The organism is Nodosilinea sp. AN01ver1 (genome assembly GCF_050565655.1).
Classification (GTDB): domain Bacteria; phylum Cyanobacteriota; class Cyanobacteriia; order Phormidesmidales; family Phormidesmidaceae; genus Nodosilinea.
Genome location: NZ_JBNXVS010000011.1, coordinates 115,343 through 156,171, shown reverse-complemented (window position 1 = coordinate 156,171; position 40,829 = coordinate 115,343). Strand labels below are relative to the sequence as shown.

General features: G+C 56.2%; 35 protein-coding genes, 2 tRNA genes and 1 riboswitch (1 of these 38 cut by a window edge). Of the genes, 21 read left to right on the top strand and 16 right to left on the bottom strand.

All coding sequences use genetic code 11. The features are described from left to right. The first annotated feature begins 258 nt into the window (after positions 1-258). Positions 259-720, top strand: coding sequence for a hypothetical protein (locus tag ACQ4N7_RS11680; protein ID WP_430711773.1), 462 nt, complete (start codon positions 259-261; stop codon positions 718-720). Between the two features lie 372 nt (positions 721-1,092). Next, positions 1,093-2,634 (top strand): serine/threonine-protein kinase, encoded by a 1,542-nt coding sequence (locus tag ACQ4N7_RS11675; RefSeq protein ID WP_430711772.1) that lies wholly within the window; start codon positions 1,093-1,095, stop codon positions 2,632-2,634. Between the two features lie 26 nt (positions 2,635-2,660). Here ACQ4N7_RS11675 and ACQ4N7_RS11670 read toward each other — a convergent pair whose 3' ends face one another. The 7 genes from ACQ4N7_RS11670 to ACQ4N7_RS11640 all read right to left on the bottom strand — a co-directional run bounded on the left by ACQ4N7_RS11670 (position 2,661) and on the right by ACQ4N7_RS11640 (position 12,531). Next, on the bottom strand, positions 2,661-3,533 hold the full coding sequence (locus ACQ4N7_RS11670) for a universal stress protein (RefSeq protein ID WP_430711771.1): 873 nt from the start codon (positions 3,531-3,533) through the stop codon (positions 2,661-2,663). Between the two features lie 586 nt (positions 3,534-4,119). Further along, entirely contained in the window at positions 4,120-4,314 is a 195-nt protein-coding gene (locus tag ACQ4N7_RS11665) for an NblA/ycf18 family protein (RefSeq protein WP_106867012.1), read from the bottom strand. Between the two features lie 530 nt (positions 4,315-4,844). Continuing rightward, the gene (locus tag ACQ4N7_RS11660) at positions 4,845-5,618 is read right to left on the bottom strand and encodes a PP2C family protein-serine/threonine phosphatase (RefSeq protein ID WP_430711770.1); all 774 of its coding nucleotides are present in this window, start codon (positions 5,616-5,618) and stop codon (positions 4,845-4,847) included. Positions 5,619-5,638: 20 nt separating this feature from the next. Beyond that, on the bottom strand, positions 5,639-7,384 hold the full coding sequence (locus ACQ4N7_RS11655) for an ABC1 kinase family protein (protein ID WP_430711775.1): 1,746 nt from the start codon (positions 7,382-7,384) through the stop codon (positions 5,639-5,641). Between the two features lie 249 nt (positions 7,385-7,633). Further along, positions 7,634-7,954, bottom strand: coding sequence for a DUF6825 family protein (locus tag ACQ4N7_RS11650; protein ID WP_430711769.1), 321 nt, complete (start codon positions 7,952-7,954; stop codon positions 7,634-7,636). A gap of 120 nt (positions 7,955-8,074) precedes the next feature. Next, positions 8,075-9,649 carry a hypothetical protein gene (locus tag ACQ4N7_RS11645; RefSeq protein WP_430711768.1) on the bottom strand — a complete coding sequence of 525 codons (1,575 nt, stop codon included), beginning with the start codon at positions 9,647-9,649 and terminating at the stop codon, positions 8,075-8,077. A 56-nt stretch (positions 9,650-9,705) separates the two neighbouring features. Further along, positions 9,706-12,531, bottom strand: coding sequence for a CBS domain-containing protein (locus ACQ4N7_RS11640; protein WP_430711767.1), 2,826 nt, complete (start codon positions 12,529-12,531; stop codon positions 9,706-9,708). Between the two features lie 160 nt (positions 12,532-12,691). Between ACQ4N7_RS11640 and psbZ the strand changes: the two genes are divergently transcribed. The 4 genes from psbZ to ACQ4N7_RS11620 all read left to right on the top strand — a co-directional run bounded on the left by psbZ (position 12,692) and on the right by ACQ4N7_RS11620 (position 13,910). Next, on the top strand, positions 12,692-12,880 hold the full coding sequence (psbZ, locus tag ACQ4N7_RS11635; RefSeq protein WP_106867016.1) for a photosystem II reaction center protein PsbZ: 189 nt from the start codon (positions 12,692-12,694) through the stop codon (positions 12,878-12,880). 13 nt (positions 12,881-12,893) lie between these two features. Next, on the top strand, positions 12,894-13,469 hold the full coding sequence (gene ribH, locus ACQ4N7_RS11630; protein WP_430711766.1) for a 6,7-dimethyl-8-ribityllumazine synthase: 576 nt from the start codon (positions 12,894-12,896) through the stop codon (positions 13,467-13,469). Between the two features lie 102 nt (positions 13,470-13,571). Continuing rightward, a tRNA-Gly gene (locus ACQ4N7_RS11625) sits at positions 13,572-13,643 on the top strand. Positions 13,644-13,838: 195 nt separating this feature from the next. Continuing rightward, positions 13,839-13,910: transfer RNA gene (locus tag ACQ4N7_RS11620), tRNA-Gly, on the top strand. Positions 13,911-14,124: 214 nt separating this feature from the next. Here the strand turns inward: ACQ4N7_RS11620 and ACQ4N7_RS11615 are convergent. Further along, the gene (locus ACQ4N7_RS11615) at positions 14,125-15,909 is read right to left on the bottom strand and encodes an adenylate/guanylate cyclase domain-containing protein (protein ID WP_430711765.1); all 1,785 of its coding nucleotides are present in this window, start codon (positions 15,907-15,909) and stop codon (positions 14,125-14,127) included. 290 nt (positions 15,910-16,199) lie between these two features. Here ACQ4N7_RS11615 and ACQ4N7_RS11610 point away from each other — a divergent pair, with 290 nt between their 5' ends. Then, the gene (locus ACQ4N7_RS11610; protein WP_430711764.1) at positions 16,200-16,871 is read left to right on the top strand and encodes a MarC family protein; all 672 of its coding nucleotides are present in this window, start codon (positions 16,200-16,202) and stop codon (positions 16,869-16,871) included. Between the two features lie 63 nt (positions 16,872-16,934). Here ACQ4N7_RS11610 and ACQ4N7_RS11605 read toward each other — a convergent pair whose 3' ends face one another. Then, positions 16,935-18,083 (bottom strand): pyridoxal-phosphate-dependent aminotransferase family protein, encoded by a 1,149-nt coding sequence (locus ACQ4N7_RS11605; protein ID WP_430711763.1) that lies wholly within the window; start codon positions 18,081-18,083, stop codon positions 16,935-16,937. 567 nt (positions 18,084-18,650) lie between these two features. On the opposite strand from ACQ4N7_RS11605, the gene ACQ4N7_RS11600 reads away from it, so the two are divergent. Then, positions 18,651-18,962, top strand: coding sequence for a hypothetical protein (locus ACQ4N7_RS11600; protein ID WP_430711762.1), 312 nt, complete (start codon positions 18,651-18,653; stop codon positions 18,960-18,962). 134 nt (positions 18,963-19,096) lie between these two features. Here the strand turns inward: ACQ4N7_RS11600 and ACQ4N7_RS11595 are convergent, their stop codons facing one another. Further along, the gene (locus ACQ4N7_RS11595) at positions 19,097-19,339 is read right to left on the bottom strand and encodes a hypothetical protein (RefSeq protein WP_430711761.1); all 243 of its coding nucleotides are present in this window, start codon (positions 19,337-19,339) and stop codon (positions 19,097-19,099) included. A gap of 221 nt (positions 19,340-19,560) precedes the next feature. Here ACQ4N7_RS11595 and ACQ4N7_RS11590 point away from each other — a divergent pair, with 221 nt between their 5' ends. Then, entirely contained in the window at positions 19,561-20,058 is a 498-nt protein-coding gene (locus ACQ4N7_RS11590) for an ureidoglycolate lyase (protein ID WP_430711760.1), read from the top strand. A 70-nt stretch (positions 20,059-20,128) separates the two neighbouring features. Here ACQ4N7_RS11590 and ACQ4N7_RS11585 read toward each other — a convergent pair whose 3' ends face one another. The 3 genes from ACQ4N7_RS11585 to ACQ4N7_RS11575 all read right to left on the bottom strand — a co-directional run bounded on the left by ACQ4N7_RS11585 (position 20,129) and on the right by ACQ4N7_RS11575 (position 21,729). Further along, a complete protein-coding gene (locus tag ACQ4N7_RS11585; protein WP_430711759.1) occupies positions 20,129-20,515 on the bottom strand; it encodes a DUF1636 domain-containing protein in 387 nt (128 codons plus the stop codon). Positions 20,516-20,589: 74 nt separating this feature from the next. Beyond that, positions 20,590-21,027, bottom strand: a complete 438-nt coding sequence (locus ACQ4N7_RS11580; protein ID WP_430711758.1) for a hypothetical protein — start codon at positions 21,025-21,027, stop codon at positions 20,590-20,592. Between the two features lie 112 nt (positions 21,028-21,139). Then, positions 21,140-21,343: riboswitch (cobalamin riboswitch) on the bottom strand. Between the two features lie 68 nt (positions 21,344-21,411). Next, positions 21,412-21,729, bottom strand: a complete 318-nt coding sequence (locus ACQ4N7_RS11575) for a hypothetical protein (RefSeq protein WP_430711757.1) — start codon at positions 21,727-21,729, stop codon at positions 21,412-21,414. Positions 21,730-21,981: 252 nt separating this feature from the next. Between ACQ4N7_RS11575 and ACQ4N7_RS11570 the strand changes: the two genes are divergently transcribed. The 4 genes from ACQ4N7_RS11570 to ACQ4N7_RS11555 all read left to right on the top strand — a co-directional run bounded on the left by ACQ4N7_RS11570 (position 21,982) and on the right by ACQ4N7_RS11555 (position 25,967). Next, a complete protein-coding gene (locus ACQ4N7_RS11570) occupies positions 21,982-23,313 on the top strand; it encodes an aminopeptidase P family protein (RefSeq protein WP_430711756.1) in 1,332 nt (443 codons plus the stop codon). A gap of 136 nt (positions 23,314-23,449) precedes the next feature. Continuing rightward, on the top strand, positions 23,450-24,211 hold the full coding sequence (locus tag ACQ4N7_RS11565; RefSeq protein WP_430711755.1) for a response regulator transcription factor: 762 nt from the start codon (positions 23,450-23,452) through the stop codon (positions 24,209-24,211). 202 nt (positions 24,212-24,413) lie between these two features. Continuing rightward, positions 24,414-25,127, top strand: a complete 714-nt coding sequence (locus ACQ4N7_RS11560; RefSeq protein WP_430711754.1) for a response regulator transcription factor — start codon at positions 24,414-24,416, stop codon at positions 25,125-25,127. Positions 25,128-25,298: 171 nt separating this feature from the next. Further along, complete coding sequence (locus ACQ4N7_RS11555) at positions 25,299-25,967, top strand: hypothetical protein (RefSeq protein ID WP_430711753.1); 669 nt, start codon at positions 25,299-25,301, stop codon at positions 25,965-25,967. 11 nt (positions 25,968-25,978) lie between these two features. Here the strand turns inward: ACQ4N7_RS11555 and ACQ4N7_RS11550 are convergent, their stop codons facing one another. Together ACQ4N7_RS11550 and ACQ4N7_RS11545 are read right to left on the bottom strand one after the other, a co-directional pair. Beyond that, a complete protein-coding gene (locus ACQ4N7_RS11550) occupies positions 25,979-26,788 on the bottom strand; it encodes a peptidoglycan recognition protein family protein (RefSeq protein ID WP_430711752.1) in 810 nt (269 codons plus the stop codon). A 97-nt stretch (positions 26,789-26,885) separates the two neighbouring features. Further along, positions 26,886-27,332: a T3SS (YopN, CesT) and YbjN peptide-binding chaperone 1 gene (locus ACQ4N7_RS11545; protein WP_106920606.1), complete on the bottom strand. Its 447-nt coding sequence runs from the start codon at positions 27,330-27,332 to the stop codon at positions 26,886-26,888. 303 nt (positions 27,333-27,635) lie between these two features. Between ACQ4N7_RS11545 and ACQ4N7_RS11540 the strand changes: the two genes are divergently transcribed. Together ACQ4N7_RS11540 and ACQ4N7_RS11535 are read left to right on the top strand one after the other, a co-directional pair. Then, a complete protein-coding gene (locus ACQ4N7_RS11540; protein WP_430711751.1) occupies positions 27,636-28,457 on the top strand; it encodes an HAD-IIB family hydrolase in 822 nt (273 codons plus the stop codon). 207 nt (positions 28,458-28,664) lie between these two features. Continuing rightward, positions 28,665-29,876: a glycosyltransferase family 2 protein gene (locus tag ACQ4N7_RS11535; protein ID WP_430711750.1), complete on the top strand. Its 1,212-nt coding sequence runs from the start codon at positions 28,665-28,667 to the stop codon at positions 29,874-29,876. A gap of 153 nt (positions 29,877-30,029) precedes the next feature. Here ACQ4N7_RS11535 and ACQ4N7_RS11530 read toward each other — a convergent pair whose 3' ends face one another. After that, a complete protein-coding gene (locus ACQ4N7_RS11530) occupies positions 30,030-31,601 on the bottom strand; it encodes a DEAD/DEAH box helicase family protein (RefSeq protein ID WP_430711749.1) in 1,572 nt (523 codons plus the stop codon). A 209-nt stretch (positions 31,602-31,810) separates the two neighbouring features. On the opposite strand from ACQ4N7_RS11530, the gene ACQ4N7_RS11525 reads away from it, so the two are divergent. The 6 genes from ACQ4N7_RS11525 to ACQ4N7_RS11500 all read left to right on the top strand — a co-directional run. Continuing rightward, positions 31,811-32,773, top strand: a complete 963-nt coding sequence (locus tag ACQ4N7_RS11525; RefSeq protein ID WP_430711748.1) for an aldo/keto reductase — start codon at positions 31,811-31,813, stop codon at positions 32,771-32,773. 23 nt (positions 32,774-32,796) lie between these two features. Continuing rightward, entirely contained in the window at positions 32,797-33,633 is an 837-nt protein-coding gene (locus ACQ4N7_RS11520; RefSeq protein ID WP_430711747.1) for a metal ABC transporter permease, read from the top strand. 1,169 nt (positions 33,634-34,802) lie between these two features. Then, positions 34,803-35,645, top strand: a complete 843-nt coding sequence (locus tag ACQ4N7_RS11515; protein WP_430711746.1) for an ABC transporter permease — start codon at positions 34,803-34,805, stop codon at positions 35,643-35,645. 8 nt (positions 35,646-35,653) lie between these two features. Beyond that, a complete protein-coding gene (locus ACQ4N7_RS11510; RefSeq protein ID WP_430711745.1) occupies positions 35,654-36,910 on the top strand; it encodes an ABC transporter ATP-binding protein in 1,257 nt (418 codons plus the stop codon). A gap of 16 nt (positions 36,911-36,926) precedes the next feature. Then, entirely contained in the window at positions 36,927-38,549 is a 1,623-nt protein-coding gene (locus tag ACQ4N7_RS11505) for a hypothetical protein (RefSeq protein WP_430711744.1), read from the top strand. Then, on the top strand, positions 38,549-40,829 hold the 5' portion of the coding sequence (locus ACQ4N7_RS11500; protein WP_430711743.1) for a glycosyltransferase. 1,439 nt of this gene lie beyond the right edge of the window; the window shows 2,281 of its 3,720 coding nt (coding positions 1-2,281); it begins with the start codon at positions 38,549-38,551; its stop codon lies off the right edge, out of view. The genes ACQ4N7_RS11505 and ACQ4N7_RS11500 overlap by 1 nt, the downstream gene beginning before the upstream one ends.

Genomic DNA, 40,829 nt, shown 5'->3' with positions numbered 1-40,829 from the left:
TCTCGTTCATGAGGTGGTGATGGTAGGGGTGTGGTAATTCCTAGCTCACCGCCTCTCCCTCCAATTTGTCAAATCCCCGTCAGCTCTAGCCCTCTGCGCTCATTCGAGTTTTGTCCCTGTACCTTGGCCTAAGGGTTGTCCAGGCTCCATACCTCAGTCTGAGCAATAGGGCGTATGCTTGAGAAGCACAGGACAAATGACAGTGGGCCAGGCTGCCAAGCAGTATAAAAGGGATGTTAATGGCTGGGGGAGCGGTGTGTGGTGCATAGCTTTTTAATTGAGCCTGGCCGGTGGACCCTGCAGGGCAGCTGGATGGAGCGCGATCGCCTCCCCACCCCGGTCAAGGGCAAAATCTTGATCGCCTGGAGTCGCGACGACTGGTTCACCATGATTATGAAGCTGGCCATACCCGAGGCCCAGCCTGACGAAATGGCGCTTCAGTACCGGGGTCGATTGACCAGTGGCGACTGCCAATATACCTTTGTGCTCCAGCACAGCCTGCTGGGCCGGGTCGAAGGGGAGGGCTGGGTTGCCCCCGACTCCATTATTCAGCGGTACTGGGCGCTGGGCGATCGCCAGCGCCGCACCGGGTTTGAAACCCTCTACCGCCTCGATAACGATCGCTACCACCTCTCCAGCGGTATTATGACTGGGCACTATCTGACCAGCGCCATGGAGGCAACCCTACACCTACAGGGCACGCCCACCGTGGGGCTTTAGCCCGGCCCACGACCAGCAGCCATCTGTGGAATACCCACAATAGAATGTACTACAGTGAAACAATGCCTTTTAGCTGTAGCTGGGCATATTAACTCTATCCCAGGGCTGAGAAGCTGACTTAGCTTTGGAGAGAGATCTGGTTGTGCAGCAGGGTGCTGGTAGATAGGTTGCAACTGGTTTCTAGGTCAACTCTAGGGGAGGCAAAAGGCCTAGTACTGTCATCGATAGGTGCCCGTCGCTGCGGTTGGGTAACCTGGCTGCGTCACGCTCTGGCCAGTTTGCTCAAACAGCGAACCTGGCTCTGTCCATTGTTTGTCCGTCAGTATCCTTTTGCTCACTGCCCCACCGCCGACTATTGGCTAGTACCGTTTTATGGCTGACTCAAATCTGGGCTGTAAATTAGCAAACCGCTACGAACTGCTAGAACCCATTGGGCAGGGGTCTATGGGTCGCGTGTATCTAGCCGAAGATTTGCTGTTGGGCAGCGTCAAAGTAGCCGTAAAGCTGCTGTCCCAAACCATGCCCGGCGAAAAAATGCGCGATCGCTTCATGCAGGAGGCGATGACCTGTGCTCAGCTGGGCCAAAAAAGCATTCACGTGGTGCGCGTCACCGACTACGGCGTCAGCGACGAAGGGGTGCCCTTCTACGTCATGGAATACCTGCAGGGGCAAAGCCTGAGCCAGTTGATCAATCTTCAGCCCCTGCCCGTACCTCGATTTTTGGGCCTGATTCGACAGATTTGCCTGGGTCTGCAGGCCGCCCACGACGGCATCATCTTAAAAACTCAGCCCGATCCGGTGCCCATCATCCACCGCGATATCAAGCCCAGCAACATCATGATTGTGCAAGACCCTACCTTGGGGGAGCTGGCTAAGATTTTAGACTTTGGCATCGCCAAGCTCATGCAAATCGACAGCGACCAAACCAACTGCTTCATGGGTACCCTGGCCTATGCCTCCCCTGAGCAGATGGAAGGTCGCGACCTAGACAGCCGCTCTGACATCTATAGCCTCGGGGTCATGATGTTTCAGATGCTGACTGGCCATCTCCCCCTGCGGGCCAGCAGCCATACCTTTGGCGGCTGGTATAAAGTGCATCAGACCCAAGCCCCCAAGCGCATGGGTGAGGTAGCTAGCAGTATCAAAATTCCCAAGCTGCTCGAAGACCTGGTCATGAGCTGTATGGCCAAGCCGCCAGCAGACCGCCCTCAGAATACCCAAGACCTCTTGCAGGCCCTTGAGCCACTTCAGTCGCGCTACGTCAATGGTTTTCGCATTAGCCAGCGGATTGGTACTACCCTCAACCGGGTACCTGTCACCCGCCAGCCCGCCTCTACCGAGGTTGTGAAAGAAGACCAGGTTTGCAAGCTGACCGTGTGGCCTGCGACCAAGCCCGTCGCAGAAATTGTCTTTCCCCACCCGCTGCCCACCAGCAAAGGTGCTCTAGCCACCCTTTGGGCCATGATGCCCGACACCGAAATCAACCGACGACTGGTCAGCACTCGCTACAACACCTTCATCTGCACCATGGCCCCCCACCCCATGGTCCTGTGGCTCACCGTGCTTTACAGCAGCGCCTACGGGGCCCGCTGGTTGCCCTGCTATCTCGACCTCAAAACGGCTGTGGGCCAAGATATAACCGGGCTGCTGAGTCAAAGCGGAGCCTACAAACTGCTGCTGTTTGCGCTCGAAAATCCGCGTCGCTGTGCCCATGTGCTGAGCTGCAGCGTCTCTGACCCCCAGCGCAGCCTGCTGCAGGAGTGGACTCTAACCGCCCGCAGCAGACCTTCTACCGGAGCGATCGCCACCAGCCGTGACCTGTTGCGCAACGAGCTGCAAACCAAGCTCAAGGCCAAGGTGCTGCAAAAGCTAGAGTCTATCTATATCGATACCGGCTCTAGCCTTTCTGACTGAGTGCCTCTGCAGGACGTTAGGCCCGCTTAACTGGGAAAAAATAGTACCGGATGCCAGCTGCCCCGCATGATCTCGCGGGTGAGACTGGGGGACGACCACCTGAGAATGCCTTCAATGTTGCGAGAGCAGGTAGCGATCGCGCTGATGTCGTGGGTCTCAGCGGTTTTCATAATTTCCTCTAGCGGGCTGCCCTCCACGACGGTTGTGTTGACCACCAAGTTGAGTTCTGCCAATTCTGCCTGCAGTCTATCAAGCTCCTGCTGGGCCTGCTCAACCAGGCGATCGCCCCGCAGCTCACGGCGCATATGGTCGTCGATCACCCACAGCAACCGCACCCGCTCCAGCACCGAGTCAGAATTATTCTTGACCTGGTAGTGAATGTTCTGAATTATTTTTTCCCCCCCTTCAGTGCCGTCGTAGGGTATTAGCAGATAGCGAAACAGGTGGGCACAGCGCAGCTCCAGCTCAGCCGTTGTGTAGGTAGACACCAGCTGAGGCCGCAATATAATCATCGGCACGCTCGTTTTTTCGGCCAGGGCTGCGGTGGTGCTACCAAACAGCTTTTCTTCCAGCAGCGTGCGGGTTGGGCTGCCCAAAAAAATCACGTCGGCCTGGTGCTGCTTGGCTAGGCGTAGAATACAGTCGCTGGCGCGGCCTAGCTGCACCTCGACGGTGACCTCAATGTCGGCAGGAGCCTCCCGCAGCAGTTCCTGCAGGCGCTGACGAGCCGGCTCCAGCTTCGCCGAGTCCTGCCGCGGAATCCCTGGCCCGCTCTCCACCGACACGCAGTGCACAAACACCAGCGATTTCAACCCTCCAGCGGCCAAACTCGGCACAAATTGCGCCAGCCGGTAAATGCCATCGGTAAAGTCGGTGCAGATGAGCGCGCGCTGAAACATAGTTCCCCCGTTCCGGTGCAACAAAACTGGTCAAGCATGCCATGGTTAAAGACCGGCCCTACTCAGGCCGCTACCCAGCTCAACATTAAGCTCGACGATTGAGAGGAATTGTCGCTTCCCAGCCCGTCACTAGCGGCGGGACAATCCCTCTTTATTAACCATAGCGTTTGACCGTGGCGTTTTAACTCTGCTGAACAAGCTCTGGTCAAGGGTCATGGCTGAAGAGAAAGCGCTGACCTATCTTGACCATGGGTAGGTTACCCATAGCTTGACATTAAGCTGAGGGGCAGGGTCACTTAGCCCCGGCGTCCTAAAGGGTTGAATTGCTAAAATACTGATCAGCATCGTCTGGAGTACTACTCGACAGACTATCGAAGCTGTGAGGGCAGCCTAAGCTGCGGAAGGGCCTCGAGTCGAGCGCTTTGGCTGTTGCTCGGCTCAACGTCTGAGACACTTGTTGAGAGCATTGAATTGAGAGCATTGAAGCTGACGCCCCGACATCCCCGGCCTGATTCAAGGTAATCCTGCGAGAGAGGGAGGTCGTCGTCTTCATGCTGTTACATGAGAGCGTGAACAGGTGTAGAGACTAGATCTGGGGGTTTGGCCCGATGCCCCATTCGTGCTTGAGAAAGTGCTTGTACATGCTTTCTCGCATCATCATCTGCTCGTACAGCTTGACTAAGAACTGCTGAGCTTGTTCACGACTCATTTTGTCGACCTGAGTTTCAAACGATCGCAGACTAAACTGCTGCTCCAGTGAGAGTTGCATCGGTTCGTTCATGGATTTACTCCAGAGAGAGAGAGAACAACACCCCAGCTGAGATCAGTACCCCAGACTCAGCGCCTGAGACACTTGCCTGCGGTCTTCAACCAGTTCTCCATGCCGGAAAACCAAGCTGAATGCCTCTGGCTTCTTGACTGGAATGGGTTTAACCACAACGCCAACCGCGATCAATGCGCGATGGTTTACAAATTATAACAATCATTTGACAAAGATCCAGTTGTTGGCGTTATGAGCGAATATAACAATTCATTCTCAGGCCGTCATCTGTCGGCAGAGAATTTACAACTTTTAGCAATGAAGGCTAAGCAAAAATGCTCAGGGTAAACTTCTTAAGATATTCTTCGCTTGAGCAGCTATAGCCTGGGCTAATGGTCAATTTGTCGTCGCGATCGAGCAAAACCAGCGGTTTGAGCGTTCAGAAGCTACGCTGACTTAGCATTATCTCAGGCTGAGCAGCATGGGCCTGAGGGCAGATCTGCGAACCGCAAAAGATTTACCCCTGGTAGGAGGGATATTAACGGGCGCAGCTAGGCATCGGTGCTGGTTTCGGCCTTGGTTTCGGCGCTGTTTAAAGACGGCGTTACATTTACTACCACTACCGTTATGTTGTCGCGGCCCCCCCGCTGCTTGGCGGAGTTAACAAGCGCCGCTGCGGCGGCTTCACAAGCGCGAATCGATTTGAGATGAGAAGCAATCAGGTGATCTGACAATTCTTCGGTCAGCCCGTCGCTGCACAGCAGCAGGCGATCGCCCCCCTGCACCTCAATAGGCTGAACATCAATTTCGCTCAGGTCATCGCGCCCCAGGCATTGAGAGAGCACGTGCCGCCACGGATGGGTGCGCGACTGGGCCGGTGTGACCTCACCGGCCCGAATGGCCTTAGCAATCCAGGTGTGGTCTTCGGTCAGCTGCTCCAGGTGATGACCCCGCAGCCGATAGAGGCGAGAATCGCCCACGTGGGCGCACCAGGGATCGCGATCGCGAAAGGTCACCAGCACCACTGTCGTGCCCATGTCGGCCCGCTCTGGGTGTCGCCGCTGGTCGTCGAGAATAGCGTTGTTGGCCTGCTTCAGGGCCTGCTCTAGCAGCAGCGCTGTGGCGGTTTCAACGTGCCAATGCTGGTCTAGATACGTTTTGATCGCGGTCGTGGCCAAGCGGCTGGCCTCTTGCCCCCCGGCGTGGCCCCCCATACCGTCGGCGACAATAAAAAACCGCCCCTTGGGGTCAATATAGTAATCATCTTGGTTGCTGGTGCGCAGCAGCCCTGGGTCAGATAGTCCTGAAAAAATGCAGTCCACCATAGCAATCTCGGACCAAACCATTAGGGCATGCGATCGGCCCGGTTAATCTTGAGTACCGATCGCAAAAACGCAATACCCGTACCCACCGCCAGTACCCCTGGTATAACGGCCAGCCAGACAAACTCTGACAGCAGCAGCCCGGTAGCCGAGAGGGTAAATGCGCCGAGCAAAATGGCGTAGTTGTTGGCCATCGATACGCCGCTGATTCGGCGCAGGGCGCGATCGGTTTCAATGGAGCGCACCCGCACGCGAATATCACCGCGCTCTAGCTTGTCGAGGGTATCTTCAATGCGTCGGGGCAGGCCCAGGGCAGAGGTGCTGACCTGGGCAGCCTGGCGGCTCAGCTCACCCAGCAGACTGTTAGCGCCATCGGTCGGATTACCATTAGACATAAGCTGTGCAGCAAACGGCTTAGCCGCTTCCATAAAGTTGAACTCGGGGTCGAGCCCTTTACCCACCCCTTCTAGGGTAGAAAAGGCCCGCATGACGAAGGTAAAGGTAGCCGGAAAGCGAAAGGGCTGGTCATAAGCTACCGCGTACAGGTCGTCGCTGATGGCATTGATGGACTGCTCCTCAAAGGGCTTGTCCATGAAGTTATCCAAAATATACTGGATAGAGCGCCGCACCGGGCTCATATCCTCGATTTCGGCCAGCGCTCCTAACTCCACCAGCGAATTCATCACCTGCTCAGCGTTGCGCTGGGCGATGCCCATAAACGTATTCATCAACCGCTGGCGGGTCAGCGGCTGAACCTGCCCCATCATGCCAAAGTCGTAGAAAATGAGCGACCCATCCAGGCTGACGGCAATATTGCCGGGGTGAGGGTCGGCGTGGAAAAAGCCGTTGTTCAGCAGCTGGTGCAGGTAAGCCTGGGCACCCAGCCGGGCCAGGCGGCTGCGGTCTAGGCCAGCCGCCTCTAGGGCGTCGTAGTGGCTGATCTTGATGCCCGGCATGTATTCGAGCGTGACCACCCGTGAGGAGGTCAGCCGCCAGAAGACGCGGGGCACATTGACCCAGTCTTCACCTCGAAAGTTGCGGCGAAACGTGTCTGCATTGCGCCCTTCGTTGAGGTAGTCAATTTCTTCCCACAGAATGCGGCAGCACTCTTCATAAATGCCGAGCCAGTCGCGGCCCCTGCCCCAGCTGGGGTGGTTTTGAAAGTAGTGGGCAATGCCTTTGAGAATCGAGAGGTCGATGGTGAAGAGCGATCGCAGCCCCGGTCGCTGCACCTTGACGACCACCTCTTCACCCGTATGCAGCTGGGCTCGGTGCACTTGCCCCAGGCTAGCGGCAGCGAGAGGAATGGGGTCGAAGGTGCGGTAGAGGGTGTGAATAGGCTTACCCAGGTCAGCCTGAATGATGTCGCGGGCTTGCTCATAGCTAAAAGCGGGCACCCGATCCTGTAGCTTGGAGAGTTCTTCGACAAACTCGATCGGGAAAATATCGGCCCGGGTTGAGAAAAGCTGCCCTACCTTGATAAACGTTGGCCCTAAGTCGAGCAGCGTTTCGCGAATCCATACGGCTAGCTGATGCCGCCGGGCCGCCTGGGCGTCGGGGGTCATAGCGCCGCCGTAGCTCCAGGCTTTGCCGTAGAGCCAGCGGGCCCACAGCAGCCGCAGCACAAACCCCCAAATATCGACAAAGCGACGCTGCCGAGAATAGCGGCCCTGATTCCAGCGGTAAGCCTTCTGGCTAAAGGGCAAGCCCTTGTCGTCGAGAGACGACTCAATACCAATCGTGCTAGCCAAGGGCAGCTGCGAGGCCACCTCACCCTCCAGCAAAGGCTCGGGGAGCAGCGGGTTTAGAACACCGCCATTGACCTCCAAACTATGCTCCAGACTGCCCTCTCCGCTAACTTGGGGGGAGGGTAGCTTAGACGATGCAGACGAATCGGAAACAGCAGACACTCAGGCTCCTAGGCAAGGAAAACAGGGGCGACAGCAGCGGCTTTGGAACTCTATTCCAGCCCAAGGCGTTGGCCTGGGCGCGAAACCCAAGGCTGGATACTGGAGTTTCTAGACCTGGGGGGTGGTTCGATACTGCTGCAGGGCAACCCGCACTTGCGCAATTTCGGCCCGCAGCGTGTCAATGGTGGCCTGGAGATCGGTCGTCGCAGCACTCGGTGCCGTACTGGAGTAGGAAACTCCGGCTTCGGCCTCGGCCTGCTGGGCTCGGGCCATTACATCTTCGGTGAACTGTCGAAAGTATTCCCGCTGCTCGGCATCAAATTTGCCCGCCAGGCTCAGGCCGTCGGTCAACAACCGCTCGGCCCGCTCGTTGATTGCATCGGCCAGAGCGCGACCGACGTAAAACGCGTGCAGCACAGGGCTACTCATGGTAAACCTCAGGGAAACGGGTCATGTAACAGAAATATTAACTGTAGAGAATTATAACGTTCTTATTCATCTAACACTGGGCAGATATCGATGCAAATTGTGGCGGCCTGGCCCGATCACCTAGCTAGAAGCCGGGGCAGGTGCTACCGGGGGCTGAGGCGGGGCGGTGAGTGGAGCTGGAGCAGCCCCCTCCGCCGGAGCCGTCAAGGGTGGAGCTTCTAGCGGCGGCGGGGGAGCCTGCGGTGCTGGTGCCGGAGCGGGAGCAGTACCGGGGAGAGGGGCCGGGTTGGTCGGCAGTTCTGGGGCCGGCATTGGCTGATCTGAGGGCTCGATCGGTACCTGCCAGGGGTCTTCCTCAGATTCTTCGGGCTCGACGACCGGATCGGGAGTGGGCTGAGGTTGGGGTACAGCCGGAGGAGGGGCAGCGGGCTCCTGCGGATTGGGGGCCAAGTCGGGGGCAGGCTCAGAACCAGGGGGCGGTGTACTGCCGTAGTCTGGCCGATCGCGCAGTGCTGGAGCATCGTTCCAGGGTTGCCAGAGTTCACCGCCATTCCAGTCGGGCAGGGGCGGAAAAGACTGGTTGGGGTTAAGCCGCTCGGGGTTGGCAGAGCTAGCGGGCTGCAGGCGGGCATAGAGCCCCAGGCCCAGCCCGCTAGCGGTGGCCACTAACCCTGTCAATACCAGCGCCAGGGTCGTCGAGGGCTGGCGAGCGGGGGAGCTTACGGCGGGGGGGCGAGGGCGATCGCTCCCCCAGGTCTGCGACTCTAGCTGACCCGCTGACGTTGAGCGGCCAGCCACAACTACAGTCGCTGGCCCAGTCGAAGCCGGAGCCGCCGCCCCGGTGGGGGGAACGGGTGACGGTTCGGCGGACAATTGATCTATGGGTAACTCAGCGTCAGCGGGCAGCAGCGCAGTCCAATCCGTCAGAGAAACCCTGGGTAGCTGTCCGGCTGCGGGGCTACCGGCCTCTAGGGCCGCATCCAAGCTGGTTGGTAAAGCCGGGTGACAGCGACGCAGCTCGACGGCGAGAGGAGCCTTGGTGGCCTCGGCCCGCTGCCCGGTTAGCAAAAAGTACAGCAGATGACTGAGCCCTCGCACCAGGGCCGATTCTGTGGCCGATTCTGCGAGAGAACCAGAATCACTCTCAGCTAAGCTGGTGGCTGCGGAGGGGGCTTGAACCAGGTCAAACCCTGTAAAGGTAATAGTTTGCGCCTCTGGGGTATACCAGACCTGGTCGGGGGTGAGCCGCAGCCCAGCCCAGCCCAGGGGACGCAACGTTTCAAGGACCTCGACGAGCTGACGCAGCACGGCCAGGCTAGTTCGAGGCGGGAGAAGAGCCTGACCAGAGATGAGGCGATCGAGCGGCATACCGGCTGGATTGGCCAACGTTTGGTAGCAGACACCGTCTTCTTCAAACCCGCCCAGACGCGGTGGTAGAGCCCTGTGCTTAAGCCCATTCACCTGCTCCAGGTAGCGGTAGAAGGCCTGCCGCTCGGAGACATCGGGCAGGGTTTCTGGATTGCGGCTGCCCAACACGCGCAGCTGTACCCACTGCCCCCGAGACACATCCATGGCCAGGTACAGGGGGCCAACGGTGTCATCAGCTACCCACGCGTCGATGACGTAGGTCCCATTTTGCAGGGCGGTGCCCACGGCTAGGGTCATAATCACAGGAGCGGTCAAGATCTTTGCCACTGTAACCCGTTCTTAACGTGTTCAGAGCTGGGATGTGCCAATATGTTGCGCCGTGGCTAGGACCTGGGATAGTGCTGAGCTAGCCAGACCTCGGCCTCGGCTGAAGTGGTCATGTCGCCGTTGAGCTGGGCCGCGAACAGGGCCTCTAGCATGGGCCGAAACTGAGGCCCTGGCCGATAGCCCAAGGCTTTGAGCCGGTTGCCGTCGATTAGGGCCGGGGTGACGGTCCACTGCATTAGATACCGCCAGATGGCTGGTCCTAAACGGCGGGGGTGGCGGGCGCTGGCCAGCAGCAGGGTGGCCCTGTCGGCTTGGCTAAATGCGGTGTAGAGATCGCTGGGAGCAGGGTTAGTGGCCACCAGGGCCTGCCAGCGATGTTCTCGCCCGTCGAGCTGGGTAAGGCGCTCCTGAGTGCGATCGGGGAGATGTAGATCGGCAGCCAGGGGCGATCGCGCCTCGGTCGGCACTGCGGCCAGCAGTCCCTCCAGCCGCAGCAGCCAGGGTGGCCCTACCTCTGCCCAGTCAAAGCGCTCTACCCAGCGGCTGAGCCGGCGCAGCTGCTGCCACAGAGCTGGGGTCATTGCCAGGTCATCGTGCAAACAGCGCAGGGCCTGAAGCCGATCGAGCAGAGCCAGAGCCGCCTGCCAATAGGGGGCTTCGAGAATGTACTTGAGCTCGTTTTTAAGCCGGGTCTGGAGGGCGGGGGCACGTCTGACCTGACGCTGCATTTGGGTATAGGCTCCGCTGGCCAGGGCGTGGTGAATGTAGCCCTCGGTTTGGCTGTCGAGGCTAAACCCCAGGCGCACCGCAAACCGCACGGCCCGGTAGATGCGGGTGGGGTCTTCAATAAAGCTGTTGGCGTGCAGAACGCGAATAACGCCCTGCCGCAGATCCATCAGCCCGCCAAAGTAGTCGAGCAGCTGCCCGGCACCGGGCGAGGTCAGCCGCAGGGCCAGGGCGTTGATGGTGAAGTCGCGACGGTACAGGTCTTGCTGAATGGAGCTGGCTTCGACCTCGGGGTTAGCTGCCGGGTAGGGGTAAAACTCGGTGCGGGCGGTGGCGATATCGATCATCAGGCCAGCCAGGCTGTGGTCGAGATCTTTGCGCCACACCAGAGACGCCGTCTGAAACCGCCCGTGTACCTGCACATCGACCTCGGGAAAGTGCTGCTCGACCACGGCGGCCAGCTCAACCCCGGCTCCCACCTGAACTGGGTTAAAGCCGCCATCAACCACCAGATCGAGGTCGGGTAAGACGGTCGAGGCGCGATCGCCGCCGATCAGCAAATCGCGCACGGCACCGCCCACCAGGTAGAGGTGCCAGCCGCGCTCCTGGGCCGCGATCGCCAGCTGCCGCAAAATATTCTGCAGCTCGGGCGACAGATTGGTTTCCAAGGTCTGCTGCAGCGTTGCCGCCGTGGGCCGAGTGGGGAGCGCCTGCTCAGCGGCGGCAGAAATCGGCCCCTGGTGCAGGTGGCGCAGCAGGTCGGTGCGCGTCACGATGCCGACCAGTGCCCCCTCCCGCAGCACCGGCAGACGACCAATGTCGTAGGTCACCATCAGGTGCTCGATGTCGGCCAGGGGAGTGTCGGGGACAACGGTTTTGAGGTTAGTGGCCATGTAGCCCTTCACCGGAGCGTGGCTAAAACCGTGGTGGAGGGCCAAGTCAAGGTCCCGACGGGAGATCACGCCTACCAGGCGATCGCCTGCGTCCACCACCGACAAGCCCGAGTGGCCGTAGCGCAGCAAAATCCGCTGGGCCTCGCGGATCGTGGTCTCGGGGCGAATGGTGCGCACTGGCGACGACATTAAATCGCGGGCGGTGGGCTGAACCGGCAGCTGCGATCGCGCCTGCTCTAGCAACCGCTGCACCACCGCTTCTGGATCGGCCGTCGTTGTCGCAGCTGAGGCCGCCGTCGGGTGACCACCACCGCCCACCGCCGCCAGCAGTGCGCCCCAGTCTAAGTGATCGCCCAGGCGACCCCGCGCCCGGCCAATCAGCGTCAGCTTCTGAGGAATAGGGTCTTCCCCAGCCGACTTAGAGACTGATCCTTGTGACTGGTCTAATGACGTAGAAGACTCGTTTTCCTGACTAGAGCTGGCCTGGCTAGAACCGGGATAATAGGCCCCAAACAGCAGGGCATCGGCCTCGGCCAGCGACATCAGCTGTTCGGCCAGCCCCGATAGCCCCGGCAGGTAGCGATCGATTTTGAGCAGCACCCAGGCCAGGCTCAGGCCCTCTATCGTTTCTACCTGTAGCGCCGCCAGCGCCGCCGTCAACAAATCTTGCAGCCTCGGGCTCAGCCCCGGTTCGACAAAATCGGCAATCACCGAAAGACTGGCCCCGTGGCCCATCAACCAGGCCAGAGCAGCCGCATCGCGAGCGGTAGCGGTTTCATAGAGCAGTGAGCCGGTATCCACATGAATACCCAGGGCCATCACCGTTGCCTCGGCCACAGTTGGCTCAATCTCCTGCTGCTGCAGCACCTCTACGACCAGCGTAGTTGCGGCCCCCACGGCCTCAATTGTGCGCTCCTGAGCCGCCACAACCGCCGTTTTATCGGTCTTCTCAGCGGCAGGATGATGGTCGTATACGGCGATAGGCACCTGGTTTTTTGCGGCCTGAGTGATCCAGTCAGCCGCTGGGCCAAATCGCTCGGGCTGTTGGGCATCGACCAGAGTGAGATGGCGAATCTGGCTGGGGTCGACCGCCCGCCGCTCAATCAGCGGATACTCGTCGCGGTGGAGGGCTAAGAACCGCTGCACCGTGGGGTGACTACCCCCCGTCAGCACAATCCGCCGCCCCGGCTGCAGGCGCGTCAGCCCCACGGCCGCCCCTAGGGTGTCGAAGTCGGCGGTGGTGTGGCAAAGCACTAGGTCCATGCGTTTGGGGTCATATCTTTTGGGTCCATACTTTTCGCAGGGGCCTCTTTCTGATAGCGTACTGGTTAGGGTAGTGTGGCTATTGACCTGGCCTTGGGCTATTGGCCGGGTTGTTTACCGCCGTCTCCGCTGCTGTGTTTGAGAGAGTAAAGATAAACCAATGGTAATTCTGTTTCAACTCGCGCTGTTTGCCCTGGTGCTGATGTCTTTTGTGCTGGTGGTGTATGTGCCGGTGGCCTATGCCTCTCCCCAAGACTGGGATCAGTCTAAAAGATTGATTCTGTTTGGCTCTATTATCTGGGGCGTGCTGGTAGTCGTAGTTGGCGGCCTCAACTACTTTGTGGTGTAGAGACTAATTATTTATGGCGGTATTTGAGGGCACGTTAGTTTCCACAGGGTCTCCCCGGTTTGCCATCGTGCTGGGCCGATTCAACGATTTAGTTACCGGCAAACTGCTAGAGGGCTGTCAAGACTGCCTCAAGCGCCACGGTATCGACGTCAACCCCGAAGGTACTCAGGTGGACTACGCCTGGGTACCGGGCAGTTTTGAGATTCCGCTGGTGGCGCGACAGCTGGCGCTCAGCGGGCGCTACAACGCCATTATTTGCCTGGGGGCCGTCATTCGCGGCTCTACGCCTCACTTTGATTATGTGGCGGCAGAAGTGGCCAAGGGTGTAGCCGCTGCCGGGTTTCAAACCGGAGTGCCCATCATCTTTGGGGTACTCACGACCGACACCCTGCAGCAGGCCCTAGAGCGGGCTGGCATCAAGGCCAACCACGGTTGGGACTACGCCATGAGCGCCCTAGAGATGGCCAGCCTGATGGGGCAAATTCACTCGGTGATAGGCAGTGGCGATAGCAACGGTACAGCCCGCCTGGGGCCTGGGGTTACCGTGCCGGCGCAGCCAGTTATCGCCCCGGATACTGGCTCAGTCTAAGTCCAGAAAGATTTTCAAGAAAATGTTGACATAGTCACCGTTTTTTGAGATTCTAGATAAGGTCAAAACCAGCGAACGAGCACTTCCGACTCTGGTTTTTATGCGGGTATAGCTCAGTGGTAGAGCGTCACCTTGCCAAGGTGAATGTCGCGCGTTCGAATCGCGTTACCCGCTTATTTAACGCTGGATTTTTAGGTTTGAGTCATGGCTCTAGCGCAATGCTGAGTCAGTATGAAAAGTATAGATTGTGGCAGCAAATTATACTTCCACGGGCTTATCGGTGGTAAGCAACACAGAAGGGATTTAGGAGTGAGCAACGCTCCAAATCTGACGCAGAATTTGAAGGTTTAAAGCGTATAATAAAGAAATGCGGGTATAGCTCAGTGGTAGAGCGTCACCTTGCCAAGGTGAATGTCGCGCGTTCGAATCGCGTTACCCGCTTGTCAGGTTTCTAGCGTCGTCAATTGCTCTTTGTAGCTTTGATCCGAGCTATAAAGTATCCGGTTTGGTAGCCCCCTCGTAGTCAGGAACTTTGCCGAGGCGTAGCATGCTACGCCCCTACGAGTGAGAATTAATTGTTCAGAGTTTGCTCAAAAAATAGCCGTTCCCTGAGCGGAGTCGAAGGGAACGGCTGTGGCAATGTCTTCCCTAGCTCTTAAAGCCCTGGGCTGAAACTGTTACCCATGACCCGCAGCGGGCAGAATAGTGCCTCAGGGCGGTGGCCCCGCAGCCAGTAGGTTTCCATATCGCCTCGGCCTTTAACTGAGATACAGCCTCGCTTTTCGAGCCGGTAGTTGTCTTTGAGGCGATCGTAGGTGGCGGCGGTAACTTGAATCTGGCCCGGTTCGCTTGAAGACTCCATGCGGCTGGCCACGTTGACGGCATCGCCCCAGAGGTCATAGATAAACTTTTTGGTGCCAATCACCCCGGCGACGACAACGCCTGTGTTGATGCCTATGCGAATTTCGATCGGTTCTCCCAATTCGGCCTGAAACGATGCCGTCACCTGCTGCATGGCCAGAGCCATTTCGGCGATCGCCTCCGCGTGGTCTTCTTTGGGCGTAGGTAGCCCCGCCGCCACCATATAGGCGTCACCGATAGTCTTAATTTTTTCTAGCCCCAGCTGCTCAGCCAGGCTGTCGAAAGCGGAAAAAATTCGGTTGAGCAAATCGACCAGCCGAATGGGCGACAGCCGATTGGAGAGGCTGGTAAAGCCCACAATATCGGCAAATAAAATGGTCACTTCGTCGAAGTGCTGGGGAACAGAGGCCTTAGTCTGCATCAGCTCTCCAGCGATCGCGGCAGGCAAGATATTTAACAGCAGCTGCTCGGCCTTTTGCTGCTCAGCGATCAGCTTTTCGCTGCTAATCTGTAGCTCGCCCAGCATGTCATTGATTTGATGGCTGAGATGGCTCAGCTCATCGGTGCCTTTGACCGAGGTTCGCTGGCTGAGGTCATTGGAGCGGCCAATGTGCTGCACCTGCTGGCTTAGCCCCAGCAGCCGCCGCAAAATAACGCGATCGAGCAGCAGCAGCATGCCGCCGGTAAACACCAGGCATGACCCCAGCAGCGACCAGCCTAGATAGTGGCGGCTAACCTGCCCCTGGTAGTAGATGTCGCGGGGAAGCTTAACCTCCAGCAGCGCCTGGGGTTGACCGTACACACTGGGCCAGAGGGCATACCCTACCAGGGTATCGGCTGACTGATTGCGCAACAGGGTAGGAAAGTTGGCCAGGTCGGTTGTCTGACTGAGCGTTGCGACAATCGACTGCAGTGCCTCCGGTAGCTCGTTCTCCGTCAGCGCATCCTCATCGACAGGGTACAGGCGCAGATCGAGGCGGGTGCGCAGCGCTAGCGATTCGACCACGTCGGGGCTCACGTAGCGCCCCATTAGCAGAGCACCCCGGGCTGGACCAGTGGCATCGCTGCGCAAAATCGGCTCTACCGCCACCAGCATAAGTTTGCCATCTACTGTCATCAGCCCCTGATGGTGAGCGGCCAAGTTCTGGAACCGCATTAGCGGGCTAGTGGGCGTCAGCTGCGGTACCAAATCGGTCGGAAGGGATGAAAAAGACCGATTTTCCAGGTCATAGCTGGTGCCGTAGACAATCGTCCCCTCACGGTTCACCACGGCAACCAGGTTAAGCTGTAGGCTTTCGAGGGCATACTTGCTCAGATTTGACTCGACATAGCTAGGGTCGCGGGTTTGCACAAAGGCATAGGTGTCATTCCAGGCGGCCCAGTCTTCGGTAAGACTTTGCAATTGAGCCAGATCGCCCGCCAGCACTTCGTCGACCCGCTGTAAATTGCGCTGGGCGTCTTGCTGCTCTAGGCGGCCATAGCTGCGCTGCAAAATGACCGAAAAACTGCCGAACAAAATGGCCATCAGCCCCAGCAAGGGCAGGGTAGTCAAGAGTAATGTTTTGTGACGCAGATTCATAGAGAGACAGCGGGGTGGGGGGTGGCACCCCTCAAAAGTACCTGTAGGGTACCCAGCGCAGACCGGTGGAACAATGTCCCTTACGATCGCTTTGAAATATATCGGAGTTTTTAGCAGTCTTTGTGAGGCTGGCCGCGCTGGGGCGTTACCAAACTTAATTACAGGCCATTGAGGTAAATTCTGCGCAATTGTGGGAGTATAGCTGGCTGTTCGGCGGGGGGCGATCGCGCACCGAGCGCGCCACCGCCTCAAAACGGCGCTAAATTTTAGAGAATTTCCCAGGCCACCCTATGCCCCTTGTTCTGCCGCTCTTTGCTAAGGCCTTCTTTACCCTGTTCGTCGTGATCGATCCGGTGGGGCTAACGCCTCTGTACCTGGCCCTGGTGAGCGATCGCAGCGAGGCTGAGCAAACCCAAATCGCCACCCGCGCCGTGGTGGTATCAGCCATTATCCTGCTGGTCTTTGGGCTAACGGGAGCTTACGTGCTGCACAACCTGGGCATTAGCCTACAAGCCTTTCAAATTGCGGCAGGATTTCTGCTGTTTAAAATTGCCCTCGACATGATTTTTGTGCACCAGGAGCGCGAGACCAAAGCCGAGGCCGAGGAAGCTGTGGAGCGGCAGGATGTCAGCGTGTTTCCCCTGGCAATTCCGCTGATTGCGGGGCCGGGCAGCTTGGCCAGTATTTTGGTGCTGTCGCGAGAGTCAACCAACTACTACCTGGGGCTGGCCGTGGTGCTGGGCGCTGCTGGGGTCGTGATTTTGCTGTGCTACATTTTTTTGCTGCTGTCTCAACCTCTGGGCAAGGCCCTGGGCCAAATTGGCATTAACGTCGTTACCCGCGTGCTGGGGGTGCTGCTGGCGGCGCTGGCGGTGCAGTACATGCTCGATGGGCTGCTCAGCGTGCTGCAGCTGCCGCCCGCCCAGGCCTTTGGCCTCGATACCGAGCTGCCAGAGATCTAAATGACAAGACCCCAGAATTTCGACAAACTCTGAGGTCTACATCTTTCCTGATCCAGTGGGTCTTTAGGCCAGCAGCACCTGCCCAGCGGCGTTGACCCCAGCGCCAGGGGTCAACTGGTCGTAGTCCAGGTGGGTGAGGGTCGATTCGAGGGCGGCAACGGCGGTTAGAATATCGCGATCGCACACAAAGCCCAGGTGGCCAATCCGAAAGATCTTGCCCTTCAGATGGTCCTGGCCCCCGGCTAAAACAATATCAAACTGCTTCTTCATCACCGAGCGAACTTGCTCAGCGTCTACCCCCTGGGGCATGACGGCGGTGATCGCCGGGCTGGCGCAGTCGTCGGCCCCAAACAGCGGCAGGTTGAGGGCCGCCATAGCGGCGCGAGTGGCCCGCTTCTGGCGATCGTGGCGGGCAAAGATAGCCTCCAGCCCTTCTTTCTGCATCATTTGCAGCGCCGCTTGGAGGGCAAAGAACATATTCACCGGGGGCGTAAAGGGAGTCGTATTCTTAGCCGCATTTTTGCTGTAGGGCTTGAGGTCAAGGTAGTACTTGGGTAGGGTAGCGGTTTCGTAGGCCTCCCAGGCTTTAGCGCTGACGCTTACAAACGCCAGACCGGGCGGAATCATATAGCCCTTCTGGGAACCGGACGCTACCACGTCTAGACCCCATTCATCGACCGGTACCGAGGTGGCCCCTAGGCTGGTCACCGCATCGACGATGATCAGCGCCCCGTGGGCTTTGACATGGCGATTGATGGTTTCCAGGTCATTGAGCACCCCAGTCGAGGTTTCGCTGTGGGTGATAATCACCGCTTTAATTTCTTTAGCGGTGTCAGCCTCCAGAGCTGTTTTAAAGTCGTCAGGATTCAGCGGCTTACCCCACTCGGCGGTAATTTCGTGGGTGTCGAGGCCGTAGGCGCGGGCCACCTCGCCCCAGCGTTCGCCAAACTTGCCGTTGTTGCCCACCAGCACTTTATCGCCCGCGCTGAGGAAGTTGATAATGCCCGCTTCCATCGCCCCGGTGCCGCTAGCGGCCAGCACCAGCACATCGTTCTGGGTTTGATGCAGCCACTTGAGGTTTTCGGTAACCTCGGCCATAATCGCGCTGAACTCACCGCTGCGGTGGCCCATGGGGTGCTTAGCCATGGCCATCAGCACCTGCTCTGGTACAGGGGTCGGCCCCGGAATCATCAGCATTAACTTGTTATCCATGCCTGCTACTGCCCAACTCTGCAAATGAAGAAACAAACCTTCAGCTTACCAACTAAGGATGGGAGGTTTTGCATTTCTTCGCGGCATCGTAAGAAGTGTTAGGGGATTTTGGATTTTTAGATTTCGGATTTTGAATTGGAATGTGGCCGATGGATCTAGGGCCAGGCTCAGGGGGTGAGGGTATGCTGTTAGCAGGGCAGGCGGGTCGAGTCGCTACCGACGGTATCGTCCCTGGTCCAACGTTACGCTAACGACATCCCTATGAATTTTTCTGCCCTTAACCGTCCCCTATTCTTGGCCGTCAATTATCCTCCGCACAGGGCCTGGAAGTTCTATGCCCTCTGGGTTGGCCTGACCGTTTTAGGCTGTGGATTAGCCGTGATCAGCGTCCCTGCTGAGCAAAACCTAGTTATTCCCTATGTTCTGGGAGCTGCAGTCGGTCTCTTGCAGGGGTCAATGCTGCGTTTGGGGGCTTCGGGAACGGTGCGATGGACGCTGGCCACGATGTTAGGGGTGGTTCTGAGCAGAATGGTGCGACCCTATGTTGCCTTTCACAGCAGCTTAATCATGAGTGGAGCCGTTGGGGGCCTGATAATCGGTGGTATTCAGGGGCTGGTGTTTTATACCCAGATTCCTGGGATGGCCTGGTGGGTTTTAGTTCAAATCATTAGCGGTGCGGCTAGCTGGGGGCTGGGCTGGTCTATTTTGAGTTCTGTTACCCGAGCTATCGGCCATACAACCACCGGGTTGATTTTGACGAGCTCTATTGCGATCGCCACGATGTGGGGTATTTCTGCCACCATGACCGGGATGGTGATGTATCGGTTGCTGGCTCTACGCCATAGCCGCCGTGCGCCATTGCCACCCCCTGAATCATGATCCAGGGCTTCTTCTAACTCGTCAATTATTTCCGGGGCTTGCAAAAACATACAGCGACTCAGTGTCCAGTCTTTACTAGATTATTTGCAGGAGACATCGTCACGGGCTGCCCAATGCCGGGCCAGTGAATCTATTTACGCCTGGTCCGCGATCGCATCAGCTAAGCGCTCCAGTTCTTCCTCCAGGGTATTAGCTGGCATGGTTTCCCCAGCTTGCCGATACCAGTATCGGGCGTTGCTGCTGTCGCCCTCGACCCGATGTAGGTAGGCGTGAATCAGGCAGGCGTTGCGATCGCCGTAGGGCTGTACTAGCTCGTGGGCGGCATCCCACTGCCCTGCTTTGGCCAGGGCTAATGCTCTGGTATGGTCACAGCTCATCATGTGGTCCTCCTTCTTCGGTGACGACGACGCGGCGGCAGGGTTGGGCTTGGTTACGGCAACCGATGGCTTTGCTACACCCTTTACAATTGAATCTGTTATCAAGGGAGAAAGAGCCGTAGCTGTCGGCATCCAGCTGTGTGATACCAACCTCACGGCACGGGTTGCTTGATACCAGCTCAACGCTTTTATCTTCTGTGCATCCCAAGCGAGGTTTTGCAATGGCCTTACCTCTGACCCTGTACCAGCTTTCTGCTCAACCCATTACCCCAGAGTCCTTTGCCCCCTTTGGCCAAGTCATCTTCCCCAGCGCTGACGAAGCTCCCTTTGGCCCTGCCGATGCCCAACTCAAGCTAGATGCTGGCATTCCCCGCTTCTACATCATGACCCTGATGAATCGCGGTATGCAGTTTCGCACCATTACTCAGCACCGGCGCTGCACTCAGTGCCTGGGAGCGCTGGAGGGCAAAGACTGGGTCATAGGGGTAGCGCCGCCGGGGGCAGCAGAGCAGCCCAATCCGCAAGACATCCGTGCCTTTCACATCCCCGGTAATTGCTTCATCAAGCTGGAGGTGGGCACCTGGCACGGCGGGCCGTACTTTGAGCACCCCGCCGTCAGCTTTTACAACCTGGAGCTGAGCGATACGAATATTACTGATCACCACACCTGCAATTTGGCCCAGGAGTTTGGGCTGGAGTTTGAGATTGTGAATGGGTAGATGGGTGGATGGGTAGGCGGGTGAATGGGGAGTTTAGATTTCATTGCTTATCTACCTATCCATTCATTCACTAGCGAGCGATAGCAGCTTCCACTGCCTCAGCCGCCAGGGGAGGAAGAACGTAGGCGGTAGATTTTTTGATGACGGGCGATCGCAGCCCGTAGGGCACCTTACCCATATCAGCCGCAGCGTACTGGCGGCAAAATTCTGCCAGGTCGGGGGCGGCCTGGTGGGGCGACAGGTCGTTGAAGATGAAGGTGAGCTTGCCGGGGGCAGACAGGGCAGCGTTGCAGGCGCGATCGCAGGCGGCCATGCAGCGTACCGGCTGTAAATTAACCGTACCGTCTTCGATCTGGGACGCTAACTGGTCAATCAGGTGCTGGCCCCCGGTGGTGTCTCCCGTCTCAGCAGCGGGGAACTTGCACAGGGCGCAGACAAACAGAGTGGGTTGGGTCATAGGAATTGGCAAAATACGTCAATGGACTGCGCCAGCCATTGTTGTGGCCTCGGCGCGGGCGAAATTTAGGGCTGTTAGGGCTGTGGGGTCAGGCTAAACTCGGCGGCGCGATTGCCCATTTGGCGAAAGCACTCCGGCGGCGGCACGGCCCAGCCCTGCAGGCAGGTAATAGCGGGAGACGAGTCGGCCAGCAGCAGCAAAATGGCGTCCTGAGTCGGGTCGTAGGTGGCAATGGCTTCGTCTAGAGACAGCTGCTGATCGACAGCCAGATCCAAGCTGCCCCAGTAGCTAACCAAACTAGCCTGAGCGACAAAGCCCAGAGTGTAGGCTACAGCGGTGCGGCCCCAGTCCACCGTCGCGGTAGCTCCTGCCACCTCGCACACCACCATGCCCCGGCCCTGGGTTAGAAAACCCTGCCAGGCGGCGTGGCCGATGGGCAACCAATACTCGCGAATAAACAGCGGCTGCCAGTTTCCAGAGCAGCCCTGCCACACACTGTCATGACTTCGCATAGCTCTAACCCGCAGGAGGTTGGGTTAGAGGCGCAATTAAAAAGGGCCCTGAGCTACAACACCCCGGGAGCAAAACTTTATAAGCAGTCATCTGTACCTCGCAGATGGAAAGAAACGTGGGCATCCATCGGCGGGCATTCTGACTGACACAATTTTGAATTTGCGATTTTGGATTTTGGTTTCACGTTCCGCCAAAATCTAAAATTCGAAATCTAAAACCGGCTCACAGCTGCGGGACAGTGGCAGATTTTCACTGCGCTTTCCCCGTTTCCTTTAGCGGCTGATCTCCGCTAAAACCGACAGAGTTGCATACTAGCACTTAGGCCGCAGAAATACGTGCAGCCGGTCTAAATTCTTGACCTACGACAATACTTAATAACTGCGCTAGCGCCCCTGGGGGACATGGCGGCGACGGTAAGCGGCCATATAGACCACATTGTCGCCAGCGCGGTGGTCACCGTGGGCGGCAACTAGCCCAGCCGCTTTGACCTGCTTAGCTAAAGCTACGGGGAGGGTAGAGCCGGGCTCGGGGGGAACCCACAGCTGCTTGAAGCTAACGTTCAGTTCTGCCTCTGGAGCCCAGTCTTGCTGGCGCACCCAGCAGCGATCGCGATCGCACCGAATAACCACAAAGTCTGGCACATGGTCATCCTGCCCCTTGAGGCGCACCCGTGACCCTGGCCGAATTGTTAAGGAAGCCATAGCGCTGCACCTGAAGTAGGCTAGCCGTTATAGATCCAACAATAGTTCATTTGAACTGATTTTTGAACGGGAGATATACAAAAAATTAATTATTGAATTTATTCTAAAATATCGCGCTGAGATTTGGGGTTAACAGTCGGCACCGCCGAGTTAACGCCAGGTTTAGACATTCCCAGGGCTGGCTGCTCTAGGGCTAGTGCCTATGCCAGGCGGTTTGTGACAGACTAAAGACGTCGTCGGCTTTGGTTGTCTATGCCCCTTCAGACTGCCCCGCTACCGCTCGCCAGCGTGCTTCAGCAGCGCCGCGATCGCCTCGCCGAACTGCACCCCCAGCCGGTGCTGCTGTGGTCAGGGCAGGCAGTCGCGCGCAACTTTCCGGCCAATGTTTACCCCTTTCGGGCCAACAGCCATTTCTTGTATTTTGCCGGCCTGCCCCTGGCCAAGGCGGCTATTCACCTGGAGGGGGGCCGACTGACCTTGTTTATGGATGACACCTCCCCGGAGGCGGCCCTGTGGCATGGCCCCACCCCCAGCCGAGACGCCATTGCCGCCGAGATTGGGGCCGCAGCGGCCTACCCCTACGCCCAGGTAGACCACTATCGGGCCGAATCTGCAACACTACCCTTCCAGGCCAAATCTGACTCAGATCGCAGCCAAGCGCTGATAGAAGCCCTGGTCGCCCTCCGGCTGCACCACGACGACGAGGCCCTGGCGCAAATCAAGCGCGCCGCCGCCGTGTCGGTTGCCGCCCACCGGGCCGGAATGGCTGCCACACCCAAAGCCGCCACCGAAGCCGAGGTGCGAGCCGCCATGGAGCAAGTGATTGTGGCCGAGGGCATGACCTGCGCCTACAACAGCATCGTCACCGTCCACGGCGAGGTGCTGCACAACGAGCAATACCACCATGCCCTGGCTGCCGGTGACCTACTGCTGGCCGATATCGGGGCCGAAGCCCCCAGCGGCTGGGCCTCAGATATTACCCGCACCTGGCCGGTGTCGGGACGATTTACCGCCCCCCAGCGAGATATCTACGACGTGGTGCTGGCCGCCCACGATGCCTGCATTGCTGCGGCCCAACCCGGCGTCGAGTACCGCGATCTACATCTGCTCGCCTGCCGCACCCTGGCCGCAGGGCTGGTCGATCTGGGTTTGCTAAAGGGCCACCCCGATAGCCTGGTCGAACAGGACGTCCACGCCCTGTTCTTTCCCCACGGTGTAGGGCATCTGCTGGGTCTAGATGTGCACGATATGGAAGATCTGGGCGACGTGGCGGGGTATGCACCGGGGCGCAGTCGCAGCGATCGCTTTGGCCTGAAGTTTCTGCGGCTCGATCGCCCTCTGGCGGTCAATATGGTAGTCACCATTGAACCGGGGTTTTATCAGGTGCCCGGCATTCTAGGCCCGGCCCGGCAGTCAGGTCGATATAACAACACCGTCAATTGGGAACGACTGCAGGATTTTCAGCAGGTGCGCGGCATTCGTATCGAAGACGACGTACAGATTACCGCCACCGGCTGCACCGTTTTAACCGCCGCGCTGCCCACCCAAGCCGCCGCCGTCGAGGCGTTGGTGAGCGGTGGATAGAACTCCAGGTGAGTGCCGTCTAGCGGTTGCTGGGGTCAGGGGTTAGACTACCTTTATAAAGGTTTAGCCTTTTGCAGGCTATTTCACCCCTCTAGGGGCTGATATGATTGCAGTGAGCAGTTTTTAACCGTTCCCTATGAATTCTGTAAATCTCGCGGCCCAGTCCCAGCCTAACCTCAGGGTTGGCTTAGGTCGAGTACTGGTGGTCGAAGACGAAGAGCTAATTCGAGAAACGGTGGCCCTGGGCTTGGCCGAAGAGGGGTTTGACATTCTAGTGGCCGAAGACGGTCTGACGGCCCTCGATATGCTGGGGGGCACCTCAGTGTCGAGCCGCGCCGATCGCCCCGAAATTAACCTGGTAGTGCTCGACCTGATGCTGCCCGGCATGAACGGGCTGGATCTGTGCCGCCTGCTGCGTCACCAGGGCATTGATGTGCCCATTTTGGTACTCAGCGCTAAGGGCACCGAAACCGACCGGGTGGTAGGTCTGGAAATTGGCGCTGACGACTATCTCAGCAAGCCCTTTGGCATGCGTGAACTGGTGGCCCGCTGTCGGGCACTGCTGCGCCGGCAGCGGGGCAGAGCTACTGCCGAAAAAGACAACGTGCTCAAGTTTGAAGATATTACGCTGCACCCCCAGGAGTGCCGTGTTTTTCTCCAGGGTGCAGAAATTAATCTTTCGCCCAAAGAGTTTAGAATTTTAGAGCTCTTTATGGGGCAGCCTCGGCGGGTTTGGTCGCGCGATCAGATTATTGATCAGGTATGGGGCCACGACTTTATGGGCGACAACAAAACTGTAGATGTTCACATTCGCTGGATTCGCGAAAAGCTGGAGGTTGACCCCAGTCATCCTCAGTATCTCAAAACCGTACGCGGCTTTGGCTACCGTCTGGGCTAGCGCTCGTGTCCTACGCTTTGTTAAGAATGGCTGAGCGGTCACTCCTAAGCGGTTTAACTTCAGCAACAAATAAACCCGTAGCTCAAATTCTCGTTTAGGCTATGGAGGCAGGGGTGCATAACCGGGCTGCGTGCCAGGGTCTAAGTCATGGCCGTTGGCCGTTGAGCTTTACCTGCCAATGCTTTAGACCTGGTGTAACGTCATGCCGCTCACCATTTTAATTGCGGAAGACGACGAAGGCACTCGCCTTTCGCTGTGTGACTATTTAGAGCTTGAGGGCTACTCCGTGCTGATGGCCAGCCACGGTGAAATGGCGCTACAGCAAGTGTTTAGCCATCAGCCTCAGCTGATTATTACCGACGTTGGTATGCCTGGGCTCAACGGCTACGACCTGGTGCAAAAGGTGCGCCAGTTTCCGGCCTTTCGACTGCTGCCGGTTATTTTCCTGACCGCCCACAACCAGATTCAGGATCGGATTAAGGGCTACCAGCTGGGCTGCGATCTATACCTGCCCAAACCCTTTGAGCTGCAGGAGATTGGGGCTATTGTGCGCAACTTGCTGGAGCGATCGCAGCTAATTCAGTCAGCGTGGATTCAGCAGGTGGCGCTGAGCACCGCCCAGCAGCGCGCGCTACAAACCAGTGATGTGCCCTCAGAGGTGCTGACCCAGGCTGTTCCAGAAGCGGCGGTCTCCTGGTCGCCGCCCCCAGTAGATCTGGTGGCGGGCTTCACCGCCCGCGAGCAAGACGTTTTAGCGCTGCTGTCTGACGGGTTGTCGAATGCCCAAATTGGCGATCGCCTGTTCTTAAGCCCTCGCACCGTCGAGAAGTACGTCAGCAGCCTGCTGCGCAAGACCGAAACCAACAATCGCTCCGAGCTGCTGCGGTTTGCGATCAGCCATCACCTGGTGCCCTAATATCCGCAGGTCTTAGGAAGAAGGATTTTTAATCTCGTGAGATAGCCATCTCGGCTGCTTACGGTTAGCCGTTTTGCCCAACCTAAAACGTGGATTAATAAAATCCCTGCTCCTGGCCCCCGGTACACCGCAGGCGCACCAACTCCAAATTATGCTTGTAACACTTCAATCGTGGCGCGTTTTCTAACCTCAATTCTGCTGTTGCTGCTGCCGCTAGCGGGCTGCCGCTTGCCAGCCACCCCCGATTCCCAAGTGGAGCCGCCTGCCGATGTGGCCGAGCCCGCTCAACCCGCTGCCGATACTCTGGTAATTCCGGGGCAGCGGGTTGGTCCTGTGACCGCCGATACCAGCAGGGCCGACTTGGCCGCTTACTATGGCGAGGCCGCCCTTGAAGACGCTCCGATTGCCATGGGAGAAGGTACCACAGCCGCTGGGACGGTCGTAACCCCTGGTTCTGACCAGCAGTTTTCGGTCGTTTGGCAAGATGCTAGCCAAACTCGGCCTCAGCTGATCAAAGACTTTGGCCCCGCCTGGCAAACCCCAGAGGGGCTAGGGGTCGGCATTCCCTACTCAGAGGTGGAAGCTATTTTGGGCGACTTTGCGCTCTACGGTTTTGCCTGGGACTATGGCGGTACCGTAATGCTGGAAGGAAGTCAGCTGGAGTTGTACGACGGCTACCTGCTGCTGCGGCTAGAACCAACGGCGACAGCCATCGAGCAGTACCCCGATGCTTACCAGGCGGTGATGGGTGACCAGCTGTTGGCTAGCGACGACCCTAACCTGGATATACTGCAGCCGTCCATTTACGAAATGGTGGTGTATTTTGAACCGCTGCCCTAGCCCACAGGCCCTCAGCCTGACAGCCCACTGCGGGTGGGATAGCGGCGCAGCAGCGCAAAGAACCCTTGCCCATTGAAGCTACGCGGATCCATTCGGCTGCCGGAGCGATCGACCGCCTGGTGAGTGGTAATGCGGCTGTCGGGAATAGTGGTTTGGGCCAGCAGCCAGGCCAGGGAGGCATACTGAGCCTGGGTGTAACCGCTGTGACTGCGGCGGTTGTTCATACCGTCACCCGGAGTTTCTAGGGAAACGTGGTAGGCAAAGTTGTTGACCGAGGGGGGAAAGGCCGCGTTGGTGCGCACGGTCTCTGGCCCGTTGGGGCCGTTAAATACTGAATTGCCTGCGCCAAAGGCACGCTTTTCGGGCGGCACGATGTAGTAGATCGTGCCGTCGCGACCGATCAGGGCGTGGTAGCTGACCTGATCCTGGTCGCGGGGGTGATGGGTGCGAAACAGGTTGATAGCGCTCTGGGCTGAGCCCACGGTCTCGTGCAGCACGGCGATAAAGTCGTTTTGCACGACACGCCCGTTGATGTCGGTGGCATAGCGATCGCCGTAGTTAGAGGGGTCGGCCAGGGCCGTAACCTGGCGCGGCGGAGCCGCCTGGGCCACTTGCAGGTCGGCGTAGGTTAACTCGCTATCGTCGGACGGCAGCGCCTTAAGAAACTGTAGCGACGCTCCTGGCGAGGCTTGAATCGGGGATAGACGGCTCACCGTCAGCTGCGATGGCAGTGGTTTTGCCGCCTGGGCCGAGGCCAGTCCCGTAGTCAGCAGCGCGATCAAAAATCCTGCCAAACCAATCCAAATCCAGCGACGAGCCACGGCGGCTTCCCTCAGTGCGGTTAGTTTATTTTGTAGCGCGGATTGAGCGAAATGAAAGCTGCTGCCGCGATCAATTCTTCAAGCGGCCCAGTGCCGATCAGGACGCCCAGCGATCGAGGGCGCGCTTGCCGCCCCAGCGAGCGACAATTTCGTCGTCGTAGTTGTCGGCAATGCGGATAACGGTGGTGACAGAGTGGTTCAACCCCCGGCGATCGCAGGTTTCGCCGACCAAACTGTGCTCAAACACAATGTCATCTTCGGCGTCGTAGGCAAAGCGGCCAAAGTAAATGCCGTTGTTTTCGCGCAGCAGGTAGTAGCTCAGTTCGGCGGTGAGCTGAATGTTGGTAACAACGTAGGACCGAGTTGTGATCAGGGTTTCATCCTGGTGCCAGGGCACAACCCGAGTAGATGCGACGGCCGAGCCCAGGTTGACGATGAACAGAGGCTCATCCTCAAAGACCACCAGCGATTCGCCAAACAGCTCGTGCATCCAAGGCAAAATACGATGGTAAACCGCCTCCTGGCCGGGGGTTCTAAACTCCATAACAGTCATAGCGAGGGCGAACAGCAAGACCTCAGCCGTAGGCTAAAGCCTTAACAGATTATCCTTAGAGCAGCCCTAAAGAAAAGCCGCCGAGGTATTGTCTTACCGCTGCTTTAGAAAGGGAAAGTCAGAAAAATCTGGGGAAATGCCCCGCAATCGCCCTAAAGCGGCCAAAAGCAGGGCAAGGCTACCTCTGCGGCAGGCTTTGAGTGGTTTTATCTGGGTTGTTTCTTAACGTATTGGTAGCACCGCCCCCGGCCCTCACGCTGTTACACCTACCTGTACCTCTACTTCGTCACCTCTATGGCCTGTATTGTATTTACCGACCTCGACGGCACCTTGCTCAATGGTGAAACCTACGCCTACGCAGCGGCCTTGCCCACCCTGGCCAAGCTCGCGGCCCTGGGCATTCCGGTGGTGCCCGTGACCAGTAAAACTCGCCAGGAAGTCGCTCAGCTGCGCCAGGATGTGGGGCTGAGCGACCCGTTTGTGGTCGAAAACGGCAGCGCTGTTTACATTCCCGTCGATCATTCTCGCTTTGCCCTGCCGCCGGGCGACGACGTGGATGGCTATCGGGTGCTGCAGCTGGGCTGCAACTACGTCACCGCTCGGGCTGGGCTGAAGGCGATCGCCCAGGATTTGGGCCGCCCCCTCAAAGGCTTTGGTGACTGGAGCGTGGAACAGGTGGTGCAGCTGACGGGGCTATCGCCCAGTGAGGCGAAGCAGGCTAAGGCCCGCGAGTTTACCGAGCCCTTCATGACTCCCAAAAACGTGCCCGCCGAGCAGCTACGCGAGGCGGTCGAGGCGATGGGCTTTCGGGTGGTAATTGGCGATCGCTTTTCTCACCTGATTGGGGCCGAGGCGGGCAAGGGCAACGCTGTACATCAGCTGGTGCAGCTCTTTCAAGCCCAAAATCCTGATGCTAAAACCACGGCCACCATCGGCCTGGGCAACAGCCCCAACGACCTCGACATGCTCGAAAACGTCGACTACCCGATCGTGCTGCCCAGTGCCCACGGCCCCCACCCCCAGCTGGCCGACCGGGGCTGGCCAGTCGCGATCGCCCCTGCCCCTGAGGGCTGGGCAATGGCTGTCGAGACTGCCCTGACCCAAATTGCCGCCTAGCGGCACAGGCTGAACCACCGCAGCTATACGGATGTTTGAAGCTCCTGTGAATCTAGGGGCTGGGAGAGGGCTGCGATCGCCCCAGTTCGGTAGGGTAGCTAGAAACGAGGTGGGGCCATCGGCGGTCCCGCAGGACCTGCCGCGATAGTTCAACACAACAGTTCGGGCAACCTGAAAGCAACGATTTACTGGGGAAGATTGGCCGCTATGAACGCAAGTTGGAGCGCATTGCTCACCGCAGCCCTGGCCGCAGTTCTAGCCACTGTGCCGCTGCTGCTGCTGGTCACCTCAGCCTTTTTGGCTCTGGAATGTCTGGCGGCCCTGCTCAGCCGCACCGCTTCGGCCCCGCCTGCCCGGCCTGCCGATCGCTCCCTGGCGGTGCTGGTGCCCGCCCACAACGAAGCGGGCGGCATTGGGGCCACGCTAGCCACGATTACCCCGCAGCTGCGGCCCGGCGATCGCCTGGTAGTCATTGCCGATAACTGCACCGACAGTACTGCTGTCGAAGCCCGTCAGGCCGGGGCTACCGTCATCGAGCGCCAGGACTCAACCCAGCGCGGCAAGGGCTATGCCCTCGACTTTGGCCTGCGCCACCTGGCCGAGAATCCTCCCGCTGTGGTGGTTTTGGTCGATGCCGACTGTACCCTACATCCCGGCGCGTTGGCCGCCCTGGCCAGCCAGGCCCAGCAGGCCAACCGTCCTGTCCAGGCCGTTTATCTTATGGAAAAGCCTGCCAATCCTGGGCTAAAGGACGGAGTTTCGGCCTTTGCCTTTAAGGTCAAAAACTGGGTGCGCCCACAGGGGCTGTACGCTCTGGGGCAGCCCTGTCTGCTGACGGGCACCGGCATCGCCATGCCCTGGGCAGCGGCAACCTCGGTCAGCATCGCCAGCGGCCACATCGTCGAAGACATGAAGCTGGGGCTGGATCTGGCCCTGGCGGGCTACGCGCCTCAGTTTTGCCAGGCCGCCTGGGTGACCAGCCGCCTGCCCAGCGGCGACCAGGCCACCACCACCCAACGCACCCGCTGGGAGCACGGCCACCTGCAAATCTTTACCGAGTACGTGCCCAGGCTGCTAGGTCAGGCCGTCCGGCAACGACGGCTGGATCTGCTGGCCCTGGCCCTGGAGCTATCGGTGCTGCCGATTACGCTGCAGGTGATGGCTGTGGTCGCGATCGCCCTCCTCAGCCTAGTTATCGCCCTGGCTGGCCTCAGCTGGCTGCCCGCCACCCTGGCCCTGGCGGCCCTGGTCTGCCTGATAATGGGCATCAGCCTAGCCTGGGTGGGCTATGGTCGCAGCGACCTGTCGCTGCAAGACCTTTTAGCAGTGCCCGCCTACATGCTGAGCAAGTTCTCGATCTTCTCTAAGTTCTTAACCAAGCCCGAACAAACCTGGATCCGCACCGAACGCGACGGATAGGTAAGGGCCGTAGGGTGCATTCCCGCGAAGCGCAATGCACCAAAAAGGATTCATGCCAAGAGGCGGTGCATTGCTGCGCGTAGGCTTTGCCGCGCCCCGGCGCTATTCACCCTACAGTTGACTGACTTAGCGTTATGTACACTACGTTTGCGGTTAAATCACCTGGCGCAGATTGGCCAAGCGGTTAAAGCTGCCGGGGCCGCATTCTTTCTCGAACTCCTGCACAATCCAGTCCTGGCGCTTGCCGATGCGCTTGGCGCTCTTTTGCAGGTACTCGAAGTACTCCAGCATTTGCTGAGGGGTGGGCCTGGGGCCAAAAATAGAGCCAAAGCACCAGGCATCTTTTGGCCACCGACCACAGTGCTCCCAGAACGATCGCTCAGCCCAGGTCGGTGCGTTGCGGCGCATGTAGGCACGGCGGCGGTGACTGTGAAACAGCTCCACCAGGGTGGGGATGTCGTTAATCTGGTGGGCCTGGTCAGCGGAGTAGATTTCCACCATGTCTTCCAGGTTGAGCGGGCGTTCGGTAATCCACTGGTGGCCGCAGTCGGGGCACTTGGCAATAAACGCCAGCACGATGCGGCCGCACTGGGGGCAGGGCTTCATCGGCGGGGGCTTGCTCTCGCCGCCGCCATCTTTCTTCACCGGCAGGTGGTAGTCCTTGATGTCTTCGGGAAAGCCGAGGCGCTCCAGGTTGCCCGCCTGGTCAAGAATCATGCCGTACAGCTTGCCGGTCTGGGGCGAGATGCGCATGACGCGGCCAATCTGCTGCAGGTGCAGGGCGCTTGACTGCGTGGGCCGCAGCATTAGCCCCACCTCCACGCTGGGTTCATCAAAGCCGATGCTGATCACGTTGCAGGAGGTGAGCACCAAGATCTTTTCTTCCCGCAGGTCGCTGTACATGCGCTTGCGGTCTTTGATTGGGGTGCCCCCCTCTACCGTATCGGCGGGGATACCGGCGGCGTTGAAGGCATCAGCGACGTGGCGGGCGTGCTCAATATCGACACAGAAAGCGATCGTGCGCTTGCCGGGGCAGAGGCGCTGCCATTCGCGCACAATTTTTTCGATCAGTTCGGGGCGATCGCAGGCATTCTTCAGCCCAGCTTCATCGTAGTCGCCCCGCACGGTCTTGACTTCCTTCAGGTTGGCCACCCCGTCAGGAGGCATGCTGTAGTACTTCATCGGGGCCAAAAAGCCCCGCTGTTGCAGGTCGCTGGGCACAGGCGAGGCCACCAGGGTATCCATGTAGTCGCCCAGCTGCTCTTTGCCCAGGCGCTCCGGCGTCGCTGTCATCACCAGGTGTACCGCATTGGGAAAGGTCTTGAGCACCTTCTTGCCGACCTGGCTGAACAGGGTGATGTGCCCCTCGTCGTAGAACACCACGTCGGGCACCCACTGCTTCCACCACTGCCGCTTCGACATGGTTTGAATGCTGGCGATCTGAATTGGCGCGTCGCGGTTTTCTTCCCAGCCCGCCTTGATAAAGCCGCAGTGCAGCCCAAAGGACTTCATTTTTTCGTAGGTCTGACCCACTAGCACGTCTAAGTGCACCAAAAACATTAGCCGCTTGCCTGCCCCTTCCGCATGGGCACAGATCTGCCCGCTGATTACCGTCTTGCCCGCCCCGGTACCCGCCACGATCGCCACCCGCTTGTGCCCCTCGTTGAGCTTGCGGTAGAGGTCATTGATCAGATCAACCTGGTAGGGGCGGAGTTGAGGGGGCATGGGGAAGTGGATGGGTGGGCGGGTGGATGGGTGGGTGGGTGAAGGTTCAAGGTATATGGTTTACGGTATGAGGCAAAGCCGCAAACCCTCTATCTCTGACACCGGATACCCGAAACCCTACTCAATAATAAACAAGTACTAGCTTCCGCTCCCCAGATCAAGCCTGGCATTATTATGCAGTTGACGAATTTGGGGACGGGCGCTTGAGCATGGACACTCGCAGGCTGGGCAATACCGATATTGAGATCACGCCGCTGATCTTTGGCACCTGGCAGGCGGGTAAGAGCGGCTGGGTTGATATCGAAGACCAGGCGGTGATTGACGCGATGCAGGCGGCCCTGGATGCAGGGATCACCACCTTCGACACGGCGGAGGTCTACGGCAACGGCTACTCTGAGGAACTGGTGGGTAAGGCGCTGGGAGACAGGCGCGATCGCGTTATATTAGCGACTAAAGTTTTCGCCAACCACTTAAAGCACGACCAGGTGATCGAGGCCTGCGAACATTCGCTCCGGCGGCTGCAGACCGAAGTAATTGACCTGTACCAGATTCACTGGCCCGCTGGCTCCTTCAATAGCGACATGGTGCCCATTGGTGAAACCATGGGGGCGCTGAACCAGCTCAAAGAGCAGGGCAAAATTCGGGCGATCGGGGTTTCGAATTTTTCTAAGTCCCAGCTTGAAGAAGCGATCACCTATGGCCGCATCGACGGCCTGCAGCCGCCCTACTCCCTCTTCTGGCGCGGGGTCGAGGCCGAACTGCTGCCCTACTGTGTCGAGAATAACCTCACCATTCTGGCCTACTCGTCGCTGGCCCAGGGGTTACTGACGGGCAAGTTTGGCCCCGATCACCAGTTCCCTAAAGAAGACATTCGCAGCAAAACCAAGCTGTTTCAGCCGCCGCTCTACGACAAAGCCCAGGCCGCCCTGGAAAAGCTGCGCCCGATCGCCCGTCGCCACCACACCACGCTGGGCAATCTGGCCCTGGCCTGGCTGGTGGCTCAACCTCAGACGACTGCGATCGTCGGCGCACGCAATGTTGAGCAGGCGAAGGAAAATGCTCAGGCTGCTTCAGTTTCTCTCTCTGATGCCGATTTGGCTGAAATCGACGTCATCAGCCGCACCGTGACCGATCATCTGCCCAGCAATCCAGTAATGTGGAACTTTGGGTAGTCCTTTCGTGATAGTCAAACGTGATGGACTGGCTTTTGGATCCGCTCAGCTATGACTTTATGCGCCAGGCGCTGCTGGCGAGCTTTTTGGTCGGCATTCTTTGCCCAGTCGTTGGCACCTACCTGATTGTGCAGCGCATGGCCATGCTGGGGGACGTAGTGGCCCACGGGGTGCTGCCGGGACTAGCGATCGCCAGCTTCCTCAACCTGCCTGTCCTGCTTGGAGCGTTTACCTGCGGTCTGTTCAGTACCTTCGTTATCACCTGGATTCGCACCCAGTCGCGCATTAAGGCCGATACCGCGATGGCGATCACCTTTTCCACCTTTTTCTCCCTGGGCATTACCCTGCTGACGGTGTTGCGCAGTCGGGTTTCCCTAGAGCAGCTGCTGTTTGGCGACATTCTCAGTATTCGTTCTAGCGATGTCTGGCAAATTGCGGCGATCGCCGGGCTGGTGCTGGTCGGCGTTGGCTTGTTTTACAAAGAGCTGTTGTTCTTCACCTTCGACCCCCTCGGGGCCGAAGCCCTCGGGCTGCCCGTCAACCGCATCAACCTGGGCCTAATGGCGGGCATCACCCTCGCCATTATCGCCGGCATCAAAACTGTAGGCGTGATCCTGGTCGTGGCCCTCATGGTTGGCCCTGCCGCCACCGCCTACCTACTGGTCAAAGAGCTGCACTGGATGATGGCCTTAGGTGCTACCCTAGGCGTGCTATTTAGTGTGGTAGGTATGTACAGCAGCTACTATCTCGATATCCCGTCGGGACCTGCGATCGGCCTGACCGTGTTTGCTGGCTTTTTGCTGGCACTGTTGTTTAGTCCTTATCAGGGATTGCTAACTCGACGCCTCGAAAATATTTAGGGTTTTCTTTCGACGTTTAAATCGCACCATACAGGGCAACTTTCTGAACAGGGATGAGGCATTGTTTAGCTTCCCCAACTTTGTGCATTACTGCCAACGATGCTATCCCAAACTTCGCGACTGTTCCCTAGACTTTGCTGCTGGCAGTAGTAGCTCAATCCAACTCAAACGAGTCATGGGTCAAATCGCTAATGTAGGTTGTATTCTTCATTCTCACGGGGCTGTAGGACTGGTAATCTTACCCTAAACCTGTGTTTTTACTACCTGTCCGACTTGTCAAACGCCGTTTTAGGCATCATTGACGAATACGAAAAAAAGTTATAACTCTCGTCAGAGCGACGAGTAGAAGCGATAGTCCTTCGTAGCTCAGGTTTCTGTTCCGAAAGCTCATTGAAAAGTGCTTGAGGTGTTTGAAACGTCAAGTTCGACAAGCCTTCTCCTAGCAGGAGAACTTACGGCTTGGTATCACGCTCTCCTCAAGTAAGTTGCGTCCTAACTTAAGTGACTGTAGCTATATCCTACCCCTAGGGCATCAGGTGTAGGGCATCCCGGTGAATAGTGGCGGGGTCTCGGGAACTGCCGTCGCCTTAGGCTAGGCTGATCGCCTCTAGGTCGTTATTGACCATCAGGTACACCAACGGTTCAAAGCTGTGGTACGGTTCTTAACGACTGTTTGCAGTTGCGTTAATTAGACGCACAACGAAACTGAGGCTATGCTTGAAGAATAAGCGTAAGCCATATAGTTGATGCTACAACAGGGTCGATCGGTTGACTACTTGGTGGCTGCTGGAGAAACCTACTTACTGGAGGAGTTTTTAGAGAAGGCCTTCGGGTATGTCAATCTACGTAGGCAGACGATGCGTCCTTTGATGAGTGGCATTTGCGCTTCCCATGAGTAGATTTACTTATTACCGATCCGTGCAAAGCTAGCTAAATCTTGGGATTGAATTTCTTTGTAAGCTTTAGTGAGCTATTGATGTTGACGGTAGAAGACGATTTACAGGCCATTCTCATAGGGAGATATACTGCTCAACGTGATGTGTTTGAAATTGCTACTTCGTCTCAAGCGTAAAAACTAATGAGTTCGATTTGGCTAATTGAAACGGGTTCGAAGCTCTGAAAAGAATTGCTGCCCTGCTGTTAATAGTTGCCTAAATGGTCGTGTAGATATGGATGCACCGATTAAAATTAGACGCTCTAGACGCTCCAGTAAGATCAAAGGCTTATTGCTCTCGGCGTGGGAATATCGCTACTTTATTCTGTCGTCGATTAAGGTTGAGTTTAAAGGCCGTTTTGCGCGTAGTCGCTTGGGAGCGTTGTGGATTATTCTCCATCCTCTTATCCAAGCAGCTACTTTTGCTTTAGTACTGGGTCAGTTACTTTCTGGCCGATTGCCCGATATGGCTGACAATAAGCTGGCCTATCCAATTTACTTACTGTCTGGTACTTTAGCTTGGGCGCTCTTTACAGAGGTCGTCATAAAATGCTTGACGATGTTTATTGACAATGCCAATCTGCTTAAAAAAATGGTATTTCCTAAAGTTTGTCTACCACTAATTGTTACTGGTTCCGCACTGGTCAATAATGTTTTTCTATTGACTGCAATTTTATTGGTTGTTATAGTTCTGGGGTTTATTCCTGGCTCAAATATTGTCTGGATACCAGTTCTGACAGTTGTCAACTTAGCCCTAGCTTTAGGCATTGGCCTAATAATAGGCGTACTCAATGTTTTTATGCGAGATATTGGGCAAGTTGTAACGGTTGTATTGCAGCTTGCGTTTTGGTTCACCCCCATTGTATACAGCCCTAATATTGTGCCAGAGGCCTTACAAGGTTGGATGAAGCTTAATCCAATGTTCTGGGTCGTTCAAGGGTACCAAAATGCCGTACTTTATAACGTGCCGCCATCGTGGTTACAGTTAAGCTGGGTCAGCCTGCTAGCCCTAGTATTACTTGCCATATCAATGGTTCTCTTTAAACGAGCGAGTAGCGAGATTGTGGATGCGTTATGAGCCTACCCGTGTTGCAAGTTACTAATCTGGGCAAAGCCTACCGCAAATATCATTCTGAGTTAAATCGTATCGCCTCTTGGTTCGGTTTGCCTACAAAATCAGTAAGCGAGCAATGGGTTTTGCGGGAAATTTCCTTTTCTGTAGCCCCCGGTGAAGCGGTTGGCATCGTTGGCCAAAATGGGGCCGGTAAAAGCACCTTATTAAAGCTGATCACCGGCACCCAAAAACCTAGTATTGGAAGCGTGACTGTCAACGGTCGCACCTCAGCCATATTAGAATTGGGTATGGGCTTTAACCCAGAGTTAACTGGACGACAAAATGCTTGCCATGCCGCAGGACTAATGGGTTTTAACCGTCGCGAAATAGAGCATATGCTTCCGATGGTAGAAGAGTTTGCGGATATTGGTGAGTATTTCGATCAGCCAGTTAACATTTATTCCAGCGGCATGCAAATGCGAGTGGCATTTGCTCTAGCGACCTCCTTCAAACCTCAACTCTTGATTGTAGATGAGGCTCTTTCAGTAGGTGATGCAGCTTTCCAGAGGCAGTGTTTCCGAAGACTCGAGGAGTACCTAAATGAAGGCATGTCACTTCTCCTAGTCAGCCATGACATAGAAAGTGTCAAGAAAATATGTTCTAAGGCACTGTTTATTAATCAGGGCCTAAATCAAGGTTTTGGCGAAGCTAAAGAAATCTGTGAAGAATACGAGCGCTATCTTTTTGGCAATAAAAATTATCAAGAAGACTCATCTGAAACCTCTCTGAAAAAAGATGCATCACTGCTTGACTCTTCTTTGGTTGTTACTAATGAGTTAAGCTATGGAGATGGGCGGGCTGTAATCGAAGATGTATGGCTAGAGTGTGAAAACAAAAAGCGGGTTAATGTTATTGGAACAGGGAGTGTTTTCTACATAAAAAGTCGTATACGTTTTAATGCCTTAGTTGAAAATCCAAAAATTGCCTTTTTGATCAAAACTACAGAGGGAATTTCAATTTATGGTACTGACACAAAGAATCTAAAGGAGCAAGGCGGAAGCTATAAGGCTAAAGATCGCATTCTTTGCTCTTTTCGCGTCAGCAATCATCTTGCTGACGGCACCTATTTTCTTAATTTTGGCGTTAAAGATTTTAATAGCCAAGACTCTTTATTTATTCATCGTCGCGTGGATGTTTTGATGTTTAGAATACAAACGAGTCGAGATTTGAATTATTCAGGCCTTGTTAACTTGAACGCCACCTTTTCTATGCAGCCAGATTTGCTGTAATAATTCCATCAAGATTATGATTTCCAGTCATCAGCCGATTTTCATTCATTCGTTATTTAGAACCGGAAGCACTTATATATTTAATGTATTTCGTCGTTCTAATAAGGGTTACTCCTGTTACCAGGAACCGTTAAATGAGTATATCTTTTTTTCGAAAGATATGCCAGGGAGGTTGCTTGATGTTGGCTCTAAAGAAGCCCTTTATTGGAGGCATCCATCCATAAAAGATCCTTATTTCTATGAGTTTTACAAAATTTTTGGAAGTATTCAAAATTTACTTCGGAAGGAGTTCTCTTATGATCACTATTTTGCAAGTAATCTAACTAGTACCCCAGGATTTTATGAGTATATTAAAGCATTAATAAATAATTCAAATGGCAGGCCCCTTTTACAACTCTGCCGCTCCCTAGGCAGAGCCGCGATGCTCAAGTCTCACCTGGGAGGCGTTCATGTTTATCTCTGGCGTAATCCCTGGGATCAGTGGTGGTCATGTAAGCTTGGATTCGACACGAATCATCTCTTGATCTTAAATGCTGCCAATTTACCAAGCTTCTTAGGTGAGCTTAGGCAGTTTTTTGGAGTTCCTGAGTTTCACTCAGAGAATATTTTTGAGGAATATAACTTTTTTTCAGAACCTTGGCTGAGTTCTCGGCAAAGCTACATGTTGTTTTATGCGCTATGGTGCTATGGAATGCTTGAGGCATTGCCTTATTGTGATATCAGTATTGATATTGATAATCTGAGTTACTCAGAGAAGTACAAGGAAGAAACTCTATTGCGGCTTTCTGGTTTTGATATAAATGAATTAGACTTTTCTGATTGCAAAGTACCTATAGGGGTTTATGACTCAAAGGATATTGATTTTTTTCGCGAAAATGAAAATTTTATTCACGATCTTTTGATAAGGCATGGCTACAGTAAAAGCCAAATTGACCAGATTCAGGAAAGGAGAATTAAACATCAGGTAACTTTGTACGAGCAAGGGGGAATTACTTTTGATGTATCGAGAGACGCATCGCGAGCCAGAGAACTTACCCGAAAATATGAAACAGAGCTTGCCGAACTTCGGAGTAAGGTATTAAAGCCCCTGGAAGGGGAGTATCAGCGTTTGCAAGGAGAGTATCAACTCTTGCAAGAAGAGTTGATACTCTTACAAGGGGAGCATCAACTCTTACAAGGGGAGTATCAGAACGTCTCTAGGGAAATCTATGACCTGAAACATGGGCGACTCTGGCGTATTACAGCTCCATTCCGCCGAGTTGGCGATTTAGAAAGATACCTTAAGCAACGATATCGGCAGAAAAACTTAGGAAGAGATACGTCTAGTCCTAAGAAAATCAAGCTTACTTTAAAGAAGCTACTGTTATGTCTTGTACGGCAGAGTCTAAGACTGACTTCTGCAAGTCTAAGATTGCTTCCCCAGCGAATGCACCGATCCCTTAAGGTCAGAGTTTTGTCTTTTTTTGGACGCTTTCCTTGGCTTAAAAGAAGTTTTAAGCGTCTGTATCTTGTAAGCCTTGGGTATTTGGTGCGGGAGTCAAATCTGCCGACAGAATTGCAGCACATCTCCCCCCATGCTCGCAAAATACATGCTGATTTGCAGGCAACTGTGGCAAGACAACAGAGAAGGGGCAATTGATGCGTATTGTTATTGACATGCAAGGCGCTCAGTCCGAAAGCCGTTTCCGCAGCATCGGACGTTATACCATTGCCTTTTCGAAGGCAATCGTACGAAATCGTGGTGAGCACGAGGTTATTCTGGCGCTGAGCGATTTGTTCCCTGAAACCATTGAGCCTATTCGTGCAGCCTTCGATGGTTTGTTGCCGCAGGAAAACATCCGGGTGTGGCATGCTATTTGCCCGGTACTTGAAAGACATTCCCGGAATGATGCTCGCAGAGAAGTCGCTGAGCTAATTCGCGAGGCCTTTCTCGCTAGTTTACAGCCAGATATCATACACATTTGCAGTTTGTTTGAAGGCTATGTCGATAATGCAGTAACCAGTATTGGGCGCTTTGATACGAACACGCCTGTCAGTGTTACTCTTTGTGATTCAATTACATTGTCAAATCTAAATCGGTATTTAAAGCCCAATCTTTCCTTTGAAGAATATTATCTTCGGAAGATTGAACACCTGAAAAGGGCAAATCTTTACTTTTCTATTTCTGAGACGTCACGACAAGAAAGCATTCAATTACTGGGACAATCAGAGTCTCTTTTTATTAATGGATTGGTGGGTGCTGAAGCACATTTCAAGCCTGAAGTAGTTGTTGAAGTTGATGCTGCCAAGCTTCGGGAGAAATTCAGCCTGCGCAGACAATTTGTGCTCTATAACGGTGGCGTAGGCGATCTCGAAAACCTGCACCGGCTGATTGAAGGCTTTGCCGCATTGCCTATTGATCTGCGCAGTCGTTATCAATTGCTTCTGGCTGGAGAAATGGCTGATGACAATGTTGTCCAATTTAAGCGAGTTGCACAGCGTATCGGCCTTGGGGAAGATGAGTTGTGCTTTACGGGTTATGTCAATGATCAGGAACTCGTCCAGCTTTACAACCTTTGTGCTCTTTACGTTTTTCCTTCCTGGCATGAAGGTTGTGGTTTGCTGGCGGCGCTGGAAGCCATGCAATGTGGCAAGGCAGTCATTGCCAGCAACACGTCTAGCCTGCTGGAGGTCATAGGGCGTGATGATGCACTGTTCGACCCTTTTGACACCAATGCCATCACCACGAAAATGGCGCAGGTGCTGAGCGATGACATCTTCCGCGTCGAACTTGAACGACATGGGCTAGAGCAAGCACGAAAATTTAGCTGGGATGACAGTGCTTGCAAAGCGTGGCAAGCCTTTGAAGCAAGTGTTAACGTCGAAAAAAAAGCTGTTCAGATATCATCGCAGCGACCCCGTCTGGCCTATGTGTCGCCTCTGCCGCCGGAGGCGAGCGGCATCAGCGATTACAGTGCCCAGCTGCTGCCAGAACTTGCTCACTACTATCGTATCGAGGTAATTGTCGCGCAGGAGCAGATGGCGGATCCCTGGGTGCGAGCCAATTGCCCAATCCGCGACGTGACCTGGTTTCGTCAGCATGCCCATGAGTTTGATCGGGTACTGTACCACTTCGGCAACTCGCCCTTTCACAGTCACATGTTTGGGTTGCTGTACGATCATCCTGGTGTAGTGGTGTTACATGATTTCTTCCTTTCCAACATCGTTGCCCATCGGGATGCGACAGGAGAGAACCTTTACGGCTGGGCCAGGGCATTGCAGGAGTCGCACGGTTGGGCGGCGTTGGCGGCGCGTTTCCAGGACCAGGCTACGGCCGACGTCGTTTGGGCCTATCCCTGCAACCTGCAGGTCCTACAGGATGCACTTGGGTTGATCGTTCATTCCGACTATTCCCGCCAATTGGCACGCGAATGGTATGGCGAACGGGCGGCCGACTCCTTTCGCCTGGTACCGCTTGCGCGCAAGCCAGCTGGCGAGTCAGACCGGATCCGTGCACGGTGTGCGCTGGGTGTAGGAAAAAACGAGTTTGTTGTTTGTAGTTTTGGTCTGCTTGGCCCACATAAGCTAAATCATCGCCTACTTTCCGCCTGGTTGGCGTCACCCTTGGCTCAGGATCGGAAGTGCCGCTTGGTTTTTGTGGGGCAGAATCACGATGGCGATTATGGAGCCGAGCTGGTACGCAACATTCGCGATGCGGCGGGCGGCAGCCGCATCGAAATCACTGGATGGGCTGACAGCGGCATCTTCAGCCACTGGTTAGCGGCAGCTGATGTGGGTGTGCAACTGCGCACCCTTTCGCGCGGTGAAACTTCAGCAGCTGTGCTGGATTGCATGAACTATGGCTTATCTACCATCGTGAACGCCAACGGCTCGATGGCCGAGCTGGATCAAAACGCCGTGTGGATGCTGCCGGATGAGT

Coding starts and splice junctions, on each gene's coding strand:
- ACQ4N7_RS11675 (WP_430711772.1), top strand. CDS start 1,093: ATGGCTGACTCAAATCTGGGCTGTAAATTAGCAAACCGCTACGAACTG.
- ACQ4N7_RS11670 (WP_430711771.1), bottom strand. CDS start 3,533: ATGTTTCAGCGCGCGCTCATCTGCACCGACTTTACCGATGGCATTTAC.
- ACQ4N7_RS11665 (WP_106867012.1), bottom strand. CDS start 4,314: ATGAACGAACCGATGCAACTCTCACTGGAGCAGCAGTTTAGTCTGCGA.
- ACQ4N7_RS11660 (WP_430711770.1), bottom strand. CDS start 5,618: ATGGTGGACTGCATTTTTTCAGGACTATCTGACCCAGGGCTGCTGCGC.
- ACQ4N7_RS11650 (WP_430711769.1), bottom strand. CDS start 7,954: ATGAGTAGCCCTGTGCTGCACGCGTTTTACGTCGGTCGCGCTCTGGCC.
- ACQ4N7_RS11640 (WP_430711767.1), bottom strand. CDS start 12,531: ATGGACCTAGTGCTTTGCCACACCACCGCCGACTTCGACACCCTAGGG.
- psbZ (WP_106867016.1), top strand. CDS start 12,692: ATGGTAATTCTGTTTCAACTCGCGCTGTTTGCCCTGGTGCTGATGTCT.
- ribH (WP_430711766.1), top strand. CDS start 12,894: ATGGCGGTATTTGAGGGCACGTTAGTTTCCACAGGGTCTCCCCGGTTT.
- ACQ4N7_RS11615 (WP_430711765.1), bottom strand. CDS start 15,909: ATGAATCTGCGTCACAAAACATTACTCTTGACTACCCTGCCCTTGCTG.
- ACQ4N7_RS11610 (WP_430711764.1), top strand. CDS start 16,200: ATGCCCCTTGTTCTGCCGCTCTTTGCTAAGGCCTTCTTTACCCTGTTC.
- ACQ4N7_RS11605 (WP_430711763.1), bottom strand. CDS start 18,083: ATGGATAACAAGTTAATGCTGATGATTCCGGGGCCGACCCCTGTACCA.
- ACQ4N7_RS11600 (WP_430711762.1), top strand. CDS start 18,651: ATGAGTGGAGCCGTTGGGGGCCTGATAATCGGTGGTATTCAGGGGCTG.
- ACQ4N7_RS11595 (WP_430711761.1), bottom strand. CDS start 19,339: ATGAGCTGTGACCATACCAGAGCATTAGCCCTGGCCAAAGCAGGGCAG.
- ACQ4N7_RS11590 (WP_430711760.1), top strand. CDS start 19,561: ATGGCCTTACCTCTGACCCTGTACCAGCTTTCTGCTCAACCCATTACC.
- ACQ4N7_RS11585 (WP_430711759.1), bottom strand. CDS start 20,515: ATGACCCAACCCACTCTGTTTGTCTGCGCCCTGTGCAAGTTCCCCGCT.
- ACQ4N7_RS11580 (WP_430711758.1), bottom strand. CDS start 21,027: ATGCGAAGTCATGACAGTGTGTGGCAGGGCTGCTCTGGAAACTGGCAG.
- ACQ4N7_RS11575 (WP_430711757.1), bottom strand. CDS start 21,729: ATGGCTTCCTTAACAATTCGGCCAGGGTCACGGGTGCGCCTCAAGGGG.
- ACQ4N7_RS11570 (WP_430711756.1), top strand. CDS start 21,982: ATGCCCCTTCAGACTGCCCCGCTACCGCTCGCCAGCGTGCTTCAGCAG.
- ACQ4N7_RS11565 (WP_430711755.1), top strand. CDS start 23,450: ATGAATTCTGTAAATCTCGCGGCCCAGTCCCAGCCTAACCTCAGGGTT.
- ACQ4N7_RS11560 (WP_430711754.1), top strand. CDS start 24,414: ATGCCGCTCACCATTTTAATTGCGGAAGACGACGAAGGCACTCGCCTT.
- ACQ4N7_RS11545 (WP_106920606.1), bottom strand. CDS start 27,332: ATGGAGTTTAGAACCCCCGGCCAGGAGGCGGTTTACCATCGTATTTTG.
- ACQ4N7_RS11540 (WP_430711751.1), top strand. CDS start 27,636: ATGGCCTGTATTGTATTTACCGACCTCGACGGCACCTTGCTCAATGGT.
- ACQ4N7_RS11535 (WP_430711750.1), top strand. CDS start 28,665: ATGAACGCAAGTTGGAGCGCATTGCTCACCGCAGCCCTGGCCGCAGTT.
- ACQ4N7_RS11530 (WP_430711749.1), bottom strand. CDS start 31,601: ATGCCCCCTCAACTCCGCCCCTACCAGGTTGATCTGATCAATGACCTC.
- ACQ4N7_RS11525 (WP_430711748.1), top strand. CDS start 31,811: ATGGACACTCGCAGGCTGGGCAATACCGATATTGAGATCACGCCGCTG.
- ACQ4N7_RS11520 (WP_430711747.1), top strand. CDS start 32,797: ATGGACTGGCTTTTGGATCCGCTCAGCTATGACTTTATGCGCCAGGCG.
- ACQ4N7_RS11515 (WP_430711746.1), top strand. CDS start 34,803: ATGGATGCACCGATTAAAATTAGACGCTCTAGACGCTCCAGTAAGATC.
- ACQ4N7_RS11505 (WP_430711744.1), top strand. CDS start 36,927: ATGATTTCCAGTCATCAGCCGATTTTCATTCATTCGTTATTTAGAACC.